38 protein-coding genes (2 of these 38 running past the window's edge) are annotated in these 57671 nt (G+C 72.9%); 18 read left to right on the top strand and 20 right to left on the bottom strand.

Annotation, left to right across the window (positions count from 1 at the left end; all coding sequences use genetic code 11):
• Both MTQ01_RS06715 and MTQ01_RS06710 read left to right on the top strand, forming a co-directional pair.
• On the top strand, positions 1-769 hold the 3' portion of the coding sequence (locus MTQ01_RS06715; protein ID WP_247487413.1) for a phytoene/squalene synthase family protein. The gene continues 215 nt to the left of window position 1, outside the view; the window shows 769 of its 984 coding nt (coding positions 216-984); its start codon lies beyond the left edge, outside the window; it ends in the stop codon at positions 767-769.
• 13 nt (positions 770-782) lie between these two features.
• The gene (locus MTQ01_RS06710) at positions 783-1787 is read left to right on the top strand and encodes a DUF5914 domain-containing protein (protein ID WP_247487411.1); all 1005 of its coding nucleotides are present in this window, start codon (positions 783-785) and stop codon (positions 1785-1787) included.
• A gap of 69 nt (positions 1788-1856) precedes the next feature.
• Here MTQ01_RS06710 and MTQ01_RS06705 read toward each other — a convergent pair whose 3' ends face one another.
• From MTQ01_RS06705 to MTQ01_RS06690, 4 genes are read right to left on the bottom strand one after another with little or no spacing between them, the layout of a single operon-like run.
• Positions 1857-3350 carry an FAD-dependent oxidoreductase gene (locus MTQ01_RS06705; RefSeq protein WP_247487799.1) on the bottom strand — a complete coding sequence of 498 codons (1494 nt, stop codon included), beginning with the start codon at positions 3348-3350 and terminating at the stop codon, positions 1857-1859.
• A gap of 53 nt (positions 3351-3403) precedes the next feature.
• On the bottom strand, positions 3404-4135 hold the full coding sequence (locus MTQ01_RS06700) for a methyltransferase domain-containing protein (protein WP_247487408.1): 732 nt from the start codon (positions 4133-4135) through the stop codon (positions 3404-3406).
• On the bottom strand, positions 4132-5367 hold the full coding sequence (locus tag MTQ01_RS06695) for a lycopene cyclase family protein (protein ID WP_247487406.1): 1236 nt from the start codon (positions 5365-5367) through the stop codon (positions 4132-4134). The genes MTQ01_RS06700 and MTQ01_RS06695 overlap by 4 nt, the downstream gene beginning before the upstream one ends.
• Positions 5364-6074, bottom strand: coding sequence for an SDR family oxidoreductase (locus MTQ01_RS06690; protein WP_247487404.1), 711 nt, complete (start codon positions 6072-6074; stop codon positions 5364-5366). Before MTQ01_RS06690 ends, MTQ01_RS06695 begins: the two co-directional genes overlap by 4 nt.
• 722 nt (positions 6075-6796) lie before the next feature.
• Here MTQ01_RS06690 and MTQ01_RS06685 point away from each other — a divergent pair.
• The 4 genes from MTQ01_RS06685 (at position 6797) to MTQ01_RS06670 (ending at position 13478) form a co-directional block, all read left to right on the top strand.
• A complete protein-coding gene (locus MTQ01_RS06685) occupies positions 6797-8338 on the top strand; it encodes a xanthine dehydrogenase small subunit (RefSeq protein ID WP_247487401.1) in 1542 nt (513 codons plus the stop codon).
• A complete protein-coding gene (gene xdhB, locus MTQ01_RS06680; protein WP_247487399.1) occupies positions 8335-10749 on the top strand; it encodes a xanthine dehydrogenase molybdopterin binding subunit in 2415 nt (804 codons plus the stop codon). The genes MTQ01_RS06685 and xdhB overlap by 4 nt, the downstream gene beginning before the upstream one ends.
• A 1-nt stretch (position 10750) precedes the next feature.
• The gene (gene xdhC / locus MTQ01_RS06675; RefSeq protein ID WP_247487397.1) at positions 10751-11572 is read left to right on the top strand and encodes a xanthine dehydrogenase accessory protein XdhC; all 822 of its coding nucleotides are present in this window, start codon (positions 10751-10753) and stop codon (positions 11570-11572) included.
• A gap of 400 nt (positions 11573-11972) precedes the next feature.
• The gene (locus tag MTQ01_RS06670) at positions 11973-13478 is read left to right on the top strand and encodes a cryptochrome/photolyase family protein (protein WP_247487395.1); all 1506 of its coding nucleotides are present in this window, start codon (positions 11973-11975) and stop codon (positions 13476-13478) included.
• Positions 13479-13646: 168 nt separating this feature from the next.
• Here MTQ01_RS06670 and MTQ01_RS06665 read toward each other — a convergent pair whose 3' ends face one another.
• From MTQ01_RS06665 to MTQ01_RS06640, 6 genes are all read right to left on the bottom strand, one after another.
• Positions 13647-14150, bottom strand: coding sequence for a nucleoside deaminase (locus tag MTQ01_RS06665; RefSeq protein ID WP_247487393.1), 504 nt, complete (start codon positions 14148-14150; stop codon positions 13647-13649).
• Positions 14151-14845: 695 nt separating this feature from the next.
• A complete protein-coding gene (locus MTQ01_RS06660; RefSeq protein ID WP_211042610.1) occupies positions 14846-15001 on the bottom strand; it encodes a DUF6131 family protein in 156 nt (51 codons plus the stop codon).
• Positions 15002-15230: 229 nt separating this feature from the next.
• The gene (crcB, locus tag MTQ01_RS06655; protein WP_247487391.1) at positions 15231-15611 is read right to left on the bottom strand and encodes a fluoride efflux transporter CrcB; all 381 of its coding nucleotides are present in this window, start codon (positions 15609-15611) and stop codon (positions 15231-15233) included.
• A gap of 73 nt (positions 15612-15684) precedes the next feature.
• Positions 15685-16248: a fluoride efflux transporter CrcB gene (gene crcB / locus MTQ01_RS06650; protein WP_247487389.1), complete on the bottom strand. Its 564-nt coding sequence runs from the start codon at positions 16246-16248 to the stop codon at positions 15685-15687.
• Positions 16249-16341: 93 nt separating this feature from the next.
• Positions 16342-17784: a serine hydrolase gene (locus tag MTQ01_RS06645; RefSeq protein ID WP_247487387.1), complete on the bottom strand. Its 1443-nt coding sequence runs from the start codon at positions 17782-17784 to the stop codon at positions 16342-16344.
• Positions 17785-17972: 188 nt separating this feature from the next.
• Positions 17973-18899 (bottom strand): hypothetical protein, encoded by a 927-nt coding sequence (locus tag MTQ01_RS06640; protein ID WP_247487386.1) that lies wholly within the window; start codon positions 18897-18899, stop codon positions 17973-17975.
• Between MTQ01_RS06640 and MTQ01_RS06635 the strand changes: the two genes are divergently transcribed.
• Positions 18846-19487 carry a hypothetical protein gene (locus tag MTQ01_RS06635; RefSeq protein ID WP_247487383.1) on the top strand — a complete coding sequence of 214 codons (642 nt, stop codon included), beginning with the start codon at positions 18846-18848 and terminating at the stop codon, positions 19485-19487. The genes MTQ01_RS06640 and MTQ01_RS06635 overlap by 54 nt on opposite strands.
• A 172-nt stretch (positions 19488-19659) precedes the next feature.
• On the opposite strand, the gene MTQ01_RS06630 is transcribed toward MTQ01_RS06635, so the two are convergent.
• Both MTQ01_RS06630 and MTQ01_RS06625 read right to left on the bottom strand, forming a co-directional pair.
• Positions 19660-20340 carry a CE1759 family FMN reductase gene (locus tag MTQ01_RS06630; protein WP_247487381.1) on the bottom strand — a complete coding sequence of 227 codons (681 nt, stop codon included), beginning with the start codon at positions 20338-20340 and terminating at the stop codon, positions 19660-19662.
• 112 nt (positions 20341-20452) lie between these two features.
• The gene (locus MTQ01_RS06625) at positions 20453-21541 is read right to left on the bottom strand and encodes an LLM class flavin-dependent oxidoreductase (protein ID WP_247487797.1); all 1089 of its coding nucleotides are present in this window, start codon (positions 21539-21541) and stop codon (positions 20453-20455) included.
• A gap of 256 nt (positions 21542-21797) precedes the next feature.
• On the opposite strand from MTQ01_RS06625, the gene MTQ01_RS06620 reads away from it, so the two are divergent.
• The 4 genes from MTQ01_RS06620 (at position 21798) to MTQ01_RS06605 (ending at position 28425) form a co-directional block, all read left to right on the top strand.
• Positions 21798-22166: an MmcQ/YjbR family DNA-binding protein gene (locus tag MTQ01_RS06620; protein ID WP_247487379.1), complete on the top strand. Its 369-nt coding sequence runs from the start codon at positions 21798-21800 to the stop codon at positions 22164-22166.
• Positions 22167-22296: 130 nt separating this feature from the next.
• Positions 22297-23043: an ABC transporter ATP-binding protein gene (locus MTQ01_RS06615; protein ID WP_247487377.1), complete on the top strand. Its 747-nt coding sequence runs from the start codon at positions 22297-22299 to the stop codon at positions 23041-23043.
• Positions 23040-24842 carry a DUF6297 family protein gene (locus MTQ01_RS06610; protein WP_247487375.1) on the top strand — a complete coding sequence of 601 codons (1803 nt, stop codon included), beginning with the start codon at positions 23040-23042 and terminating at the stop codon, positions 24840-24842. The genes MTQ01_RS06615 and MTQ01_RS06610 overlap by 4 nt, the downstream gene beginning before the upstream one ends.
• Before the next feature lie 265 nt (positions 24843-25107).
• Positions 25108-28425, top strand: coding sequence for a tetratricopeptide repeat protein (locus MTQ01_RS06605; protein WP_247487373.1), 3318 nt, complete (start codon positions 25108-25110; stop codon positions 28423-28425).
• A 182-nt stretch (positions 28426-28607) separates the two neighbouring features.
• Here the strand turns inward: MTQ01_RS06605 and MTQ01_RS06600 are convergent, their stop codons facing one another.
• Both MTQ01_RS06600 and mca read right to left on the bottom strand, forming a co-directional pair.
• Positions 28608-28934 (bottom strand): hypothetical protein, encoded by a 327-nt coding sequence (locus MTQ01_RS06600; protein WP_247487372.1) that lies wholly within the window; start codon positions 28932-28934, stop codon positions 28608-28610.
• A gap of 4 nt (positions 28935-28938) precedes the next feature.
• A complete protein-coding gene (mca, locus tag MTQ01_RS06595) occupies positions 28939-29790 on the bottom strand; it encodes a mycothiol conjugate amidase Mca (protein ID WP_247487795.1) in 852 nt (283 codons plus the stop codon).
• Positions 29791-29967: 177 nt separating this feature from the next.
• Between mca and MTQ01_RS06590 the strand changes: the two genes are divergently transcribed.
• Positions 29968-30387: a DUF4307 domain-containing protein gene (locus tag MTQ01_RS06590; protein ID WP_247487370.1), complete on the top strand. Its 420-nt coding sequence runs from the start codon at positions 29968-29970 to the stop codon at positions 30385-30387.
• Between the two features lie 143 nt (positions 30388-30530).
• Positions 30531-31028: a transcription elongation factor GreA gene (gene greA, locus MTQ01_RS06585; RefSeq protein WP_247487367.1), complete on the top strand. Its 498-nt coding sequence runs from the start codon at positions 30531-30533 to the stop codon at positions 31026-31028.
• Between the two features lie 221 nt (positions 31029-31249).
• On the opposite strand, the gene MTQ01_RS06580 is transcribed toward greA, so the two are convergent.
• From MTQ01_RS06580 to ilvA, 3 genes are all read right to left on the bottom strand, one after another.
• Complete coding sequence (locus MTQ01_RS06580; RefSeq protein ID WP_247487365.1) at positions 31250-32149, bottom strand: ABC transporter permease; 900 nt, start codon at positions 32147-32149, stop codon at positions 31250-31252.
• Complete coding sequence (locus MTQ01_RS06575; RefSeq protein WP_247487363.1) at positions 32146-33186, bottom strand: ATP-binding cassette domain-containing protein; 1041 nt, start codon at positions 33184-33186, stop codon at positions 32146-32148. Before MTQ01_RS06575 ends, MTQ01_RS06580 begins: the two co-directional genes overlap by 4 nt.
• Before the next feature lie 79 nt (positions 33187-33265).
• Positions 33266-34483, bottom strand: a complete 1218-nt coding sequence (ilvA, locus tag MTQ01_RS06570; RefSeq protein ID WP_247487361.1) for a threonine ammonia-lyase — start codon at positions 34481-34483, stop codon at positions 33266-33268.
• Positions 34484-34635: 152 nt separating this feature from the next.
• Here ilvA and MTQ01_RS06565 point away from each other — a divergent pair, with 152 nt between their 5' ends.
• The 3 genes from MTQ01_RS06565 (at position 34636) to MTQ01_RS06555 (ending at position 36310) form a co-directional block, all read left to right on the top strand.
• Positions 34636-35238: a MarR family winged helix-turn-helix transcriptional regulator gene (locus MTQ01_RS06565; protein ID WP_247487360.1), complete on the top strand. Its 603-nt coding sequence runs from the start codon at positions 34636-34638 to the stop codon at positions 35236-35238.
• A gap of 170 nt (positions 35239-35408) precedes the next feature.
• Complete coding sequence (locus tag MTQ01_RS06560) at positions 35409-36050, top strand: sigma factor-like helix-turn-helix DNA-binding protein (RefSeq protein ID WP_247487358.1); 642 nt, start codon at positions 35409-35411, stop codon at positions 36048-36050.
• An 11-nt stretch (positions 36051-36061) separates the two neighbouring features.
• Positions 36062-36310: a hypothetical protein gene (locus MTQ01_RS06555; RefSeq protein WP_247487356.1), complete on the top strand. Its 249-nt coding sequence runs from the start codon at positions 36062-36064 to the stop codon at positions 36308-36310.
• A 311-nt stretch (positions 36311-36621) separates the two neighbouring features.
• Here MTQ01_RS06555 and MTQ01_RS06550 read toward each other — a convergent pair whose 3' ends face one another.
• On the bottom strand, positions 36622-37764 hold the full coding sequence (locus tag MTQ01_RS06550) for a cystathionine gamma-synthase (protein ID WP_247487354.1): 1143 nt from the start codon (positions 37762-37764) through the stop codon (positions 36622-36624).
• 32 nt (positions 37765-37796) lie between these two features.
• Here MTQ01_RS06550 and MTQ01_RS06545 point away from each other — a divergent pair, with 32 nt between their 5' ends.
• Entirely contained in the window at positions 37797-38978 is a 1182-nt protein-coding gene (locus MTQ01_RS06545; protein ID WP_247487352.1) for a hypothetical protein, read from the top strand.
• Positions 38979-39143: 165 nt separating this feature from the next.
• Entirely contained in the window at positions 39144-39809 is a 666-nt protein-coding gene (msrA, locus tag MTQ01_RS06540; RefSeq protein ID WP_247487351.1) for a peptide-methionine (S)-S-oxide reductase MsrA, read from the top strand.
• 70 nt (positions 39810-39879) lie between these two features.
• Here the strand turns inward: msrA and MTQ01_RS06535 are convergent, their stop codons facing one another.
• Positions 39880-40923, bottom strand: coding sequence for a hypothetical protein (locus MTQ01_RS06535; RefSeq protein ID WP_247487348.1), 1044 nt, complete (start codon positions 40921-40923; stop codon positions 39880-39882).
• Positions 40920-57671: the 3' portion of a non-ribosomal peptide synthetase gene (locus MTQ01_RS06530; protein WP_247487346.1), read on the bottom strand. It continues 1689 nt past the right edge of the window; only the last 16752 of its 18441 coding nucleotides appear in the window; the start codon falls outside the window, past its right edge — the gene reads right to left on this strand; it ends in the stop codon at positions 40920-40922. Before MTQ01_RS06530 ends, MTQ01_RS06535 begins: the two co-directional genes overlap by 4 nt.

The following is a 57671-nucleotide window of genomic DNA, read 5'->3' as shown; positions in this document are numbered from 1 at the left end:
GGACGAGCGTGACCGACGGCTGCACCGTCTGGAGACCGAACTCACGCGGGAGTTGCGGGGCGGCGGCGGAGAGGAACCCGTGGTCCGCGCCGTGGCCGACACCGCCGCCCGGTACAGCATCAACCACGCCCTGTTCGCCGACTTCCTGGCCTCGATGCGCAGCGACCTCAGCGTCACGGACTACCCGACCTACGCCGACCTGCGGGTCTACATGCACGGCTCGGCCGCCGTCATCGGGCTGCAGATGCTGCCGGTGCTCGGGACCGTCGTTCCGCGCGAAGAGGCGGCACCACACGCCGCGGCCCTGGGCGTCGCGTTCCAGCTCACCAACTTCCTGCGCGACGTGGGAGAGGACCTGGAGCGGGGCCGCGTCTACCTGCCCGCCGACCTGCTCGCCGCCCACGGCGTGGACCGACCGCTCCTCAGGTGGAGCCGCCGCACCGGTCGCCAGGACCCGCGGATCCGCGCGGCGCTGGTCGCGGTGGAGGCCATGACGCGCGAGGTGTACCGCGAGGCCGAGCCGGGCATCGCCATGCTCGACCCGCGCGTACGCCCCTGTATCCAGACCGCGTTCACGCTGTACAGCGGCATCCTCGACGCGATCGCGGACCAGCAGTACACGGTGCTGCACCGCCGCGCGGTGGTATCGCACGGACGCCGGGCCGCCACGGCCGCAGCCGGTGCCCTGCGCGTGGTCGGCGCCCGGTGGCGGGCACGCGTCCCAGGCGCCCGGCCGCGGAAGCCGGCGGACGGAGCCGCTCCTCAGTGAAAGCGACCGGGTAGTGAACGACCGAGCCGACAGGGCCCGTTGGACACCGCCGCTGCGCCGCCGCGGGCCGGACAGCGGCCGCCAGACGCCGACCTGGCGGGAGGCGCGTCCGTCGCTGATCGCCGACGCCCTCAATCGGGCTTCGGCACGGCCTTCGGGCAACTGGTTCGTCGTGGGTGCTTCCCGCGACGTACGCGTCGGCGCAGGCCCGCGCGGTCGGACAGTGGGCGGGGTCGAGATGGTGCTGTGGCGTACCTCGACGGGCGAACTGCACGCCGGTCCCGGAGCCTGCCCGCACCTCGGTGCACCGCTGCGCGACAGCCGGGTGGTGTGCGGCACTCTCGTGTGCCACTGGCACGGACTGGCGCTGAACGGCAAGCCGTTCGCCGGCTGGGAGCCCTACCCCGTGTACGACGACGGGGTGCTCGTCTGGGTACGGCTGGACGCGGTCGGGGGCGAAGAGCCCTCGGCGGCACCGACCGTGCCGGTTCGTCCCGCGCCGGGCAGCGGCTTGGACGCTGTCTTCACCGCATCGGGGCGGTGCGAACCGCAGGACGTGATCGCCAACCGGCTCGACCCCTGGCACGGATCGTGGTTCCACCCGTACTCGTTCGTGGACCTGACGGTGGTGCGATCGCCGCAGGGGGCGGACGAGGACGCGTTCGTCGTGGATGTGTCCTTCCGGGTGACCGGCCGTCTGGTGGTCCCGGTGCGGGCGGAGTTCACCGCGCCCGATGCGCGTACGGTGATCATGCGGATCATCGAGGGCGAAGGAGCCACCTCGGTGGTGGAGACGCATGCCACGCCACTCACAGCCGAGGGCGACGGGCGTCCACGGACTGCCGTGATCGAGGCGGTCGTCGCCGCCTCCGACCGGCGGGGCTTCGCTCTCGCCAGGGCCGGGGCCCCCGTTCTGAGGTCGTTGATGCGCCGCGCGGCCGGTCGTCTGTGGCGCGATGATCTGGCCTACGCCGAGCGTCGCTGGGCGCTGCGCAGTACGGGACGGTTCCCCGGCTGAGCCCCGCAGCCGGGGAACCGGAGCGGATCGCGTCCGCGGTCCCGGAGGGCGAGGCCGCTCACGCCGACGTCAGTTCCTCGCGTGCGCGGCGGCTGCCCGGAGCACCGCGGAGCGGCCTGCTCTCGGGACCGTCCACAGCACCTGGCCCTGGACACCCCAGCCGGCCAGCAGGGTGTTGGCCGCCAGGAACCCGGTGGTGGCGGCTCGTTCCATCAACGCGACGGGCAGACCGCTTCGCACCGCGTCACCCGCCAGTGCCAACCAGCGGTGCGGGCTGCGCACGGCGGGGCGCCGGTGGTGGGTCCCGACGGAGAACAGGGGGCAGTCGGAGCGCCACTCGTGCCGTGCGTCCACCACGCGCGCCTCGCGGACCTCCGGGTACACCTCGTGCAGCTGCTCGGTCAGCTTCCCCGGCATGCTCTCGCGTGCTGCCTCCTCCTCCACCGCGTAGGCGTGCAGTTCCACGACGGAGCCGCCGGTTCGGGCCGCCCAGCGGGCTGCTTCGCCCTCGTAGCGCTCCAGGACGCTGATGTTGTCCAGGCCGCCGTACCCGCTGGTGCCGAGGAACCCGGCACGGTCCGCCCGCACCGGCCGGTCGAGCCAGAGCCTGGAGACGAGGAACGGAGGGGCGGTGCGCAGCGAGGCGATGTCGTCGCGCCAGTCCGGGGTGCCGAGCCCCGGTGAAGCGGCCACCACCTGGCGCAGCCCGTTGACGTCGAGCGCGAGGACCACCGCGTCGTACCGCTCCCCAGCGGTGTCGGTCCGTACCTCGGCTCCGCTGCCGCACGGGTGCACACTGCGCACGGGGGTGCCGGTGCGGATGTCCGTCCCGAGCCGCTGGAGGTAGTCGCCGAGAGGGTTCCACAGCGCCCGGGGGAAGGGCTCGTTCGGCACGTCGAAGAGCAGGCCCTCGGCGGAGCCGAGGAAGTAGACGTGAAACATCAACAGCATTTCCGCGGCGGACAGTTCGCGCGGGTCGGCGAAGAAGCTGCGGGAGAACACCTCGAACGCCAGGTGGTGCGCGGCCTCGGGGAAACGGACGCTCTCCAGGAAGCGGGTGGCACTGACCCCGTCGAAACGTGCGTACACCTCGGGGACGCGCACGTCGAACAGCGGCAGCGCCGCCCGGGCATCGATGGCTGCGAGATCCCGCCAGCCGAAGGTGGGGCTCAGAGCGGCGAAACCGAGGGCGCTGAACGGCGGAGTGCGCGGGACTCCGGCGAAGCTGTCCGTGAGACCGCCGCTGTGCCGCAGCGGGTAGTCGGGCAGCGGAGTGAGCCGTACGAGAGAGGGGTCGGCTCGCCGCAGCAGGCCGCGAAGGTTGTAGTACTGCCGGAAGAAGGCGTGGAATCCGCGACTCATGGTCACCGAGGACCCGTCCGTCAGCCTGGTGTGCCAGCCTGCGAGCCGGCCGCCCAGAGCCCCTCCCTGTTCGTAGAGCGCCACCTGTGCGCCGCGCTCGGCGAGCGCGGTGGCTGCTGCGAGACCGGCGATGCCACCGCCCAGTACGGCGACGCGCGGCGCGTCCTCGGGCGCGAACCGGTGGCGTCCCGGCAGGGGCATCAGCACTTCGGCCTTGCGGTCGCGGCCTCGTCGGGCGGCGTGGGACGAGGCCCTCACCGGGCTCTCTCCGGTGCAGCGGCCGGGCCGTTGCAGGCGAGGAAGGTGTGCACGACGCCGGTCTGCCACCCGGCGGCGGGCGCGGCCCGCACGCCGGTGAACCCCGCACGTGTCAGCCGTTCCGTGAAGGCCGGCACGGTGTCGAAGTCGAGCACGCTGCGCCACAGGTGACGGTAGAGGGCGCGGTCGCCGGTGAGCGTGCCGACCGGGATGATGACGCCCCGGCACACAGCCGTCCACAGGGCTCGATGCACGGCGGCGCCGCTGAGGCTGTACTCGTGCACGGCGAGCCGCCCGCCCGGCCGCAGCAGGTTCCGTGCGGACGCGAGCACCCGGTCCGGGGTGGTGACGTTGCGGAACAGATAGCCGGCGAAGACGGCGTCGAACGGAACCTCCTCCGCCGCTTCCACTTCCTCGGCGGCCAGGTGCGAGAAGCGCACTCGCGCGGGCCACTTCTTGGCCCGCGCCCGCCGCAGCATCCCCGGTGAGGCGTCGACAGCCGTGATCGAGGCGTACGGCGCGGCCCGCAGCAGGGCCCGGGTGGAGGCGCCGGTGCCGCAGCCGAGGTCGAGCACGCGCAGGCCCGCGCCCTTGCCGGGCAGCCGGAGCCGACGTGCCGAGCGCAGGAGGTCGGTCCGGTATCCGGGATTGAGAGCGGTGAGGAGATCGTAGGTGTGCGACGCATCGTCGAAGGCGCGGGCCAGGGCCTCGTCGCGCAGCGGCGTCACGGGGTGCCCTCCACGCGTCGAGTGGCAGCTCCGGGCACCCGGTGGGAGCGGCGGGGCACGAAGGGAAGCTCGACGGCGGAGCGCAGCATCGGACCCACCGGGCAGCGCAGCCCGACGGCCAGTTCCTCCCACGGTGCCGTAGCACCGTCGAGGAAGCGCAGCAGGCGATACGGCGGCGTGAGCCGGAACAGCCGGGTGAAGAACTCGGGGCCCTCGATCCTTCCGCTGTCCAGCGCGCGCAGCAGCACCGCGTCCATCGCCAGCGCGCGCCGCCGATGGGGCGGGGGCACGACCGCACGGCCGTCGCGCAGGCCGGCGACGATGGCGCGGCTCTGCCGCTGCACGGCGGAGAAGGTGTAGCCGGTTGCGGGGCGAGTGGCGCCGCCCGCGGTGCCGATCCGGAACACACCGCGCCCGACCCGGCGGGGAAAGCGTGCGTCCGTCATGGGGATGACGCCCTGCTCCACCTCTTCCACGGAGCAGCCACCAAGGCGCAGGATGCGGCGACAGTAGTGGCCCAGCGCCGCCTCGTACTCCTCGCCGGACAGCGGCGTCCGGGAGAAGACGGTGTACTCGACGAGAGCCTGGCGGGGCGTCACCGGGAGGACGTAGCCGAAGGCGAGCCCTTGGCGGGGCTGCGGTACCCGAAAGTCCATCAGATTCGCGATCGTGGGGTCGAACCGGTCGGTCTCGGTGCGCACGAACCATCCGCGGAAGTGCTGGAGCAACTGCGTCCTGGCCGGCGGCAGTGCGCGCAGCGGTCGGGAGTCGAACACGTGCCGAGCGCGCAGTGTCAGCGCCCGGCCGCCGGGCGTCGTGCACTGGACCTCCGCTCCGTCGGCCACCTCGCGCACCCTTTCCACCGTCGCCCGCACCACGCGTCCGCCGGGGGATCGGGACAGCCGGGCGTGCACCAACCGCTCGAACGCCGCCGACCTCAGCATGCGATAACGCAATGGCTCGGGGCTGATCGTCACCGCTTCGCCATCGGCGCCGTGCACCCGCAGCCGGGACCAAGTGGCGCTTACCGCCTCCTCGAAGTCGCCGACGCCCTCGTCCCAGTAGCACCAAGTCCGCTCGGGCGGGCGCAGCGGACCGTCCGGCGCCTCCACCACCGTCACGAGGGAGGAACCGGTCGCGAGCAGCTCGTGCGCCAGGCTGAGCCCGGCCGCACCGCCGCCCACGATGAGGACATCGGACGTAGCGATTGCACCGCGCGGCAGGCGGCTCACCGGGCCCGCCGTTCCACGACGGCCGAGCCGTCAGGGCCTGTCCGTACGAGTTCGGCGCCCGTCGACAGCGCCTCCGCGACCGCCGCGACGACTTCTCGGAGGTCGGCGCCCGCGGGCAGTGGCGGTGCGGTGCCCGCGACCGGCCGGTCGGCGAAACCGGTGTCGATGTGGCCCGGCCGGACGTCGAGCACCTGGATGTCAACGCCACGTGCCTCGCGGCGAACGGCGCCGAGCCAGGCGCTGAGCGCGGCCTTGGACGCGCTGTAGTCGGCCATCCCCGGCTGTGGGCGCTCCCCCACCACACCGGTCAGCGCGACAATCGCCGAACCGGGGCCCATGGTGCTCAGTGCGGCGCGGAAGAACGCGGCGGGTGCCAGCACGTTCACCGCCATCAGATGCTCCGCGACCTCGTCGCCCACCTCGGTGCCACTGCCGAAGGCCACCGTTCCGAACGCCGTCACGACGGCGTCGAGGCCACCCAGTGCGGCGGCTGCCGCCTGCACCGCGCGAACGCAGGACGAGGGATCGTACGCGTCGAAGACGACGGTCGGCGCGTCCTGGCACGCCGAGGAAGCGGTGGCCAGACGGCCCGGGTCACGTCCGGCCAGCACCAGCTCGGCGCCCCGGCCGGCCAGTTCGGCGGTCAGCGCAGCCCCAAGGACGCCGGTGGCGCCGGCCACCAGCACGCGCGAGCCCCTGATGTCCATGTCCTACTCCGAATCCCTGCCGCAGGTCACAAGGCACCACCACACTGCCCCCTATGTCCGTGTTTGACACGTTGCCATGGCCGAGCTGCGACAGCAAAGGGCGGTGAGGATCCGTCAGTGCGTCACGAAGGCACGGCGTACGGCGCACGGCGCACGGCCTCCGGCCGACGGACGCGCCCTCCCCTCCTCCCGGTCGGCGAACGTGACGCCGTCCGGATCGTCCCGTCGACGACATCGACGTGGTGGCCGTGTCCGAGGCCCGGTGAATTCGACAGAGGGCGGGCGGTGCCTGTCGGGGCTGCGCGCATTTGCACGTTCGAACAATTCAGGGAGATATACGCGACCGGATGATTGGAGGTTCGACCAGAGGGTGGTGCGGGTGTGTGGGCGGTCTTGACGGTGGGGCGGGTGCGGCCTAGGTTCGGGCCGACTGGTTCATGAGCTGCCGAAGGAGGCGACGTCGGATGAACACCCTCTCCGACCTGCACCGCCTCGCGCAGCAGACCGCCTGGGTCCCTGGCCGCGTCGCGCACGGCCACTAGCCGCGCGACGCCTTCCGCCCTGCCCGTACGCGGCCCCGCCTCTTTTCGTTCTGCCGTCACCGCCCGCGATCTTCCGTCGCGCGCCGACGCGTGTCCGGGCCGCGCCGCCGAAACAGAAATCTGCTTTTGAATGGCGAATAGAATATTCAGTACGAGCGCGCTCCGAAATGAGGATCTGCGATGGTAGCGGCCCGGATCACGGTCAATGGGAAAGAGACTCCGCTTTCCCCGTCCGCACCGCATGTGACGGCTCTCGATTTCCTGCGGGACCGCGGACTCACCGGGAGCAAGGAGGGCTGCGCCGAGGGCGAGTGCGGCGCCTGTTCGATCATGGTGGCCCGCCCGGGGACGGACAAGCCGACGGACTGGGTGCCGATCAACGCCTGCCTGGTCCCGGCAGCGGCGTTGGACGGCCAGGAGGTCGTCACCTCGGAGGGTCTGGCCACGGCCGGTGAGGCCGGCGCCCCGCCCGAACTGCACCCGGTGCAGCGGGAGATGGCGATGCGCGGCGGTTCCCAGTGCGGCTACTGCACGCCGGGTTTCGTGTGCAGCATGGCCGCGGAGTACTACCGCCCCGACCGGTGCGCGCACGCGCAGCCGGACGGCGCGGGCGTACAGCCGGCCGGCCAAGACGGCGCGGGCGTACCGCAGAACGGCGCGCAGGCGCAGGGCGGCGGGGACGGCGAGCACGGGCCGAACGGTTTCGATCTGCATGCGCTGAGCGGCAACCTCTGCCGCTGCACCGGCTACCGGCCGATTCGCGACGCCGCGTTCGCCGTCGGCGCTCCGCAGGAGGACGATCCGCTGGCCCGGCGCCGCGAGCAGGCGCCGCCGGAGCCCGTCGCCACCGAGTACACCCGCGACGACAGTGCGTTCCTGCGGCCCGCCGACCTCCCTCGGGCGCTGCGGCTGCTGCGCGAGCGGCCCGAGGCGGTGGTGGTCGCCGGCAGTACCGACTGGGGCGTGGAGGTCAACATCCGCTCGCGCCGGGCCGAGTGCGTGGTGGCGATCGACCGGCTGCCGGAGATGCGCGAGCTGCGCACGGAGGGCGACCACCTGGAGATCGGGGCGGCGCTGACGCTGACCGAGATCGAACGCCTACTGGAGGGCACCGTCGACGGCGGCGTACCGCTGCTCGCGGAGCTGTTCCCGCAGTTCGCGTCCCGACTGATCCGCAACGGCGCGACGCTCGGCGGCAATCTGGGCACCGGCTCCCCCATCGGCGACAGCCCGCCGGTGCTGCTCGCGCTGGAGGCGTCGCTGGTGCTCAGCGACGCCGACGGGGAGCGTGTGGTCCCGCTGGCGGAGTACTTCACCGGTTACCGGCAGAGCGTGCGCCGGCCGGACGAGTTGATCCGCGCGGTGCGGATCCCGCTGCCGCTGTCGCCGGTGACCGCGTTCCACAAGATCGCCAAGCGGCGGTTCGACGACATCTCCAGCGTGGCGGTCGCCGTCGCGCTGGACATCCGGGAGGGGGTCGTACGCCGCGCACGCATCGGGCTGGGCGGTGTGGCGGCCACGCCGATCCGTGCTCTGGCGGCCGAAGCGGCGCTGGAGGGCGAGCGGTGGACGGCCGCGACCGTCGAGTCCGCGGCCGAGATCCTCGGCTCGCAGGGGACCCCGATGAGCGACCACCGCGCCAGCGCGGAGTACCGGGCCGCGATGCTCGGTCAGAGCCTGCGGAAGCTGTACGCACAGACGAACGAGGCGGTGCCGTCATGAGTCATCTTTCCCAGCGCCCCGAAGCACCCGTGGTGGGTGTGTCGATGCCGCACGAGAGCGCCGCGCTGCACGTGACCGGTGCCGCGCTCTACACCGACGACCTCGTCCACCGCACCAAGGACGTGCTGCACGCCTATCCGGTGCAGGTGATGAAGGCCCACGGCCGTGTCACCGCGCTGGACACCGGGCCGGCGCTCGCGGTGCCCGGTGTCGTGCGGGTGTTGACGGCGGCCGATGTGCCGGGCGAGAACGACGCCGGGATGAAGCACGACGAGCCGCTCTTCCCCGAGGAGGTCATGTTCCACGGCCACGCGGTGGCCTGGGTGATCGGCGAGAGCCTGGAGGCGGCGCGGCTCGGTGCCGCCGCAGTCGGGGTGGAGATCGACGAGCTGCCCGCCCTGGTCACCCTGTCGGACGCGATCGCCGCGGACAGCTACCACGGCGCCAAACCGCTGATGGAGACCGGCGACACCGCCGCCGGGTTCGCCGAGTCGGCCCACGTCTTCACCGGGGAGTTCGAGTTCGCCGGGCAGGAGCACTTCTATCTGGAGACGCACGCGGCGCTCGCCCAGGTCGACGAGAACGGGCAGGTCTTCGTCCAGAGCAGCACCCAGCACCCCTCGGAGACGCAGGAGATCGTCTCGCACGTGCTGGGTGTGCCGGCGCACGAGGTGACCGTCCAGTGCCTGCGCATGGGCGGCGGTTTCGGCGGCAAGGAGATGCAGCCGCACGGCTTCGCGGCGGTCGCGGCGCTCGGCGCCAAGCTGACCGGCCGCCCCGTACGGTTCCGGCTCAACCGCACGCAGGACCTGACGATGTCCGGCAAGCGGCACGGTTTCCACGCCACGTGGCGGATCGGCTTCGACACCGAGGGCCGCATCCAGGCCCTGGAGGCGACGCTGACCGCCGACGGCGGCTGGAGCCTGGACCTGTCCGAGCCGGTCCTCGCCCGCGCGCTGTGCCACATCGACAACACCTACTGGATCCCGAACGCGCGCGTCGCCGGGCGCATCGCGAGGACCAACATGGTCTCCAACACCGCTTTCCGGGGCTTCGGCGGACCGCAGGGCATGCTGGTGATCGAGGACATCCTCGGTCGCTGCGCGCCCCGACTGGGCCTGGACGCAACGGAGTTGCGCGAGCGCAACTTCTACCGGCCAGGCCTCGGCCAGACCACGCCGTACGGGCAGCCGGTCACCCAGGCCGAGCGGATCACGGCCGTCTGGGAGCAGGTCAAGGAGAACGCCGGCCTCGCCGACCGCAGGCGCGAGGTGGCCGCCTTCAACGCGGCGCACCCGCACACCAAGCGGGCCCTCGCGGTCACCGGCGTCAAGTTCGGCATCTCCTTCAACCTCACCGCCTTCAACCAGGGCGGCGCGCTGGTGCTGATCTACAAGGACGGCTCGGTCCTCATCAACCACGGCGGCACCGAGATGGGCCAGGGCCTGCACACCAAGATGCTCCAGGTGGCGGCGACCACGCTGGGCATCCCGCTGGAGCGGGTGCGGCTCGCCCCGACCCGTACCGACAAGGTGCCCAACACCTCGGCCACCGCGGCCAGTTCGGGCACCGACCTGAACGGCGGCGCGATCAAGAACGCCTGCGAGCAGCTGCGCGAACGCCTCCTCCAGGTGGCCGGCTCCCAGCTCGGCGCCAACGCCTCGGACGTACGCATCACCGGCGGCGTCGCCCGTGCCCTGGGCAGCGACACGGAGTTGGCCTGGAACGACCTGGTGCGCACGGCCTACTTCCAGCGGGTGCAGCTGTCGGCGTCCGGCTACTACCGGACCGAGGGGCTGCACTGGGACGCGAAGACCTTCCGGGGCACGCCGTTCAAGTACTTCGCCATCGGCGCGGCCGTGGCAGAGGTGGAGGTCGACGGCTTCACCGGCGCGTACCGGCTGCGGCGGGTGGACATCGTGCACGACGTCGGCGACAGCATCTCCCCGCTGATCGACATCGGTCAGGTCGAGGGCGGGTTCGTGCAGGGCGCCGGCTGGCTGACGCTGGAGGAGCTGCGCTGGGACACCGGCGACGGCCCGAACCGCGGCCGGCTGCTGACCCAGGCGGCGAGCACGTACAAGCTGCCGAGCTTCTCCGAGATGCCCGAGGAGTTCAACGTGGCGCTGCTGGAGAACGCCACCGAGGAAGGCGCGGTGTACGGGTCGAAGGCGGTGGGCGAGCCCCCGCTGATGCTGGCGTTCTGCGTGCGGGAGGCGCTGCGGGAGGCCGCGGCGGCCTTCGGGCCCGAGGGGGTCGGCGTCGACCTCGCCTCGCCCGCCACTCCGGAGGCGGTCTACTGGGCGGTCGAGTCGGCCCGCGCCGCGCACGGGCAGGTTCGGGCATCGTCCGGGGACGGTCGTGCCGGCGAGGTTCTGACCAGCGAAACCGGCGCACTGAGCAGTGCCTGAGATGAGCTGGGTGTCCGCGGTCGCACGGTTGCGGGCACGCCGGGAGCCCGGCGTGCTCGTGACCGTGGCGACGGTGCGCGGCCACGCTCCCCGTCGCGCCGGGGCCAAACTCGTGGTGGGTCGGGAGGAGTCCTGGGGCTCGATCGGCGGCGGCAACATCGAGGCCGTCGCGATCGACCGGGCCCGCGAGCTGATCGACGCGGCCGAACCGGAGCCGGAGCTGATGGAGTTCGCCCTCAACGACAAGGTCGGCAACGCGCACGGCGTGCAGTGCTGCGGAGGCGTCGTCTCGGTCCTGCTGGAGCCGCTGCCGGTGGTACCGGCGGTGGCGGTGTTCGGCGTCGGGCACGTCGGGCTGGAGCTGGCACGGGTGCTGACCCGGCACAGCCTCGACCTGCACCTGGTCGACAGCCGGCCGGAGATGCTCACCGACGAACGGCTCGCGGTGCTGGCGGACGCGGTGGCCCAGGTCCGGGTGCACCACACGCCGCTGCTGCCGGAGGAGGTGCTGGCCGAACTCCCCCCGGGCGCCCATGTGTTGATCATGACTCATGACCACGCCGAGGACGCCGCGCTGGTCGACGCCGCGCTGCGCACCAGCGGCCTCGGCTCGATCGGACTGATCGGATCGTCGGCCAAATGGGCACGTTTCCGCCGCCGGTTGGCCACCGAGGGCGGCCACGAGGAGGCCGAGATCGACCGGGTCAGGACTCCGATAGGAATGCCCGGCATCACCGGCAAGGAGCCCGCGACCATCGCGGTGAGCGTCGCGGCGGACCTGCTGCGGACCTTCGAGGAAGAGCGCGCCGCCGAATCGCCGTAGCCGGAGGCGGCCCACGGAGGCGTACGGCGGCGGGGCGTACGAGGTGGTGGCGTACGCCGGAGCGTACGAGGCGGCGTACGGGGACGGGTGCGGCCCCACGGCTCGCTCCGGTACGGGTCCGGTCCGCCGCGGGCTCGTCCCGAACCTCCCCCCCTGCTCGCGACTGTCCGGCCGCCGGTCCGCGCGGAGGCGCGTCCGGGACGGGTACGGCTGGCAGTATCCGCGGCAGGGGAAACGCGGTGTTTCGTCCGTTGTGTCGGCCCACTCGGCCGATTCCGTGCCCGGAGCCACGACCGAGGTCGGCGGTGGTGCGCCGCCCGCAGCGGTGCGGGCGGTGTCACCTTCGGCGCCGCGGGCCCGCGCGGGCCGTCCCCGTACGCCGACCGGAAGGGGACACCACGTGGAGACGCCGCACTGGCTCTTCGGCGACCAGCTCGGACCGCACTTCACCGCGCCCGGCGGGGACGGGCCGCGGACAACCTCGCCGGTGGTGATGATCGAGGCGCGGTCGGTGTTCCGACGGCGGCGCTTCCACCGGGCCAAGGCCCATCTGGTGCTGTCCGCGATGCGGCACCGGGCGGCCGAACTCGGCGAGCGGGTGCGGTACGTACGGGCGCGGACGTACCGGGAGGGGCTGCGGGAGGCCGTCGGCGACGCGGAGGTCACCGTGCACCGGCCGACCTCGCGGGCGGCGCTGGACCTGGTGTCGGCGCTGCCGAACGTAAGGGTTCTGGCCGAGCGCGGATTCCTCGTGCCCCGGGAGGAGTTCGGGCAGTGGGTCGCCGGGCGGTCCGACACCCAGTTGCGGCAGGAGGACTTCTATCGCTGGGTCCGTCGCCGGCACGGGCTGCTGATGGAGGGGGACGAACCGGTCGGTGGACGCTGGAACCTCGACCACGACAACCGGCTCCCACCGCCCACGGGTGCACAGCGGCTGGACACGCCCGCGCCGTACCGACCGCGTGAGGACGCGATCGACGAGGAGGTGCGCGCGGACCTGGACCGCTGGGAGCGCGAGGGGGAGGTGGAGTTCGTCGGCCGCGACGGGCCGCGGCTCTTCCCCGCCGACCGGCGGGAGGCACGTGCCGCGCTGCGCCGCTTCCTCACGCATCGACTGCCGGACTTCGGGGCGTACGAGGACGCGGTGCTCGCCGCCGACCCGGTGATGAGCCACAGCCTGCTCTCCTCCTCCCTCAACCTGGGGCTGCTGGACCCGTGGGAGTGCGTGGCCGGGGCCGAGGAGGCGTGGCGGGCAGGAGAGGCGCCGCTGAACAGCGTGGAGGGCTTCGTTCGCCAGATCGCGGGTTGGCGCGAGTACGTGTGGCAGCTCTACTGGCACTTCGGCGAGGAGTACCGGGACCGCAACGCGCTCCACCACACGGCCGAACTCCCCGGCTGGTTCCTGGAGTTGGACGCCGATGCGGTGACCGCACGCTGTCTTTCCACGGTGCTCGCGCAGGTGCGGGACACCGGTTGGACGCACCACATCCCGCGTCTGATGGTGCTCGGCAGCCATGCGCTCCAGTCGGGCTGGGACCCGCGCGCGGTGACCGACTGGTTCCACCGGTGCTTCGTCGACGGCTACGACTGGGTGATGCTCCCCAACGTCGTCGGGATGTCGCAGTACGCCGACGGCGGCCGGATGACCACCAAGCCGTACACCTCGGGCGGCGCGTACCTGAACCGGATGACCGACCTGTGCGGGCCGTGCGCCTACCGTCCCGACCGTCGCACCGGCGAGCGGGCCTGCCCGTTCACCGCGGGCTACTGGGCGTTCCTGCACCGGCACCGCGAGCGGCTGGTCCACAATCCGAGGATGGCTCGGCCGGTGCACGGCCTGGACCGGTTGTCCGACCTGGACGAGCTGCTGCGCGAGCACCGGCGGAACGCCGGCCGTACGCCCTGAGCCCCGGCCCGCCGTTCGGTCGGCCCTGTCGCCCCGCCGTTTCCGGCGCCACGACCCGCCACCGTCGGCGCCCCGGCTCCGCCGCCCGTTGCGCCGTCGGTACGGCGGTGGGCGGCGGAGGCTGGTCCGGACGACGGGAGCGAGCGGCGGATGCGGGCGGCGCCGGGCTCAGTAGTCGATACGGTCCGGCTTGGCGAGCCAGGCGTCGAACGGGGCCGTGCGGTTGGGCAGTTCGAGCTGCTCGATCCCGGTCGGCCACTGCGACTGCGGACGCTTCTCGAAGAGGTCGTAGAACTTGCGGTCGTCGAAACCGGCCACCGCGGCGTCGTCCCGGTCCGCCGCGTACACGATCCGGTCCACCCGCGCCCACAGCGCGGAGGAGAGGCACATCGGGCAGGGCTCGCAGGAGGTGACCAGCACACACCCCTGGAGCGAGAAGGTGTTGAGCTTCTGGCAGGCGGCGCGCATGGCGCTGACCTCGGCGTGTGCGGTGGGGTCGAGGTTCGCGGTGACCTGGTTGCTGCCGAGGGCGACCACTTCACCGCCCCTGGCGACCAGGGCGCCGAACGGGCCCCCGCCGTCCGCCACGCTGGCGGTGGCGATGCTGATCGCCTCGTCCAGCCAGGCGCGTTCGAGCTGCTGGGCGTTGGTTTCCGGAGTGTGCGCGGTCACGGTCACTTCTTTCGCAGAGGCGGGCAGGGGCGGAGTACGGGCCGGGCGTACGGACGACGCGGGCGAGCCGGGCGGGACGTGCGCCGTGGTGGGCGAACGGTCCGTACGGCCGTGGGAGTTGCCGCGCCGGAGGTCCGGGCGCTCGGACCTCCGTCCGCACCGGTCGCGCCGCACGGCGGCCGGTGTGGCGGCGGAGTTCCGCGGTGCTCGGGCCGCGGCGCACCGGGGCGTTCCGCGGGTGTGAGGAGTCGGAGGTCGTGGAAGCCGGGGGCTTCGAAGTCGGAAGGTGGGCGGAGTGGGAGGGGTACGAGGAGTACACAGTCATCCGGCGGGGACCGGCCAGGGGCGGAAGACATGAAGAGACCAGCGGGCCGGGACCGGCTCTTCGTGGATTGCTACAAGAGTGCTCCCACCGCCGGCCCCGCCTCCTGTCGGCGCGCACACGGCGGCGGAAGACACGCGCACCGCCGACGGGCGGCCCCGTACCGGCGCCGGCCCGGACCGCCCCGTACGCCTCCGCACGAACGGCGGGCTGTCGAGCACCCGGCCTGCCGCGGAGCCTGCCCGGCCTCCTCGGCAGTGGCCCAGCACACGGGAACGGCCCGCCACGCGGACCGGGCGGGCCCGATGAAGGGCTTCCGGTGCGTGGCGGGCCGTCGTGGCGTCGGGACGTTCCGCGCCTGGCGGGGGCTCGGTCAGAAGAAGTGCTTTCGGCCGCCGACCGCTCGGCCGGTCGCGCCGAGAACCCACAGAATCGCGCCGATCACGAGGAGGATTCCACCCACCGTGGACAGCAGGGAGATCCCGGCAAGCATGCCGACAATCAGCAGGATGGCACCGAGAATAATCATCTGGGCCCCCTTTCTCTGGGCTTGTGTGCCGCCGTTCGGTACAGGGTGCACCGGGCTCTCCGGTGCTGTGCCACGCTCGGCCGGCGGCCGGCCTCGCGAGCGTCCCTGCTCTCGGCGCCCGTTGTGGCGCCGAGTCTGTCTGGTGCCCCAACCTCCGCGTGTTATGCATTCGTTGCCGAAATCGTCGGCGCACAGCGGGCGACCGTGAACATCTGGCACCAAACCGCCCTCACCACCAGGAATCGGCCGCCACGATCCCCAGATGGAGTGCGGCGAAGCCGGCGCCCACGCTGAGCAGGACGTTGAGGACGGCACTGCCCCGAGCGCCGGACTCGGCCAGCCGCAACGTCTCGTAGGAGAAGGTCGAGTACGTGGTCAGCGCGCCGCACAGCCCCGTACCGAGCAGGAGCCGCAACGAGTCGGAGACCGCGCCGTGGAGCGCGAGACCGGTCAGGACCCCGAGCACCAGGCAACCCGCGACGTTGACGACGAGAGTGCCCCGGGGGAAGGCGGTCCTGTCGCGGCGCCGGCGGCGCTGGACACCGAGGTCGACGAGGTAGCGCAGGGGCGCGCCCACCGCGCCGCCGAGCAGGACGAGCAGCCAGTTCACGGGCGGCGGTCCGCCCGCTCGTGCCGCCGGGCGCCGGGGACGTCGATGTGCGGCGGTCGTCGGTTCGGGGTCGTCATCGGGTCCTCCTGGATCGTGCGGCTGCGCGGGCGCGTCTCCGGGCGGCACCTCGCCGCGTCCCGCGCGCCGGACGGTCCGCCGACGCCTTGCGCCGCGCACGTCGCCGGACGAGGCGGCGGGTGAGCCTGAGGGCGATCGTCACGGCGGCGAGTGCCGCGAGCAGCGTGAGGACGAGGTAGGCGTACGCGGTGCGGGCCCGGCCCTCGTCGAAGAGATGGTGGATGTCGGCGGCGTAGGCGGAGAAGGTCGTGAACCCGCCGAGCACCCCGGTGCCGAGGAACGGCCGCACCAGCGGGTGTACGGACCGCAGTTCGGTGACCAGCACCATGAGCACGCCGATCGCCGCGCAGCCGACGGCGTTCACTCCCAGGGTCGTCCAGGGGAACGCGCCGTCGGCGGTCGGCAGGAGCACTCCGACGCCGTACCGCGCGCAGGCGCCCAGCGCCCCGCCGAGCGAGACCACCGCGACGATCGACAGCTCCGCCCGGCGCGCGGCCGGCGGCGAGCCGACCTCGTGCAGCGGTTCCACCTCGGCCGGGCGCGGCTCGGGTGTGGCCATCGGGTGCGTCTCCTCTCGTCGAGGCGCTCGCCGGGCGGCGGGCGCACGACTGGGCGGGCGTTCGCGCCCGGCGCCGCCGCGCCCGCCTCCCGGTCAGTCCGTCCAGCCGCGACTGCCGCCGGGGACGGGTGCGTCGGGGTCGTAGGGCTTGCGGGTGAAGACGAAGGTGGCCAGATCCAGGTGGCTCACGCTGCCGTCGGGCGCGCGGCACAGCCGCAGGGTCTCGCCCGCGAAGTACCCGTCCAGACCGCGCCAGGTGCCGTCCTCCTCGGGGCTCAGCCGGGTCCGGCGGCCCGGCCCGGAGAGCGGCCCCAGCTCCAGCGCGCGACCCGGCCGCAGGCGCAGTACGAACGGGGCGGCGCCCCAGTACCAGGGACCGGTGAGGGCGACCAGCTCCGGATCGGCGTCCGCCGCGGACAGCGGACGCCACGGCTCCGGGAAGCGGGGCTCGTGCTCCAGCACGATGCGGATCAGATCGCTGCCGGCCGCCATCACCGCGGGCCCCGAGGTGGCGTTGGTGAGCACCACGGCACCGACCCGCTCCTGCGGGTCGACCAGCAGACAGGCCAGGAAGCCGGGCATCGAACCGCTGTGGCCGACGAGCGCGCGCGACGCCTGTTCCGTACCCGGCCAGCCCGGTGGTGTGCGCAGCAGTTGCACGCCGAGCCCGTGGCTCGCGTCCCAGTTGTCGTGCGCGGGCGGGGAGTTGGGGGTGCGCAGCTCGACGAGGGTGTCGGCGGACAGTACGTCCCGGCCGCCGTCACCCGCGAGGAAGGCGGCGAAGCGGGCCAGATCGTCGGTGGTGGACCAGAGCTGACCGGCCGGCGCCATGGTGCCCGTGTCGGCGAGCGGCTCCTCCAGCAGGACGTCCGCCCAGGGCGCGACGGCCCAGCCCCGCACGTGCGGGGCGCGGGGCAGCAAAGTGGTGTTCCGCATGCCGAGCGGCTCCAGCACCTCGCGGCGCAGCGCCTCGAACCAGCCCTCACCGCGCAGCCGTTCGACGAGCGCCCCGAGGTAGGCGTAGCCGGGGTTGCTGTAGTGGTGGCGACGTCCGGGCGGCAGCGGCCGGGGCTCACCGTCGAGCAGATCGCCGAGGTCCGGACGCAGTTCGCCGGGGGTCCGCTCCCACCAGGGACCGCGCGGCTCGGCGGGCACGGCGGCGGTGTGCGCGAGGAGTTGGGCGATCGTCGCGGTGGGGGCCTGAGTGCCGGGCAGATGGCGCTCCAGCGGGTCGGCGAGGTCGATGAGGCCCTCGTCGCGCAGCCGCAGGACGACCACCGCGACCAGCGCCTTGGTCAGGGAGCCGATCCGGTACTGGGTTCCGGGGCCCGGCTCGGGGTCGCACTCGGGGCCGGTGGCGGCGGGGCCGGGCGTCTCCGGGCCCGGGTGCGGTACGGGGCCGGCGCTGCTCCGTGCGCCGCTCCAGACGGTCCGCCCGTCCCGTACGACGGCGGCGACGACGGACGGCGTGCGCCCGTCGGACTGGACGAGTGCGAGACGGTGCGCGAGGGCGCGTTCGGTGGCGGCAAGCAGCATGGCGACGAGGCTACTTGGGCCGGTCGGCATCGTCCGCGACCGGCGGGGCGCGGACGAGCGCCCGGCGGGGCGCGGACGCAGGCCCGCCGGGGACGGCCCCGGCGCCGGGTCCGTGCGCGGGCGCCGGGGCCGTACCCCGGTGCAGGTCCGTACGCGGGCGCGGGGCGGCCGGGGGCGGCGGGGTGCGGTCAGGCGGGCCGCGAACTCCCCCTGCGCGGCAGGAGGTTGGCGACGAGGGCGAGCGTCAGTCCGAGCAGCACCCAGCCGACGAGCACCAGCAGCGGTGCGGTCGTACCCGCTCCGTCGAAGTAGGCGGTGCCGCGCAGCAGGCTGCCGGAGGCACCGGGCGGCAGGAGCTGGCCGAGCGTGGCCCAGCCGCCGGGCAGCCAGTCGTCCCCGGTGGCGAGCCCGGAGAGCGGGTTGCCCAGGAGCATCATCGTGCCGACGCCGGCGCCCAGGCCCGCCATGCCGAGCACGGCGTGCAGACCGAGGAAGGTGTACGACAGGGCCGCCATGCCGAGCGCCAGCCCCAGGGCCTCCGGCACCAGCGGACCGTCCAGGGTGCCGGTCACCCGGGACAGCACGGTGGCGACGGCGAAACCGGCGAACAGCGAGAAGAGCCCGGCACCCACCAGCCGCAGACCGACTCTGCGCCTGCCGGGGAAGAGCTGGAGGAAGCCGACCGCGGGGATGATGCCGCCGAGGATCATCGGCAGTGCCGCGGCGCTGAGCCCGGTGCCCTGCGGGTCGTCCGACGGGAAGGGGGCCAAGTCAGTGACGTCGACGTCCAGTTGGGCCTGCCCGGCGATCGCCTCGCCCATCGCGCGCACCGCGTTGGCCGCGGGCGGTCCGCCGGCGGTGGCCGTGTAGACGGTGACGGCCTGCCTGCCGACGACGAACCCGCCGCTGATCTCGCGGTCCCGCACCGCCCGACGCAGGTCGGCCGGGCTCTCGTACTGCACGAGCTCGGGCCGCGGACCGCCGCCCCGCGCCTCCGGTCCGGACGGCAGCGCGGCGGCCTGGGAACGCAGCACACCGGTCTTCAGATGGTCGGGCCCGCTGTGCGTGGCGGGCAGCGCGAAGGCGAGCAGCATCAGCGTGATGAGGCAGGTCATGGCGACGGCGACGCCCACGACCCGCCCGCCCGTACGCCCCGCGCCGCCACCGCGCCCCGCACCCTCGCCGCGGTCGGCGCCCGTGTCGCGGTCGGCGCCCTCGCCGCGGCCGGCGTGCTCCGTACGGCCCGCCTCGTCCGGCTCGCCCGCGCGACCGGCGCCTCCCGCGAGGCGAGCGCCGTGCAGGCGTGGGAGCTGTTCGTACGGTCGCTGGCGCGGCTGCGTTTCGGCCTGCTGATCCCCACGCTCGCCCGACACCTCGTTCCGATCGTCGAGGACGACACCGAGCTGCTCGCCCTCGCGGAGAAGCGCTACGCGGTGGCCTCCGGCATCTTCGAACGCGCCCAGCAGGCCGGGCACCTGCGGACCGACGTGACGCTGGTCGAGTTGCAGATGATGCTCTCGGCGGTGGCCCGCCCGGTGCCGCGCATGCCGGAGGCGATAGGCAACCGCCTCGTGGAGAGGTTCGTGGAGGTGGTGATCGAGGGCCTGCGGGCCCGACCGGACGCACCGCCACTGCCCGGCGCCCCGGTCCACCGCGAAGAGCTGCTGGCGGCGGTCCGCGCCGAACTCGCCGCCGAGGCGTGACGCCCGCGCCGGCCGCGCACTCCCCGCCCCGCACCGGGCCTCCCGCCGCACACCGGCGCACACGCACCGCCTCCCGGCACGCACGAGGAAGCGTCCCGAACACGCCGCCGCTCAGGGCGTGTTCGGGACGCGGCCATCGGGGTCCGGACGGCCGTGACCGCCCGGACGCGTCCTACCGGACGCCGAGCGCGGCCAGTTGGTCGGCGAAGGGCACGACCTCCTCGTGCTCAGCGCCCTCGCTCCGCGGCTTCCCGGCCGCCGGAGCGGCACCGACGAGCGCGGCCAACTCCCCTGCCGCACGGTCGATTCGGGACGGCAGGTCGGCGGTGCGCGCGTCCCCGCCGGCCCAGTCCTCGGAGGCGGCGAAGACCGCCGTCGGCACCGGTGCGGCGCGCAGATGCGCGAAGAGCGGACGCAGCGCGTACTCCAGCGCCAGCGAATGGCGCGCCGTACCGCCGGTGGCGCCCAGCAGTACGGGTGTGCCGTCCAGCGCCTCGCGGTCCAGGACGTCGAAGAAGGACTTGAACAGTCCGCTGTAGGAGGCGGCGAAGATCGGCGTCACGGCGATCAGCGCGTCCGCCCGCTCGACGCTCTCCAGCGCCTCGCGGAGCGCGGGGCCGGGAAAACCGGTGACCAGGTGGTGGGCGATCTCCGTTGCCAGATCGCGGAGTTCGACGACGTGCACCCGCACCCGGCTCGCGTCCGCGCCGGGTTGGGTGTGCGCGGGCGCCAACTCCCCCGTCTCGGTGTCGAGTCGGCGCACCACCGACTCGGTGAGGCGGTCGGCGAGCAGCCTGGTGGAGGACGGCTTGCCGAGGCCGGCACTGACGACGGTGAGGGTGACGGGCTCCATGGTGGGCTCCTCTCCGGAGAGCGAACGGGAAGCGGCGGCGGGAACAGGGGCGGGGCTGGGAGCGGGCGGCGGACGGGCGGCCCCCGACGGGAGCGCCCGTCCGTCCGCGCGGTCAGGCACCCGCGGTGGCGGTGACCTGCGCCAGGCGAGCGGCGTGGGTCGGGCCGTCCGGCACCTCGGCGGGGCGTCCCTTGGCAAACTCCTCGCGCAGCACCGGCACGACCTCCTCGCCGAGCAGGTCCAGCTGCTCCAGCACGGTCTTCAGCGGGAGGCCCGCGTGGTCCATCAGGAAGAGCTGGCGCTGGTAGTCGCCGAAGCTCTCGCGGAAGGTCAGCGTCTTGTCGATGACCTCCTGCGGGCTGCCGACGGTCAGGGGCGTCTGCTCGGTGAACTCCTCCAGCGACGGCCCGTGTCCGTACACCGGCGCGTTGTCGAAGTACGGCCTGAACTCCCTCACCGCGTCCTGGGAGTTGCGCCGGATGAACGCCTGGCCGCCCAGTCCGACCACGGCCTGCTCGGGCGTGCCGTGGCCGTAGCTCGCGAAGCGCCGCCGGTAGAGGTCGATCAGCCGCTTGAAGTGGTCCTTCGGCCAGAAGATGTTGTTGGCGAAGAAGCCGTCCCCGTAGTACGCGGCCTGCTCGGCGATCTCCGGGCTGCGGATCGAGCCGTGCCAGACGAACGGCGGCAGACCGTCCAGCGGGCGGGGCGTGGAGGTGAAGCCCTGGAGCGGGGTGCGGAACCTGCCCTCCCAGTCCACGACGTCCTCCCGCCACAACTGTCTCAGCAGCGCGTAGTTCTCGATCGCCAGCGGGATGCCCTGCCGGATGTCCTGTCCGAACCACGGGTAGACCGGCCCGGTGTTGCCGCGGCCCATCATGAGGTCGACGCGGCCGTCGGCCAGATGCTGGAGCATCGCGTAGTCCTCGGCGATCTTCACCGGGTCGTTGGTGGTGATGAGCGTCGTGGAGGTGGAGAGGATCAGCCGCTCGGTCGAGGCGGCGATGTAGCCGAGCATCGTGGTGGGCGACGACGGCACGAACGGCGGGTTGTGGTGCTCGCCGGTGGCGAAGACGTCGAGACCGACCTCCTCGGCCTTGCGCGCGATGGCCACCATGGCCTTGATCCGCTCGGCCTCGGTGGGCGTACGGCCCGTGGTCGGGTCGGTGGTCACATCGCCGACGGTGAAGATGCCGAGCTGCACGACGGTCACCCCTTCCATGTTGTTGATGCTTCAACTACCACCCACAACATACCCTCCCCGCGACGTATTCCCGACCCGCGAGGCGGCTCCGCGACCGGCCGCGCACCACGCGACGGCCCACCGCCGGCCCACCAACGGCCCGCCGCCGGACCTCGGCGGACGCGGCGGGTACCCCGGGACCCGTGCGCGTACCCCCGCCGCCGCCCGTACGCCGCGGGCGACCGTGCCGCGCCGGTTCCGCCCTAGGCTGGACGCCATGGACACCGACGACCGGCGGGACCCGCTGGAGCGGCTGCGCGAGTGCTGCCTGGCCCTCCCCGAGGCCCACGAGGGCACCACCGTGCACCACCCGAGCTTCAAGGTGCGCGACCGTACCTTCGCGATCCACGCGGACCACGAGGGGCCGGACGTCTGGATCAAGTCCACCGCGGAGGAGCAGCAGGAGCTGATCGCCTCCGACTCCGACCGGTTCTTCAAACCGCCCTACCTCGGCCCCAAGGGCTGGGTCGGCGTCCATCTGGACCGTGAGCCGCCGTGGGACGAGATCGCCGAACTGCTCACCGAGGGTTACCGGTTGGCCGCCCCCAAACGTCTGGCCGCCCGGCTGGACGAGCCCGCGGACTGACCGCCGGCGGCGGGCGCGTACACGGCGAGCGGGCGGGGCTGCGATTCGCGCCGGAAGATCAACTGCCGGACGTGCCCCGCGCGTCCTTGCTTCCGGACGGCGGGCGAACGAGAGACGACGGGGTGGGGAGATGCTGCGACTCGACCGGATCGAGCAGCACTACGGCGCACGACGCGTACTGGCGGGGGTCAGCCTCGACGTGGCGGCGGGACGCTGTGTGGCGCTGACGGGCGAGAACGGCTCCGGCAAGTCGACGCTGCTGCGGATCGCGGCGGGACGCGAGGAGCCGAGCGCGGGCAGCGCGCTGCTGAACGGCGCGCCGGTCGACGAGGACGACGCCGACCGGCGTGCCGAGATCGCGACGGTACTCGACCAGGCGGCCTGTTACCCGGATCTCACCGTCCACGAGCATCTGATGCTGGTCGCGCTCGCCCACGGCGCCGACGACCGGGCCCGGGACCTGGTCGACTCCGCGCTGGAGGCGCACCGCCTCAGCGGCCACACCGACGCCCTGCCCGACGAACTCTCCTCGGGGCAGCGACAGTTGATGGCGCTCGCGACCGTGGCGGTACGCCCGTACCGGCTGCTGATCCTGGACGAGCCCGAGCAGCGGCTGCACGGGGACGCACGCGCGGAGCTGGCCGCCCGGTTGCGCGCGGCCAAAGCACGCGGCTGCGCGATCCTGCTCGCCACCCACGATCCCGAGTTGGCCGAACGGGCCGCGGACGCGACACACACCCTGCACGACGGCCGCCTCGACTCCACCGGTCCGGGCTCCGACCCCGACAGCGGCTCCGAGCCCGACAGCGGCACCGACCCCGGCAGCGACCGGCACCGCCGCGGTCACGGCGACGCAGCGACGGACCCCGCACCATGACCGACCGACCCGTCGCGCCCCCGCCCGCCCCGGACGCCGACCCGCACGTCACCGCCGATCCCGGCCCGCACACCGCCCGCGCCACCGCCAGCGCCAGCGCCACCGACACCGCCGACACCACCGCCACCGCCACCGCCACAGGGTCGGTCGGCGCGCTGCCGGACACCGACCCCCGACCCGCCGTCGACAGCAGCGAGTTCGCCCTCGCCTATCTGCGCGTGCTGCGCCGCGGACAACGCCGCCAGGACGCCCGCAGCACGCTCTACGTCGTCTACTGCCTCGCCGTCTTCACCGCCATCTGGGCCGTCCCCTACCTCGCCGCCGCGGCGACGGCGGCCCACAACGGCGCCGCCCGGGGGCCGTTCGCCGAACGCACGCTCGCCGTACTGCCGTCGCTCGCCGTGGTGGTGACGGCGCTGGTGCTGCTGTCCGGAGCACGCTCGGCGTGCTGGCGCGGACCGGTCCTGCTGAGCCGGCCCGACGCGGCCTGGCTGCTGCCGCACCCGATCGTCCGGGCGCGGTTGCTGCTTCCGGTGCTGCGGCGGGCCGCGCTGATCGCCGGTTCCGGCGGCGCGGCGCTCGGCGCGATGACGGGCTTCGCGCTCCAGGCCGCGACGGCGACGCCCTGGTGGGCGACGACGTCGGCAGGGTTGTGGTGGGGCGCTGTGACGGGGCTGCTCTGCACCGCGGTACGGGTGTGGGTCCAGCGCCGTCAGCAGCGTCTGACCCGAGCCGGGGCACGGGAGTTCACGCTGTGGCGCGCGGGCGCCGTGCTGCTCGCGGCGGCGGCCGGTCTGGTCGCCTGGGCACAGCTCGCCCCCGGAGGGCCGGACTGGCCCGCGACGCTGCTGGTGTGGTCCGGGCCCTGGGCCTGGCCAGCGCTGCCGCTCGTCGCCGCGGCCGGACAGTTCGGCGGCGCGGTGGCCTGGTGGACGGCGGCGGCCGGTGTGCTGCTGAGCGGCGCCACCCTGGCGCTGCTGGGCGGCTGGGCGCTGCGCGACGCACCGCGCACACCCGCCCGCGTGCTGCGGCTCCAGAGCAGACAGGCGCACCAGGTCACCGCCGCCCTCTACTCCTTCGACCTCGGCGGGGCGCGGCGCCTGACCTCCGGGGTGCACCGCCGTGCGCCCGTGCGATGGCGGCCGGCCCCACCGCGTGCCCGTTGGCTGCTGGTGCCCTGGCGCGATCTGCTGGCGCTGCTCCGGGCCCCCGGGCGGATGACCGGCGCTCTCCTGTGGGCGCTGGCCGCCACCGCGTCGGCCCGGTTCGCCGCCGAGACCTCCGACGAACTGCGGGTACTGGCAACGGCGTCGGCCCTCGCGCTGCTCTGCCGCGCGGCCGGCAGAGCGGCGGTCGGCGCGGAGCTCGACGGCGCCGACCCGGCGCGCTGCGGCCAGCTCCCCTGGCCGCGCAGCCGACTGGCCCTGCGGCACGCCCTGCTGCCGATCGCGGTGCTGGGACTGGCGGTGGCGGCGGGCACCGCACTGCTGGCCGTGACGACCGGGCCGCACCCCTCGACGCTCGCGCTGCTCGCCGCCGTACCGGCCTGTACGGCGGCGGCGGTGGCGGGCGCGTACCGCGGGCAGATGCCCACGCACCTGCTGATCGGCACCGACACCGCGATGGGCAACACCGGCGCGTTGAACGTGCTGCTGTGGCACTGCCGCGCGCCGCTCGTACTGCTGCTGTTCGCCACGCCCGCACATCCGCTGCTGCCGCACCCGTACGCCCTGCTGTGGTTCGGCGCGCTCACCGCGGGGCTGCTGTGGTGGGCCCTCGTCCGGGCGCGCCGGCGCTGACCGCGCGCCGACGTCAACACCGGGCCGGTCGCGCACACTTCGAACGCTTCCGGCCCGCGCCGCACCGCGCCGCCCACCGCCTCCCGGCACCTCCCGGCGCCAAATGTGCCCAAGTCCGCGCACAGGAAGGCGAGTTGAGTGTCACCCGTTCCGTGCACATACGCGACCAACTCCCCCAACCCACCCCACAACCACGACGCGCGGGGTGTCGGTCGTGGCCGTAAAGCGGAAGACTTGCCCCCATCAGGTCTACAGAGAGGTACGCATGTCGGGGGCCAACAAGCTGAGAGACACTGACCGCGCTGAAGTCGAACGGCTGCTCGCCCAGGCCGTGGAGGAGGAGGTCCGGCGCTCGGGCGGAACGACGGACGGCAAGGTGCTCTACGCCAGGGCGCGCGCCTCGCTGCCCGAGATGACGGACCGGGCGCAGGAGGAGTACGCCGCCTACCTCAAGGCCCTCGACGCCACCGGCCCCCGGCATCTCTCCGAGCGCTTCACGGCCAAGGCGCTCGGCCCGGCCATCGGCGCGCTCTTCGCGGCCTTCGTGGCGATCCTGCTCTTCGATCGCGACCACGGCTTCACGGACGCCATGGGCGCGGGAGCGGTGGTGGCGGCGTTCGGCGCCCTCGGCGCGGTCGGGCAGGCGCTGATCGCACACATGTGGTCCGCCCAGCGCGGTGCGGGCGCGCGTCATCAGCCGGGCGGCGTCGCCCAGTTGCAGCTCGCCTGGATCACCGCGCTCGACGTGCGCGGCATCCGCCCGTACCTGGAGCAGCAGCGGATGGTCGCACCGCGCGCCCTGCCCAAGCAGCGCAGCGGCGCCGGCGGGCCCGGGCCCGCCCGCCAGCAGCCGAAGATCCGCGGCCGGGACCGCAGCGGCGAGGCGAAGCGGCGCAGCCAGCTGGAGGACTCCTTCCGTCATCTGCGGGTGCCGCAGGGCGTGTTCGCCGGCCGCAAGGAGTCGCTGAGCCAGATCGCCCAGTGGGTGCACCAGGCGCGGGCCAGTCCGCAGACCCGGCCGACCGTGGTGGTGCTGCACGGACCGGCCGGCTCGGGGCGCAACAACCTGGCGGTCCGTGCGGCGCACGAGCTGCGCGACCAGTTCCGGGGCGCCTGCGTGGTGGACATGCGCGGCGACACCCGCGAGGGCAACCAGCTCTCCACCCGCGACGCGCTGCTGCACCTGCTGAACCGGCTCGGCGCTCCCAGGGAGCAGCTGCTCTTCCGCGGCAGTTCGGCCCGGGAGGGAGCCGGCGAGGCACAGCTGCGCCGGCTGCACGACCTGTTCCAGCGCACCCTGACCGGGGTGCCGGTCACCATCGTGCTGGAGGAGGTCAGCGACGCCGAGCAGGTGGCGAGTCTGGTGCCGGAGCGTTCCGACAGCCTGGTGCTGGTCAGCAGCCCCGACCGGATCGAGCTGCCCGAGGAACTCACCGCCTGGGTGCACCACATGGAGGTCGGGGCGCTGGACTCGGCAGGTTCCGAGGAGGTGCTGCGCGCCGCCTCGCAGTCCGCCGCGGAGGCGACCGGCGGCGACTCCACGGTCGACGACCCGTACGACGCCGACGCCCTGGAGCGGATCTCGGAGCTGTGCGGCGGGCTGCCGCTGGCGCTCCACCTGGCCGGCTCCGCGCTGGTCGGGGAGCGCACCGCGGCCCAGCTGGCGGACGAGTTGCAGGCGTACGGGCCGGACGCGGCGCTGGACCCGGTCCAGCGCGCCATGGCGCTGCGCTACGCCGACCAGAGCGAATCCGGCCGGCGGTTGCTGCGCAGGCTCGCGCTGGCCGGACGGGCGAGCCTGGGCGCGGCGGCAGCGGCGGCGCTGCTGTCCACCGACGAACGCCAGGCCATGCGCCAGCTGGAGACGCTCGCCGCGGCGGGACTGATCCAGCGGGTGCGCAGCACTCGCTTCCGACTCCACGGCCAGGTGCGGCACTTCGCACTGGAACGGCTCCTGGACGAGGAGCCCGCGGAGGACCGGGGCGCTGCGCAGGAGCGGCTGATCCGCTCGTACGCGGAGCTGGCCGACACGGTGATCCGGATGGTGGACGGCAAGACCTCCACCCGGGCCGGGGAGTTCGGCGGCCACGGCTTCAAGTCCCTCGAATCGGCGCTGCGTTGGCTGGACCACGAGTCGAGCTTCATCACCGCGGCGCTGCGGCACGCCGACGAGAGCGTCGACCAGTCCGCCGTACTGCATCTGCTCGGCGCGCTGTGCGACTACTGCCTGCTGCGCGGCGACCTCTACCGGCTCGGCGAGCTCAACGACCTCACCCAGGCCGTCGACCGCGGGCTGCTGACCCGCTCGGTGCAGTGGCGCACCGGTGTCGCCGCCCGTCAGCTCGGCGAGCTGGACCACGCGCACACCACACTGGCCTCGGTCGTCAACCTCTACATGGAGGCCGAGCACCCGGCGGGAGCGGCGCGGACCCTGCGCGAGCTGGGCATCACCCTGCACCACCAGGGCCAACTGCGGGAGGCCGCGGCCAAGTTGCGGCAGGCGCTGGAGTTGCAGACCGGCGAGACGCTGCGCGGCGACCGGGCCTGGACCCTGCACGCGCTCGGAGCGGTCCAGCGCGACCGGGGACGGGTGGACGAGGCTCTGGACCTGCTGCAACGCGCGCTCGGCCTGCACGAGGAGAACGAGTCCCTGCACGGCCAGGCGTGGGCGCACTTCCAGCTCGGCCAGACGCTGCTGCGCAGCGGTGATCTCCAGGAGGCGTACACCGAGCTGCACCAGGCGCTCGAGGACTACCGCCGCACCCAGGACGGCCGCGGCCAGGCGTGGGCGCAGACCCAGCTGGCCCGGCTCCAGCTGTACGGCGGCGACGTCAGCGAGGCCGTGGAGGAGCTGCACGCCGCGCTCGCCCGGCACCGGGAGAGCGAGGACGTGCGCGGCGAGGCGTGGTCGCTGTACTACCTCGGCCTCGCGCTGGAGGAGTCCGGGGACCGGGACAGCGCCGTTCAGGAGCTGGAGCGCGCCCGGTCGAGTTTCAGCCGGATGCGGGACGTGTACGGGCTGGCCTGCGCCCGGCACAACCTGGGCCGGGTCAGCCGGGACCAGCGCGCGGCGCGTGCCGGGACCCTGCACAACAGCGGCTTCGCCCGACAGCTGCTCCAGGACGCCAAAGCCGACTTCCAGCGCGTGGGCGACGCCCACGGCGAGGCCTGGTCGTGTCTGGAGCTGGCCATCATCGAGGCCGGGAACGGCAAGTTCAGCCCGGCGCTGGCGCTCTCCGACGAGGCGCTGCGGCTGTTCACCACCGGCCAGGCGGAGGACGGCGAGGAGGCCCCCCAGCCCGCGGACCGCAGGGGCGCGGACTGGGCGCGATTCCTGCGCTGCACCCTGCTGCCGTTCGCCTCGCCGGGCGGCTCGGTGGTCGGTGTCGCGGTCGCGCAGGAGGAGCTGGCGACCCTGCTGCGGGAGGACCACCAGAGCCGGGACGCCTCGCTCCACGACAGCACGGAGGCGTACACGCTGATGCTGGAGCGGGGCATCGAGCTGGAGGCGGGCTGGCAGGCGTGGCAGCTCGGCATGGTGCCGAGCCGGCAGTCCCGCGACGTGGTGGCCGTCCTCGGCTGAGGACGGCCCGCCACACGCGCACGCGCCGGCGCACGCACCCGGCACAAGCGCAGGCGCCCGGCGCACGCGGCCGGCCGCACACGCAGGCGCCCGGCACAAGCGCAGGCGCCCGGCGCACCGCGTACGCCGGGCACACCGCACGGCCGGAGGGTCCTTCCCGGACTCTCCGGCCGTGTCGTCGTTCAGCTTCCGCTCGGACCGCTCCGGTCGCCGTCGCCCCGGGGCGCGCTCCCGCCCTCGCGCGCCGCGGCGGAGGCGCCGGGCCCGGCGTCCGCGCCGCGGCCCGGCGTAGCGGAGGACGCGGCGGCGGGCTCGTCGAAGCGCTTGCCCTGAACGGCGTCCATCCGCCGTGTCATGGAACGCATCAGCGCCCACACCGCGAGACCCATCACCGCGAAGACCAGGAAGCCCAGGACACCGGGCGTCACCTTGCTCTCGTCGAGCTTGTCCGCGAGGAGCAGCAGCGACGACAGATCCGACTCATGACCCAGGGGCACAGACGTACTCATGTGCTCAAGTGTCCCGGATGCCCGCGAAGAGGTCGGACTCGGGGAGGGAGGTCTCGACCCGCGACTGCGCGAGCTCGTACTCCTCAGTGGGCCACACCTCCTGCTGGACCTCCATCGGCACCCGGAACCAGCCGCCCTCGGGGTCGATCTGCGTGGCGTGCGCGATCAGCGCACGGTCGCGCACGGGGAAGAAGTCGGCGCAGGGGACGTAGGTGGTCAGCTCGCGCTCCTTGCGCTGGAACTCGTCCCAGCGCTTGAGCCACTCCTCGTACGGCGACTCCAGGCCGCGCTCCAGCAGGGCGTCGTGCAGCGCCTGGGTGCGGGGGCGGTTGAAGCCCTGGTTGTAGTAGAGCTTGAGCGGGGTCCAGGGCTCGCCGGCCTCCGGGTACCGCTCGGGGTCGCCGGCTGCGTCGAAGGCGACCGCGCTGATCTTGTACGTCATGATGTGGTCGGGGTGCGGATACCCGCCGTTCTCGTCGTACGTGGTGATCACGTGCGGTCTGAACTCGCGGATGAGCCGGACCAGTTCGCCCGCGGCCTCGTCCACGTCCTGGAGGGCGAAGCAGCCCTCGGGGAGCGGCGGCAGCGGGTCGCCCTCGGGCAGGCCGGAGTCGACGAAGCCGAGCCAGGACTGCTTGACGCCCAGGATCTCCCTGGCCTCCTCCATCTCCTTGCGTCGGACCTCGTGGATGTGGGCTTCGATGTAGGCGTCGCCCTGGAGCTTGGGGTTGAGGATGGAGCCGCGCTCACCACCGGTGCAGGTGGCCACCAGCACGTCCACCCCCTCGGAGACGTACTTGGCCATGGTCGCGGCACCCTTGGACGACTCGTCGTCTGGGTGGGCGTGCACGGCCATCATGCGCAGCTGCTCGGTCGATTCAGTCAAGGCAGTCCTCGGTAACGTGTCGCGGGAGACGGCTTCTATAGTGACTAGCGAGTGCACGGACATATTCCGGCATCCCACCGACACTTCGCACCCCGCTGCTCGGGCACCGCGAGCCGCACCCGCCGCACCACCGCCGAGGAAGTGACCATGGCAGAGCCACAAGTCCCGCTGCCCGCCGGGCGGTACGGGCGCTCTGCCGCCGACGAGGAGCGCACCGACCGGCGGTTGAAGATCGTCGGAGCCTGTCTGGGAGCCGCCGCACTCGCCCTGATCGGATGGATCGGTTTCGGACACATCTCCAAGGGCAGCGACGTGAACGCCGAGTTGATCAAGTTCAAGGTGATCTCGGACGAGGAGGTCCAGGCCCAGCTGGAGGTCCACAAGGACCGGGACCTGACCGGCGTGTGCACCGTCCGGGCACTGGCGGAGGACAAGGGCGAGGTGGGCCGCAAGGACTTCACCTTCGAGCAGCGCGAGACCCGTGTCGACGAGGTCGTCTCGCTGCGCACGACCGCCCGCGCCTCCTCCGCCCAACTGATCGGCTGCCGACCGGCGCAGGGCAACTGACGGTCACCGGACCGACACTTCCCGCAGCCCCTTCTTCCGTTTCACGCGGTAATTGTTAAGCTCGATGTTTCGCCCGCCCTGGACAGCAGCAACCTTCAGGGCAGGGCGTTGCTTTATATCCCGAGTACTCGCAAGGAGCAGCTGTGACCCAGACCAGCGACAACGTCACCTGGCTCACCCAGGAGGCGTACAACCAGCTCAAGGCCGAGCTGGATGATCTGTCGGGTCCCGCACGTACCGAGATCGCCAAGAAGATCGAGGCAGCTCGGGAAGAGGGCGACCTGCGGGAGAACGGCGGCTACCACGCCGCCAAGGAGGAGCAGGGCAAGCAGGAGCTGCGGATCCGCCAGCTCCAGCAGCTCCTGGAGCGTGCGAAGGTCGGCGAGACCCCGCCCGACGACGGCGTCGTCGAGCCCGGCATGGTCGTCACCATCGCCTTCGACGGCGACCCGGACGACACCCTGAAGTTCCTCCTCGGCTCGCGCGAGTACGCGAGCTCCGAGGTGGAGACGTACTCGCCTCAGTCGCCCCTCGGCAGGGGCGTGAACGGCAAGAAGGTCGGCGACGACGCGGAGTACGAGCTGCCCAACGGCAAGCTCGCCGCCGTGCGCATCCTCGAGGCGAAGCCCTTCACCGGCTGACGCCCGCGCGGCGCCCCGGCCGGTCGCGGAATCCGCGCCGGCCCCCGTCCGCCCCCTCCGCGAGGAGCGACGACCCCCGACGCACACGGCGTCGGGGGTCGCTCTTCGCGCGGGAGTGGACGGGCGGCGCCGTCAACCGGCCCTCGCGCAGGGAGGGTTGACGAGGCCGCCTCGCCGGGCCGGGCCCGGCCGCGTGGTGTGCGCCGTCTCAGACCGCCGCCTCAGACCGCCGCGGAGCGGTACTTGCGCACCGCCAGAGTCCGGAAGACGGCGATGATCAGCACCGAGTACAGCGCCGACGCCAGCACCGGATGCTGCATCGGCCAGGCGCCCGGCGCCTGGTAGCCGGGACCGAGGTTGCCGAAGAGCTCGCGGCAGGCCATCACCGTCGCGCTGAAGGGGTTCCACTCGGCGATGTGCGCCAGGAAGGACGGCATGTTCTCCGAGGGCACGAAGGCCACCGAGATGAACGTCAGCGGGAAGAGCCAGATCAACCCGCCCGAGGTCGCCGCCTCCGGTGTACGCACGATCAGACCGATCAGCGCGCCGATCCAGGTGAAGGCGTAGCCGAGGAGCAGCAGCAGCGCGAAGGCGAGCAGCGCCTTCGGCACGCCCTCGTGGAAGCGCCAGCCGACCAGCGCCGCCACCACGGCGAGCACCACCAGCGTCAGTCCCGTCTGGACCGCGTCGGCCAGGGTTCGGCCGGTCAGCACCGCGCCCCTGGTCATCGGCAGCGACCGGAAGCGGTCGATCAGCCCCTTGTGCATGTCCTCGGCGATACCCGCGCCGGCGCCCGCGGTGGCGAAGGTGACGGTCTGCGCGAAGATGCCCGCCATCAGGTACTCGCGGTAGCCGGCCGCGTCCAGACCGAAGCCCGGGACGCTGATCGAGCCGCCGAAGACGTAGCTGAAGAGCACCACGAACATGACCGGCTGGACCAGGCCGAAGATCAGCACCTCCGGGATGCGGACCATGCGGATCAGGTTGCGCCTGGCGACGATCAGGGAGTCGCCGACCGCCTGCCGCAGCCCGCCGCCGCCGGACACGGGAGTCCTGGCGAGCCGGCCGCCGGGAGCGGGGCTTCCACCGGTTACGGGGCTTCCGCTGCTGTGCGTACTCATTCGGACACCTCTCTCCGCTCGCCCCCGGCCCGGCTCGCACCTGCGGGCCCGCCCGCGGCGCGCTCCTGCCGCGCTCCGCCGGCTTCCTCCTGCTCGGCCGCGTGGCCGGTCAGCGAGATGAAGACGTCGTCCAGGGTCGGGCGCCGCAGCCCGATGTCGTCGATGCCGATACCGCGCGCGTCCAGGTCCCGGATCACCTCGGCCAGCAGCCTGGCGCCGCCCTCGACGGGGACGGTCAGCCGGCGGGTGTGCGGGTCGGTCGAGACCTCGCTCTCCCCCCGGCGGTGTGCGGCGAGCGCCTCCCGGGCGGTGTGCAGCTGCGCCTGCTCGCGCACGACGACCTCCACCCGTTCCCCGCCGACCTGCGCCTTCAGCTCGTCGGAGGTGCCGCGGGCGATGACCCGCCCGTGGTCGATGACGCAGATCGCGTGCGCGAGCCGGTCGGCCTCCTCCAGGTACTGGGTGGTCAGCAGAAGCGTGGTGCCGCCGGCGACCAGTTCCTGGATGACGTCCCACAGCCCCTGCCTGTTGCGCGGGTCGAGGCCGGTGGTGGGCTCGTCCATGAACATCACCGGCGGGCTCACCACGAGCGCCGCGGCCAGGTCCAGCCGGCGGCGCATGCCCCCGGAGTACGTCCTGGCGGTGCGGTCGGCGGCCTCGGCGAGATGGAAGCGCTCCAGCAGCTCCGCCGCGCGGGCCTTCGCATCGCGTGCGGAGAGCTGGTAGAGCTGCCCGACCATCCGCAGGTTCTCGCGTCCGGTCAGATACTCGTCGACGGCGGCGAACTGCCCGGAGAGGCCGATGTTGCGCCGCACCTCGTTGGGGCGGCGCAGCACGTCGATGCCGGCGACGGTCGCCGAGCCGCGGTCGGGCCGCAGCAGCGTGGTCAGTACGCGCACGGCGGTGGTCTTGCCCGCGCCGTTCGGCCCGAGCAGGCCGTAGACCGTCCCCTCGGGCACATCGAGGTCGACGCCGTCCAGCGCCCGCACGTCGCCGAAGGACTTCACCAGACCCTCGGCGTGGATGGCTCCTGCCATGTGGAATCTCCCAACACCCCTTGAACGGCGCACGCACTCGCGCACGCGCGCGGTCCACACCGCCGCGACGGCCCGTTCCTCACTCCGTGACGACCCAGCCGGCGTCGCGGAGGGCGGCCCGCACCCGCGTCCGGTGGTCGGCTCCTTCTGTCTCCAACTGCAAATCCACCTCCACTTCGGAGAGCCCGAGACGCGGATCTGTACGGACATGCCCCACATCCAGGACGTTGACGTCGAGGGCCGACAACTCGCCGAGCAGTGAGGCGAGCGCTCCGGGCCGGTCGGGCAGCCGCAACCGCAGCGACAGATAGCGTCCGGCCGCCGCCATGCCGTGCCGCAGCACCCGCTGGAGCAGCAGCGGATCGACGTTGCCGCCGGAGAGCACCGCGACCACCGGCCCCTCGAAGGCGTCCGGGGACTCCAGGAGCGCCGCCACGGTGCTGGCTCCCGCGGGCTCCACCAGCAGTTTCGCCCGTTCCAGACAGAGCAGCAACGCGCGCGAGAGCGTCTCCTCGGCGACCGTGACCACCCGGTCGACGCGGTCCCGGACGATCCGGAACGGCACGTCGCCCGGCCTGCCGACCCGGATTCCGTCGGCCATGGTCGACGGCGCGTCCAGCGCGAGCGGACGGCCCGCCGCCAGCGACGCCGGGAACGCCGCCGAGCCCTCGGCCTGCACTCCCACCACCCGTACGTCGGGACGCAGTTCGCTCACCGCCAGCGCGATTCCGGCCAGCAGCCCGCCGCCGCCCACCGCGACGAGGATCGTCCGGACCTCGGGGCACTGCGCCAGGATCTCCAGGCCCACGGTGCCCTGTCCGGCGACGATGTCCGGATGGTCGAAGGGGTGGATGAACACCGCTCCGGTGGTCTCGGCGAACTCCCCCGCGGCGTGCAGCGCGTCCTCCACCGTCTGGCCCCGCAGCCGTACGTCGGCGCCGTACTCCCTGGTGGCCGCCAGTTTGGGCAGCGGGGCGCCGAGCGGCATGAAGACCGTGGAACGCACCCCCAGCAGGCGGGCGGCGAGCGCGACGCCCTGTGCGTGGTTGCCCGCGCTCGCGGCCACCACGCCCTTGGCCCGCAGGGCCGGCGAAAGCCCGGCGATACGCACGTATGCCCCGCGGATCTTGAAGGAACCGGTGCGTTGCAGGTTCTCGCATTTGAGGTGTACAGGAGCCGAAACGAGCTCACCGAGGTGGCGGGAGCCCTCCATCGCGGTAGTGCGCGCCACACCGCCCAACGCCTTGTCGGCGCTGGTCACGGCGTCGAGAGTCAGACCGGACGCGCTGGGCCGCATGGAGCCCAGTGTGGCAGCGAACTGTGCACGCCGCCCAACCTGCGAACGTCATTACAAAAGCCACGGTACGAGACAGCGACAAGCCGCGTACTCTGTGGCCCACCCTCAATCCGTCCACCTTCCCGTACATCAAAGAAGTGAGCTTCCCGCACATGCCCACTTACCCTGATTTGACGACCACTGACGCCGTCGCTCCACAGGAGCCGAACGGCGTTGCCCCGCAGGAGCAGAGCACCGCGCACAGCTCGGAGCCGGGCGCCGAGGCGGCCGAACACCCGGGCCGCGGCTCCGACTTGCTCGAATCGATACAGCATCAGGTCGCGCTGTTCGCACGTCGGGCCGAGCAGACCCGGCTCGGCGGAGTGGGCCAGGCGCGCAACTCCATGGACCGTGCCGCCTATCTGCTGCTCAACAGGCTGGAGCAGGACGGCCCCACCGGTGTGAAGGCACTCGCCGCCGCCATGGGGATCGACTCCTCCACCGTCACCCGCCAGGTCGCCCCGCTGGTCGACTCCGGTCTCGTCAAGCGCACTTCGCACCCGGCCGACGGTCGCGCCGTCGTGCTGGAGCTCTCGCCGCGCGGCGCCCACCGGCTGTCCGAAGTGCGCGCCTCCCGACGGGACTTGATGGCTCTGCTCACCAAGGAGTGGACCCCCGAGGAGCGTGAGGTGTTCTGCGGTCTGCTGACCCGCTTCAACCGCGGTCTCGCCGAGGTGCACGCGCCCTTCGGTCCTCGCGACGGCTCCGCCTCCTGAGACCCGCACAACCACCGGGCCCGGCGTACGGCCCTCCAGCAGCGCGCCGGGAACCGACCCACACCGGCCCCTCCCGCCGGCCGGCCGCCGCGCGCCCGCGCCGGGCGCCCGCGCCCCCGGGTTGCGGCACGCCCCTTGACCGGGCCCCCGGCACAGCGCCTACTTGATCCATGGGGGACCGGGGAGCCGCCCAGGAGCGCCGCACGGCGGAGTTCGGCACGTTCGTCGCAGGAGCGGCGGGACGGCTGCTGCATCTGGGCGCCCTGCTGACCACCGAGCCGTTCGGCACGGCCCCACCGCACCGGCGCTCGACGGACACGCACCCGCCCGACTCGCACCCCTCGGACTCGGACACCGCGGACTCGGACCGCTCGGACTCGGACACCGCGGACTCGTTCGACTCGCACTCGTCCGACTCGGGAACGGGCCCCGCGTATCGCGCCACTGACCCCGAACTCCTGCCCGCCGCCCGGAAGTTGCTGCTGCACGCGATGGCCCGCACATACGCCGCCTGGGACTCGCTGCGCCAGGAGGACCCGTACGACAGGACCAGACGCGAGCTGGTCGACCGCTTCAGCCACACCGCCCACCGCCACCGGCGCTCGCGCGGCGGCACCCTCGGCCCGCTCGCACCGCACGAACGCGTCGTACTGGTGCTGCGCCTCTTCGAGGACGTTCCGCAGGAGCAGGTCGCGGCGATGCTCGGCCTCTCCGAGGAGCGGGTCGCCGCGGTGCACGAGCGCGCCCTGGAGACGATGCACCCGCTCGCCGTCGCGCGGTTCGGCAGACATCCCGTCCGGGCGCACGGCTGACGGCCGCGACGATGGCCGACCGAAGAGAACGAGGAGTCCGGCAGCTGCTGGACGGACCGCACCCGTACGTGCCCCCGGGCCTCGTCGAGGAGGCGACGGTGCGCGGCGGACGGCTGCTGCGGCGTCGGCGTCTGACGCGTCGACTGGCGCTGGCCGCGGCGCTGTTGGCGGTGGCGCTGTTCACCGTGTGGGCCGTGCACAACCGGCCCTGGCAGCACGAGCCCGCGGCGCCCGCACCCCCGCCCGGCATCGGCTGGTGACGGCCGGGGGACGGACAGAGGCGGTCGGCAGGGGCGTGGGCCGGCAGTGCTCGGCAGGACCGGTCGGCGGGGAACGGTGGTGAACGCCCGGCGACGGGCGGGGTGTTGGCGGAGCCGTTCGCCCGCGGCACTCCCCCGCGCGGTGACCCGGCCGGCGCGCGGAACAGGCGAAACACACGAAAGGGGCCGACTCCCGTCGCACGGACGGCAGTCGGCCCCGGTGCTCCCGGCCCCGGTGCTCCCGGTGCCGGTGCTCCCGGTGCCGGCGTGCGCGGCCGGCGCCGATCGGCTCGGCCGGCCGCGCCACCGGATCAGCCGAGAGCGGTGCGCAGGTCCTCCAGGAGGTCGTCGACGGACTCGATGCCGACCGAGAGCCGCACCAGGTCGCCGGGGACCTCCAGCGCGGAGCCCACGACGGACGCGTGGGTCATCCGGCCCGGGTGCTCGATCAGCGACTCCACGCCGCCCAACGACTCGCCCAGGGTGAAGAGTTCGGTCCGGTTGCAGACCTCGACCGCGGCCTCCTCGCCAGCGGCGAGGCGGAAGGAGACCATGCCGCCGAACGCCTTCATCTGCTTCGCGGCGACCTCGTGCCCCGGGTGGCTCGGCAGGCCCGGGTAGGCGACCGAGGCGACCTTCGGGTGGCCGGCCAGCATCTCCGCCACGCGCTCGGCGTTGGCGCTGTGCCGGTCCATGCGCACGGCGAGGGTCTTGACGCCGCGCATCACCAGCCAGGAGTCGAACGGGCCGGCGATGGCGCCCATCGCGTTCTGGTGGAAGGCGAGTTCCTCGCCGAGCGCGGCGTCGGAGGTCACCAGTGCGCCACCGACGACGTCGGAGTGGCCGCCCATGTACTTGGTCGTCGAGTGGACGACGATGTCGGCGCCCAGCGCCAGCGGCTGCTGGAGGTAGGGGCTGGCGAAGGTGTTGTCCACGACCAGCCGCGCACCGGCCCCGCGGGCGACGGCCGCGACCTGCTCGATGTCGGTGATGCCCAGCAGCGGGTTGCTCGGGGTCTCGACCCACACGACCTTCGTGCGGTCGGTGAGCGCCGCCCGTACCGCGTCGGCGTCGGAGGTGTCGGCCACCGACCACTGCACGCCCCACCGCTCCGCCACCTTGGCGAAGAGCCGGAACGTGCCGCCGTACGCGTCGTTCGGGATGACCACGTGGTCACCGGGCACCAGCAGGGTCCGCAGCAGGCAGTCCTCGGCCGCGAGGCCGGAGGCGAAGGCGAGGCCGCGCCGGCCGCCCTCCAGCGCTGCGAGGTTCTCCTCCAGCGCGCTTCTGGTGGGGTTGGCGGAGCGGCTGTACTCGTAACCGCCGCGCAGCCCTCCCACTCCGTCCTGCTTGTAGGTGGACACCTGGTAGATGGGCGGGACGACGGCTCCGGTGGCGGCGTCCGGCTCCTGCCCCGCGTGGATGGCGAGAGTCTCGAAGTGCTGGTGGCTCATGGGACGAGCCTAATGCGCCGTACGGTGTACACATGGAGTTCCTGCTGACCCTCATCCTCGTCGGGGCCGTCGTCGGCCTCTTCCTCGTCCCGATGATGCGCCGCCGCAGGGCGGTGAAGGACGCCGAACAGGGCATGATCAGGTCGAACGACCGGCACAGCTACGGATTCGTGCCCGCCGACCGGCTGGACGTACGGCTGCCGGGGCCAGACCCCGAGCTGGTCGACGCGCTGGCCGAGGTGCGGCGGACGCAGGACTGGCGGCCCGCGGCCCAGCTGCTCGCGCTCACCTCGGGCAGCGGCGACTGGGAGCTGCGGTGGCAGCGGGTGCAGTCGCTGGCCGGTGCCGCGGCGATGGAGCTGCGCCAGGCGCGCGCGGAGGGCGGCCCGGTGGACGACTCGTCCGCGGCGGGCCTCGAGGGCGTCTCGTTCAGCAAGGAGGCCAGGACCGCGGACGCCCGCTGGCTGCGGCACTGGCGCTCCGAGCAGCCGCAGGACCCCGGCGGCGCGCAGGTGTACGCGCAGTTCCTGGTCTGGCAGGCGCTCGCCGACCCCGGTTCGGCCGACCACCGCATCGTGCTGGAGGAGGCGCGCAACGTCGCCCACGAGGCCGCGGCGCTGAGCGCGGAGGACCCGACGCCCTACATCACCGAGCTGTTCGTCGCCCGCTCGCTGAGCTACCGCAAGGCCGACTTCGAATCGCTGTGGCACCAGGTCACCCGGCGCTCGCGGGACCACATGGGCGCGCACCTGGCCGCGCTGCCGTACTGGTCGGAGAAGTGGCACGGCTCCCGCGAGGAGGCGTACGGCTTCGCGCAGAGCGCCGCCGGTGCCGCGCCGGCCGGCAGCCTGCTGCCCGCGCTGCCGCTCTTCGCGGTCTACGAGCACCTGCCGGACGCGAACCTGGTGCGCAGCATGTACCAGTCCAAGACCATCGAGGACGCCATCGAGGCAGCCGAGTTCGCCGTCGAGAGCGTCGCCGACGATCACCCGGTGCGCCCGCACGTGCTGCATCTGCTGGTCTGCTTCCTGGTGCGCGCCGAGCGGTACCAGGAGGCGATGGAAGCTTTGCGGATTGTCGATGGTTATGTGGGTGCGGTGCCCTGGGTGAACAGCGAGAACCCGACCGGGGAGTACGCCGCCTACCGCGCGCTGGCGGTCGCCGGGTACGAGAGCGAGGGCGGGAACGCCCCCAGCACTCCGCCCGGCCACTGAGCACCCCGGCCACCGCGCCGGCCGATCCACCGCGAGACCGGTGCCGGCGCAAGACCGGTCGGGCACAAGACCGGGCCGGTACGAGACCGGGCCGGTACGAGGCCGGTCGACCGAGCGGCCGGTGCACCGCGCGCAGCCGAACAATCCGCCGACCGGGGAGTCCCGATGTTCTTCAACCCCTTCAAGAACCGCCTGCCGGAGCCGGACGAGGCACTGGCGGGGCGGCCCGAACCCGCCTTCACCGTGCCCGAGCGGCACACCGTGCTCGGCAATCCGCTGCTCGGTCCGTACCCGCAGGGCCTGGAGATCGCCGACTTCGCCATGGGCTGCTTCTGGGGCGCCGAGCGCGTCTTCTGGCAGCGCGAGGGCGTGTGGACCACGCTCGTCGGCTACCAGGGCGGCCACACGCCCCATCCGACGTACGAGGAGGCGTGTTCCGGCCAGACCGGGCACACCGAGGCGGTGCGCGTGGTGTACGACCCGGCCGTCGTGACCCACGCCGAGCTGCTCCGGCTCTTCTGGGAGTCGCACGACCCCACTCAGGGCTTCCGGCAGGGCAACGACCGCGGCACGCAGTACCGTTCGGCGATCCACACCCACTCCCCCGCGCAGCAGGCCGAGGCCGAGGCGTCGCGGGAGGCGTACCGCAAGGTCCTCGCCGCGGCGGGCCACGGCGACATCACCACCGAGATCCTGCCCGCCGCCGACCGCCCCTTCTACCCGGCCGAGGGCTACCACCAGCAGTATCTGGACAAGAACCCCGGCGGGTACTGCGGCATCGGCGGCACGGGCGTCTCCTGCCCGGTGGGCATCGCCCCGGCCGAGGGCTGAGCGCCACGCGCCGACGTCGTGGGGCGGGGCTCGGCCGGTGCCGACCGGGCCCCGCCCCGCGCGAGGCGCGTCAGGAGGCCGGACGTCCGCCGCAGACGTGGGACCGGGGACGGGTGACGGTGGCCATCATGCCGACGGCCAGTACGCAGCGGTCGCCGTCCCAGGTCCGGCCGGAGACGAACACGTCGTCGCCGATCTGCCGATCCACCCGGACCACATGGCGCAGCACGGCGCCCGGGTGGACCTGCCCGAGGAAGCGGCAGTCGCGCACCGACGCCGCCATCCGCACGCCGTCGCTCGGGACGCTGTCCAGCCACAGCAGCGCCGCGGCCTGCCCGAAGGACTCCAGCAGCAGTGAGGGCGGGTAGGCGTACCGGGAGGCGGGCAGCCCGCTCGGCATGCCGCGGTAGCAGGGTTCGGAGCCGGTCACGGCCTTGCTCACCACCGCGCGTCGGCCCGGTTCGAGCTGCTCGACCCGGTCGACGAGCACGATCGGATGTGCGACCGGCAGCACCGCCAACATCTCGGCGTAGTCGGGCAGTCGGACGCCCGCGGAGCCGGGCGCCGGCGGTCCGGAGGGTGCGCGGAGCTCCGACGCCGGATCGGCGCCGGGGAGGGTGGGAAGGCCCGCGGGCGGGCCGTACGGGTCAGCCGGTTCGGTGGAGCCGTCCGCGGAGCCGGTGGGGGCGCTGCCGGTGGTCGCGGTCGCCTTCACCACCGCCACCGGGGTGCCGTCCGCACGGCTCCCCCGGACGCGTACCGCCCAGTGGCCGGGGCCCGCCGGTTCGGCCCCGACGTCCAGGCAGACCTCCTCGCCGTCGAGGACCGGCGAGAGCCAGCGGCCCGTACCGACGCCCAGCAGTCCGACCGGTTCGGGCCCGTCGGCCACCAGGTCCAGCGACTGGCGCAGCGCCTCCAGGAAGAACGTCGCGGGCAGCAGCGTGAGTCCGGGGAAGTGCCCGTCCATGTACGGGTCGCGGCGGTCGACGGTCTTGTAGGCGCGGAACGCCATCGCGGGCGCGGGGCGTTCGACCTCCACCCGGTCGACTGCCCGCAGCGGCGCGGCGAACCGCGCAGCGCCGGAGTGCACGGTGTGCGCGGTGTGTGCGTTCATCGGGCGTCCTCCTCGTCCTCGGCGGGGGCAGCCGCGTCCGCGTCGGCAGCCGGTGCGGAGGGCCCCGGAGCCGGCGCCGTGCTGGTGTCCGGGTCGGGATGCGGGTCCGGGTCCGGGTCCGGGGTGAGGGCGGTGGCCAGTGTGCGGCCGATGTCGGCGAGTGCCGCGGGGCGGGTGACGCCGGGATGGTCGGTGTCCAGCGAGTGGCGGACGATCTCGCCGTCCACGTACGGCTCCCAGAGCGCCGGGTCCAGGACCCGCTCGCCGCCGGTGGCGACGAAAAGCCGCAGCTCCCCGCGGTAGCGGCGCGGTGTGTGGTCCCGCGCCATGGTGCTGTTGTTCGCCATCAGCGCGCACAGGCGCCGGAGTTGGCCGGCGTCCAGGTCGCCGAACATCCCGCCGCGTTCGTCGAGGATATCGGCCACCCGCTCGGCGTCGAGCCGTCCGTCGAGCCCGGTGAGGTCGTAGCCGCCCATGGCGAGCATGGCGCGCAGGAGGCCGTCGTCCACGTCCTCCTGCGCCGCTTCCGGCTCCTGCCCGGTGCGCGGCACGGTGTCCAGCACGGCGAGCAGTTCCACGCGCTCGCCCGCCTCCTGGAGCTGCGCCGCCATCTCGTGCACCACGATTCCGCCGAAGGAGTAGCCCACCAGCCGGTACGGCCCGTGGGGCTGGATCTTGCGCACCTGGTCCAGCCAGTCGGTCGCGGCCTCGGTGACGGTGCGGGGCAGCGGCGTACCGTCCATCCCGCGCGGCTGGAGTCCGTGGACCGGTGTGCCCTCGGGCAGGTGCGGCAGCAGTCCGCGGTAGGCCCGGACGAAGCCGCTCGCCGGGTGGGCGCAGAACACCGGTGCCGCGGTGCCCTCCTCGCGCAGCGCGACCAGTACGTCGAAGCCGTCGTCCGTACCGTCCCGGTGGCCGGCCACCCGGCGGGCGAGGGAGGCCACGTCGGGTGCTTCGAAGAGCGTACGGATGCCCAGACGCACGCCCAGTGTCTCGCGGACCCGGGCGATCAGCGCGGTGGCGAGGAGGGAGTGGCCGCCCAGCTCGAAGAAGCTCTCGTCGGCGGCGACTTCACGGATTCCGAGGGTCTCGGCGAACAGCTCGCACAGCTGCCGTTCCACCTCGTTCGCGGGCGGGGCTCCGACGGGCCGGCGGTCGGCCGGCGCGGGCAGCGCCGCACGGTCGACCTTGCGGTGTGCGGTGAGCGGCAGCTCCTCCAGCACCACGTAGGCGGACGGCACCTGGTAGTCGGGCAGCACGCCGACCAGCGCGTCCCGCAGCACGGTCGGCTCCAGCGAAACACCGCGCTCGGGCACCGCGTAGGCCACCAGACGCTGATCGCCGGGCCGGTCGGAACGCACCGTCGCGACGGCCTGTCGGACCCCCGGCAGGCGCGTCAACTCCGCCTCGATCTCGCCGAGTTCGATGCGGAAGCCGCGAATCTTGACCTGTTCGTCGGCGCGGCCGAGGAAGACCAGCAGGCCCTCGGCGTTCCACCGCGCGAGGTCACCGGTGCGGTACATCCTGGCGCCCGCCCGCCCGAACGGGTCGGCGACGAAGCGTTCGGAGGTCAGCGCCGGCCGGTCCAGATAGCCGCGCGCCAACCCGGCGCCGGAGACGTACAGTTCGCCCGCCACACCCGGCGGAACCGGTCGCAGCCGCCGGTCGAGCACATAGGCCGCGGTGTTGGCCATCGGGCGTCCGATCGGCACCGGGCCGTCGGGCAGCGGAGCGCCCGGCTCGATGCGGTGGTCTGCGCAGTTGACCGTGAGCTCGGTGGGTCCGTAGCAGTTGACCACCCCGACGTCCGGATGAGCGGTCCGCCAGGCGCGCAGCGCCTCCCCCTGCAACGCCTCGCCGCCCAGCAGCAGTTCGGAGCGCGGCGCGTACTCCTCGGGCAGCTCGGCCAGCAGCGGCAGGTGGCTGGGGGTCATCTTGGTCAGCGCGCACGGGTTCTCGCGCAGCGCCGCCAGGGTCTGCGGATCGTCGTCGAGTGTCGCGAGACGCACGGTGCCACCGACCGTCAGCGGCACGTACATACCGGTGACGGTCAGGTCGAAGGAGGCCGTCGTGGTGACCAGGCTCCCCTCGCGCATCCCCGGGTAGCGGTCGGCCGCGAAGGCGAGATAGTCGCTGAGCGCCCGGTGTTCGACGACCACCCCCTTGGGCCTGCCGGTCGATCCGGAGGTGTAGATGACGTACGCCGGGTCCTGCGGCCTCGGCCAGGGCAGCGGGCCGGCGGCGGCGCCGACGGATGCGGCATCGGCCTCGGCGTGCACGGCTTCGCCGGCCGCTCCGGTGCCGGGGTCGAGGACGAGGACGGGCAGCCGCGCGTCCTTCCCGGTCCGGCCGCTTCCGGTGGCGAGGCCGCCGGCGGCCTCCTCGGCCGAGATCAGCAGCGACGCACGGGAGTTGGCGAGGACGAACTCCAGGCGTTCAGCGGGCAGTTCCGGGTCGAGCGGCAGATAGGCGGCGCCGGCGCGCAGTACCGCCAGCAGCGCGACCAGCTGGCCGATCGACTTCGGCAGCGCGACCGCCACCACCTGCTCGGCGCCCGCTCCGCGCAGTCGCAGCACGTGCGCCAGCCGCTCGGTCGCCGCGACCAGCTCGGCATAGGTCAGCTGATCCCGACCGTGCCGGAGGGCGACCGATCCGGGAGTACGGCCGGCCTGTGCGGTCAGCAGTTCGGGAAGCGTCGCCTCCGCGGGCGCCGTCTCCGTGTCGTTCCACTCGCTCAGCAGCTGCCTGCGCGTCGCGGCGTCGAGCAACTCGGGTGCGTGGATGGGCTGTTCGGGTGCCGCGACCAGTTCGGTCAGGAGGCGGGTGAAGGTGTCGGCGAGCCTGCGCACCGTGTCCGCCTCGAACAGGTCCGTGCGGTACCTCAGGCTGCCGCCGAGTCCGGCCGGCTCGCCCTGCGGACCGAAGCGCTCGGTCAGGTGCAGCGACAGATCGAACTTGGCGCCGCCCTCCTCCTGGAGCTGCTCCGAGGAGACGCTCAGGCCCGGGACGGCGAAGTCCGCGGGCTCCTCGTTCTGGAGGGTGAGCATGACCTGGAAGAGGGGGTGTCGGGAGAGCGTGCGGGGCGGATTGAGGACCTCCACCAGACGCTCGAAGGGAACGTCCTGATGCGCGTACGCGTCCAGATCCGTCTGCCGCACCCGGTCCAGGAGTTCCACGAAGCTCGGATCACCCGAGACATCCGTGCGCAGCACCAGCGTGTTCACGAAGAACCCGACCAGACCGTCCAACGCCTCGTCCACCCGACCCGAGATCGGCGTACCGATCGCAAGATCCTCCCCCGCACCCACCCGCGCCAACAACGCAGCAAGACCCGCATGCACAGCCATGAACACACTCGCCCGACGCTCACCGGCCAACACCGCCAACCCACGATGCACCTCCGCCGGCACCACCAACTCCACCGCACCACCACGATGATCAGCCACCGCCGGACGCACCCGATCCACCGGCAACTCCACACCCTCCGGCAACCCCGCCAACACACCACGCCAATACGCCAACTGACCCGCAATCACCGAACCCGCATCAGCCTCATCACCCAACCAACGACGCTGCCACAACGCGAAATCACCGTACTGAACCCGCAACTCACCCCACGACGGCAACTCACCACGACACCGCGCCCCATACGCAACCGAAAGATCACCCACCAACGGAGCAATCGAACCCCCGTCACCCGCAATGTGATGCAACACCACCAACACCACATGCTCATCCGCACCCAACCCGAACAACCGCACCCGCAACGGGGGTTGAGCCGCGAGGTCGAAGCCGCGGGTCAGCTCGGCGGCGAGGACGTCCGTCAGCTCCGCTTCGGAGACCGCGACGGCCCGCTCGAACAGCTCCACCTCGGACGGCGGCACCAGCAACTGCGTCGGCTCACCGTTCACCGCCGGGTAGACCGTGCGCAGCACCTCGTGCCGCTCCACCACATCGACGAACGCCGCACGCAGCGCGTCCACGTCCAGCTCGCCGCGGACCCGCAACACCGCCGGGTTGCGGTAGGGCGAGGAGTCCGGGTCGAGCGCGTTGAGGAACCACAGCCGCCGCTGACCGAACGAAGCCGGCACGACGCCCTCGCGCGGCATCGGCTCCAGCGGTGGCCTGCCGGCCGCCGATCCCTCCACCGCGAGGGCGAACTCGGCGACGGTGGGTGCCTCGAAGACCGCACGCACCGACACCTCCCGCTCCAGCACCGTACGCACCCGGCTCACCAGGCGTGTCGCCAGCAGCGAATGCCCGCCCAGCGCGAAGAAGTTGTCGTCGATGCCGACAGCACCCGGCGCCAGGCCCAGCACCTCCGCGAACACCGCACACAGCGCTTCCTCACGCGCATCACGAGGACCACGACCCTCACCGGAAACCACCACCGGCACCGGCAACGCCCGCCGATCCACCTTCCCGTTCACCGTCAACGGCAGGGCGTCCAGCTCGACCAGGGCGGTCGGCACCATGTAGTCGGGCAGTGCGCCGGCGGCTGCCGCGCGCAGCGCCCGCTCGTCGAACTCCCCGTCCTCCTCGGTGACGCAGTAGGCGACGATCCGCCGATCGCCCGGCACGTCCTCACGCACCACCGCAACCGCCTGCCGCACCCCCGGACACGACCCCAACACCGCCTCGATCTCACCCAGTTCGATGCGGAAACCCCGCACCTTCACCTGATCGTCCACCCGACCCAAAAACACCAAACCACCCTCGGCACCCCACCGCACCACATCACCCGTCCGATACATCCGACCACCCGGCTCACCGAACGGATCAGCCACAAAACGACCCGCCGACACACCCGGCGCACCCACATAACCCCGAGCCAACCCCGCACCACCCACATACAACTCCCCCGCCACCCCACGAGGAACCAACCGCAACCGCGCATCCAGCACATACACCCGACGGTTGTCCATCGGACGACCGATCGGCACCGACAACGGCACCTCGGCATTCGCGCCGTCGAGCACGTGAGACGTCGGCATCACGGTGGTCTCGGTAGGTCCGTAGCCGTTGCGCAGCCGCAGCGCGGGGTTGACCGCCAGCACCCGACGCACCGCGGGCGCGGGCATCGCCTCGCCGCCGACCATCACCTCGCGCACACCGGCGAAGCACTCCGGCACTTCCTCGGCCATCAGCGCGAAGACCGCGGCCGGGAGGGCGAGCGCGGTGACCCGCTCGGACCGAATCGAGCGCGCCAACTCCCGTACGTCCAGGTCGCCGACCGGCGCGATCACCAGCTCGCGGCCGTGCAGCAGCGACACCCACAGCTCGTACATCGAGGGGTCGAAGGAGTGCGCCAGGTGCTGGAGCATCCGTGCGTGCTCCGGACCGTCCCACTCGCCGTCGAAGACGAAGTTCAGCAGTGAGCGGTGCGAGACACCGACGCCCTTGGGCTCACCGGTCGAACCGGAAGTGAAGATCACATACGCCAACTGGTCGGCGTGCACCACCACCTCGGGCGCCGAGTCCGGACCGTCGACCTCCGCCGACGCACCACCGACCCGCACCACAGCCACCCCCTCCGGAGCGGTGAAGGCGTCGTCGTCGGTGAGGACCACCTCGGCGCCGCAGACGGCGAGCATGCGGCCCAGCCGCTCCGCCGGGCTGCGCGGGTCCAGCGGGACATACGTGCCGCCGGCCTTCAGCACCGCCAGCTGCGAAACCACCAGCTCCACCGAACGGCCCTGCACCACCGCGACACGGTCCTCACAACCAACCCCCAACCCCACCAGACGATGCGCAAGACGATTCGCCCGCACCTCCAACTCCCCGTACGACACCCGCACTTCACCCGACAACAACGCCACCGCACCCGAATCCGCCGCCACCCGCTCCGCGAACCGCGACGGAACCGAACCGCCGGACGACAGCCGCCTCGGGCCGCGACCGGCGACCAGCATCGCCGCACGCTCCCGCTCGTCGAGCAACTGCGGTGCGTGGATAGGCTGTTCGGGTGCCGCGACCAGTTCGGTCAGGAGGCGGGTGAAGGTGTCGGCGAGCCTGCGCACCGTGTCCGCCTCGAACAGGTCCGTGCGGTAGTGCAACCGGCCCGTCATACCGTCCGCCGCGCCGTCCGGCCGGAAGCGCTCGGTCAGCTCCACCGAGAGGTCGAACTGCTCCTCCCCTGCGTCGAAGTCCATCGGCTCGACATCGAGCCCGTCCATCCCGACGGTGTCCCGCTCCTCGTTCTGGAGGGTGAGCATGACCTGGAAGAGGGGGTGTCGGGAGAGCGTGCGGGGCGGATTGAGGACCTCCACCAGACGCTCGAAGGGGACGTCCTGATGCGCATAGGCGTCCAGATCCGTCTGCCGCACCCGGTCCAGGAGTTCCACGAAGCTCGGATCACCCGAGACATCCGTGCGCAGCACCAGCGTGTTGACGAAGAACCCGACCAGACCGTCCAACGCCTCGTCCACCCGACCCGAGATCGGCGTACCGATCGCAAGATCCTCCCCCGCACCCACCCGCGCCAACAACGCGGCAAGACCCGCATGCACAGCCATGAACACACTCGCCCGACGCTCACCCGCCAACACCGCCAACCCGCGATGCACCTCCGCCGGCACCACCAACTCCACCGCACCACCACGATGACCAGCCACCGCCGGACGCACCCGATCCACCGGCAACTCCACACCCTCCGGCAACCCCGCCAACACACCACGCCAATACGCCAACTGACCAGCGATCACCGAACCCGCATCAGCCTCATCACCCAACCAACGACGCTGCCACAAAGCGAAATCACCGTACTGAACCCGCAACTCACCCCACGACGGCAACTCACCACGACACCGCGCCCCGTACGCAGCCGAAAGATCACCCACCAACGGAGCAATCGAGCCCCCGTCACCCGCGATGTGATGCAACACCACCAACACCACATGCTCATCCGACCTCAGCCTGAACAACCGCACCCGCAACGGGGGTTCGGTCTCCAGGTCGAAGCCGTGGGCGAACTCCTCCTCCAGCGCGCCGAGCAGCCCGTCCTCGGTGACCTCCACCGGCTGGTCCCAGAGCGCCGTCCGAGACGCCGGAAGCACCTGCTGGTGCGGCTCACCGTTGACCGCCGGGTAGACAGTCCGAAGCACCTCGTGCCGCTCCACCACATCGACGAACGCCGCACGCAGTGCGTCCACGTCCAGCTCCCCGCGGACCCGCAGCACCGCGGGAATCCGGTACGGGGCGGCGTCGGGGTCGAGCGTGTTCAGGAACCACAGCCGCCGCTGACCGAACGAAGCCGGCACGACGCCCTCGCGCGGCATCGGCCGCAGAGCGGGACGTCCGGAGCCGGCCCCGTCGAGCACACCGGCGAACTCGGCGACGGTGGGTGCCTCGAAGACCGCACGCACCGACACCTCCCGCTCCAGCACCGTACGCACCCGACTCACCAACCGCGTCGCCAGCAGCGAATGCCCGCCCAACGCGAAGAAGTTGTCATCGATACCGACAGCACCCGGCGCCAGACCCAACACCTCCGCGAACACCGCACACAGCGCTTCGTCACGCGCATCACGAGGACCACGACCCTCACCGGAAACCACCACCGGAACCGGCAACGCCCGCCGATCCACCTTCCCGTTCACCGTCAACGGCAGGTCATCGAGCAGCACGCAGGCGCTCGGCACCATGTACTCCGGGAGGGTCGACGCCACCTGGCCGCGCAACCCGCTCTCGGTGAGGTCCGACCCCTCCTCGGTGACGCAGTAGGCGACGATCCGCCGATCGCCCGGCACGTCCTCACGCACCACCGCAACCGCCTGCCGCACCCCCGGACACGACCCCAACACCGCCTCGATCTCACCCAGTTCGATGCGGAAACCCCGCACCTTCACCTGATCGTCCACCCGACCCAAAAACACCAAACCACCCTCGGCACCCCACCGCACCACATCACCCGTCCGATACATCCGACCACCCGGCTCACCGAACGGATCAGCCACAAAACGACCCGCCGACACACCCGGCGCACCCACATAACCCCGAGCCAACCCCGCACCACCCACATACAACTCCCCCGCCACCCCACGAGGAACCAACCGCAACCGCGCATCCAACACATACACCCGACGGTTGTCCATCGGACGACCGATCGGCACCGACAACGGCACCTCGTCCGGGCCCCGCATGGTGAACACGGTCGGCATCACGGTGGTCTCGGTGGGCCCGTAGCCGTTGTGCAGCACGAGGGAGGGGTTCGCCGCGAGCAGGCGGCGCGCGGCGGGCGAGGACATCGCCTCACCGCCGGCCATCAGCTCGCGCACACCGGCGAAGCACTCCGGGTCCTCCTCCGCGATCAGTGCGAAGACCGCGGCCGGCAGCATCAGCGCGGTGACCTGCTCCTCGCGGATGGTGCGCGCCAGCCGTGCGAGGTCCAGCTCGCCGGAAGGCGCGATCACCAGCTCGCGGCCGTGCAGGAGCGAGCCCCAGGTCTCCAGTACCGACGGGTCGAAGGAGGGCGCCACGTGCTGGAGCATCCGCGCGTAGTTCGGGCCCTGCCAGAGGGTGTCCCCGACGAAACCGAGCAGTGAGCGGTGCGAGACGCCGACGCCCTTGGGCTCACCGGTCGAACCGGAAGTGAAGATGACATACGCCAACTGGTCGGCGTGCACCTCCACTTCGGGCGCCGAGTCCGGGCCGTCGAACGTCTCCGCGGACCGATCGCCGACCCGCACCACAGCCACCCCGTCCGGAGCGGTGAAGGCGTCGTCGTCGGTGAGCACGGCGACGGCGCCGCTCCTGGAGACGATCGAGGCCAGACGGGCGGCCGGTGTCCTCGGGTCCAGCGGGACGTACGCACCGCCGGCCTTCAGCACCGCCAGCTCGGACACCACCAGCTCCACCGAACGGCCCTGCACCACCGCGACACGGTCCTCACAACCAACCCCCAACCCCACCAGACGATGCGCAAGACGATTTGCCCGCACCTCCAACTCCCCGTAAGAAACCCGCACTTCACCCGACAACAACGCCACCGCACCCGAATCCGCCGCCACCCGCTCCGCGAACCGCGACGGAACCGAACCGGTCGGCAGTTCGCGCACGGGGCCGCGGCCCTCGGCGAGCAGCTCCTGCCGCTCGCTCCCGGAGAGGGTGTCGACGGCCGAGAGCGGTGTCGTGGGGTCGGCGGCGAACCGCGCCAGCAGAGCGGTCAGTTGCTCCGCCATCGCGGCGATCTCCGCCTGCGGGAGCAGTTCGGCCCGGTAGTGGAACCGCACCTCGGGCTCCTCGCCGGGCAGCGCGACGACGGAGACGGGGTAGTGGCCGGTCTCCTCGCTGTCGACCGCGGTGAGTTCCAGCCCGGTGCCGGGCAGCTCCGTGGTCTCGGGATCGAGCGGGTAGTTCTCGAACACCAGCAGGGTGTCGAAGAGTTCGCCGCTGCCGGCCGCCCGCTGGATCTCGGTGAGGCCCAGGTGGTGGTGTTCCAGCAGCTCCGCCTGCTCCGCCTGGAGACGTGTGAGCAGCTCGTGCACCGTGTCCGCGTCGCCGGTCGCGACCCGTACGGGCACGGTGTTGATGAGCAGTCCGACCATGGACTCGATGCCCGGGACCTCGGGCGGGCGGCCGGAGACCGTGGCGCCGAAGAGCACGTCCTGCTGACCGGTGCGGGCGGCGAGCACCAGCGCCCACAGGCCCTGGAGCGCGGTGTTGACGGTGACGCCGCAGGCACGGGCGAGCCCGTTGAGCCCGGGCAGTCGCACGGACAGGCACTCCGGCCGCATCGCCGGTCCGGCCGCATCGCCCGCCGGAAGCGACTCCGGCTCCGTACGCACCTCGGCGTTCGTACGCACCTCCCCGTCCGTACGCACCTCGGCGCCGGAGCGCGGCTCGGCGCCGGAGCGCACCTCGGCGCCGGAGCGCGGCTCGGCCTCCGGAGCCGCCTGGGTGCGGCGGGGGCCGGCCAGGAGGGTGGGACGGTCGATGCCCGCCAGTGCGCGCTGCCAGGCGAGCGCCGCCGCCTCGCGGTCCTGGCGCACCAGCCAGTGCAGATAGTCGTGGTAGCGGGCGGCCGGACGCAGCGCGGCCGGGTCTGCGCCGGCGGCGTAGCAGTCGAAGATCTCGCGCAGCAGCAGCGGCACGGACCAGCCGTCCAGCAGGATGTGGTGGTTGGTCAGCACCAGCCTGTGGTGCTCCTCGCCCAGGCGCAGCAGCATCAGGCGGATGAGCGGCGGCGCCTCCAGAGCGAAGCCGGCGGCACGGTCCTCGCCGAGCAGTCGGCGGCTCTCCGCCTCCGCGTCGGCGCTCCCGGTCAGATCGACGACGCGGAAGGGCAGTTCGGCGCGGGCGGGAACGTACTGGACCGGGCGCGGCAGCCCTCGGTCGGTGAAGCCGGAACGCAGGTTGGGGTAGCGGTCGAAGACCGTGCGCGCGGCGTCGGCCAGCAGCTCGGCGTCGAGCGCGCCGCCCAGGTCGAGGACCACCTGCGGTGTGTAGGGGTCGTTGCCGCGCTCGTGGAAGGCCGCGTGGAAGAAGAAGGACTCGGCCAGCGGTGCCGTCGGAAGCACGTCGGCGAGGTCGGGGACCTCGTCCAGCAGGGCCGCCAACTCCGCGCTCCGCAGCGGCATCAGCGGGAAGTCGTCGGGGGTGGGGCGGATCGCCGCACCGGCGCGGGCGGCGTCGTTCAGGACCTCCAGCGCCTCTTGCCACAGCCGCGTCAGCCGGGTGACCTCCTGCTCGGAGAGCAGCTCGACGGGGCGGCTGAAGGTGGCGGTGAGCGCGGGGCCACCGGCGCCGTCGAGTGTGACGGCGTTGATCGCCAGGGTGTGCCGCACCGGAGCGTCGGCGCCGGCGCCGGCGCCGAGTTCGCCCTGTTCGGGTGCGAGCGCGAAGTGGTCGGCGATCTCGTCCGAACTGCCAAGCCGGCCCAGGTAGTTGAAGGCGATCTGCGGGACGGCCAGCCCTTCGAACTCGACCGCGGTCTCGGGGTTGAGGTAGCGCAGCTGGCCGTATCCCAGCGCGTCGGGCAGTGACCTCAGCTGCTCCCTGACCAGGGCGACCGCGGCGGCGGCCTGGTCGGCGGCGCCGTCGGACCACACCGCGTCGAGGTCGACGCCGGCGAGGTCCAGCCGGGCCGGGTGCATCACGGTGAACCACCCGACGGTGCGGGTCACGTCCAGGGTGTCGAGCTGGTCCCGGCCGTGCCCCTCCAGATCGACCAGCAGCGCGCTGTGGTCCTCGCCGCGCTCGGCGCGCAGTCGGGCGGTCGCCAACGCCAGTGCGGCCAGCAGCAGTTCGTGGGTGCGCACCCGGAACGCCGCGGGCGCCGTGGTGAGCAGCGCCTCGGTGAGCGGTACGGGCAGCGTGAGTTCGGTGTCCACCAGCCGAACGGCGGTGTCGGTGGCGGGGTCGACCGGGCGCTCGGCGAGCGGTGCGTCGGGCGCGTCCAGGACGGCCAGCCAGTCGTCCAGCCGGTCGAGGAGTTCGGGGTCGTGCGCGGTGTCGGCGACGGTCTGTGCCCAGGCCCGGTAGGAGGTCGGGGGCCCTTCGAGCGCGGGCGGCTCGCCGGCGTCCAGGCTCCGCGCGTCGGCGGCGAGGTCGGCGGCGAGGATGCGCCAGGAGACGCCGTCCACGACCAGGTGGTGCAGTACGAGCAGCAGCCGGCCCGGCCGGTCCGGACCCGCGTCGAACCAGACCGCGCGCACCATCTGCCCCTCGGACGGGGCGAGTTGGGCATGGCTGCGGTCGTGTTCGGCGCGGAGCACGGCGGCCAGCGCGTCGCCGTCCAGCCCGGCGGTGTCCACCCGGCGCAGGCACTCCTCGGCGGTCACGGTTCCGTGCGGGTCGATCACCGCCCGCCAGGTGCGGCGGTGCAGCAGCCGCATCCGCAGGGCGTCGTGCCGCTCCAGCATGGCCGCGACGAGTTCCCGCGCCCGCTCCTCGGTCAGCCCTGCGGGGGTGGTGAGCAGTACGGACTGGGCGAAGTCGTCCACCGGGCGGCCGGTTTCGCGCAGCCAGTGCATGATCGGCGTGAGCCGCACCGGGCCCGTACCGGCGAGCTGCGCCGGGAGCCGGACGGAGGAGGCGTCTACCGGAGCCGCCTCGCCGGTGCTGTCGGTGCCGTCGGGGGCCTGCGCGCCCTCGGCGCCGTCCACCCGCCGTGCCACCTCGGCCAGGGCCGCGACGGTGAGGTGGGTGAAGACCTCCTTGGGGGTGAACTCCAGCCCGGCCGCGCGGGCGCGCGTGACCAGCTGGATCGACATGATGCTGTCGCCGCCGAGCGTGAAGAAGCTGTCGTGGACGCCGACTTCGGGCGCCCCGAGCACCGCCGCGAAGAGCTCGCAGAGCGTCGCCTCGGCCTCCGAACGCGGCACGGTACGGGTGGTGTGCGCGCCGAACACCGGCTCCGGCAGTGCGGACCGGTCGACCTTCATCCCGTTGGAGTTGGTGGGCAGCCGGTCCAGGACCATCAGCGCGGCGGGCACCATGTACTCGGGCAGCAACCCGGCCGCGTACGCGGTCAGGGCCTCGCTGTCCACGCTGCCGGCCCTGGCCACCACGACGTATCCCACCAGCCGCTTGGTGCCGGCCTCGTTCTCGTGCACCACGACGACGCACTGGCGCACCTCGGGGTGGCCGCCGAGCACCGTCTCGATCTCGCCGAGCTCCACCCGGAAGCCGCGGATCTTGACCTGGTTGTCGGTGCGGCCGAGGTACTCCAGCTCGCCGTGGGCGGTCCACCGCACCAGGTCGCCGGTGCGGTACATCCGGCTGCCGTGCGCGTCGAACGGGTCGGCGACGAATCGCCCGACGGTCAGGGCGGGTTGGTGGAGATAGCCGCGGGCGATCCCGTCGCCGGCGAGGTACATCTCGCCGGGGACGCCGGGCGCGACCGGGCGCAGCGCGCGGTCCAGCACGTAGACGCGGGTGTTCCACAGCGGGGCGCCGATGGTGAGCGGCTCGCCGGGCCGCAGCGCGTGCGTCGCGGTGGCGGCCACCGTGTACTCGGTGGGGCCGTAGGCGTTGAGCATCCGACGGCCGGGGGCGAACCGGGGCACCAGCTCGTTCGGGCAGACGTCTCCGCCGACGGCCAGGGTGCGCAGCTCGGGCAGGCGCACCTCGGGCAGCGTCGCCACCGCGGCGGGCGGGATCAGCGCGTGGGTCACCCGGTTCTCCGCGAGCACCGCGGCCAGGGTCTCACCGACCAGCGGGCCCTCGGAGGTGAGGACGAGCGCCGAGCCGCTGCCGAACGCGAGGCAGAGTTCGAGTATCGAGACGTCGAAGCTGGGCGAGGAGAACTGGAGCACCCGGCTGCCGGGCGTCGCCTCGAAGCGGTCGACCAGGAAGGCGGTGAGTCCCGCGATGCCCTGGTGGGTGACGGCCACGCCCTTGGGGACGCCGGTGGAGCCGGAGGTGTAGATGACGTACGCGGTGTTGGCCGGCAGCAGCGGTCCGCGGCGCTGGGCGTCGGTGAGGTCGGCGTCGGCCGCGGCCGTCCCCGGTCCGCCGGTCGGTGCGCCGCCGGTCTCCGCCTCGGCGTCCTCGATGAGCAGCACCGGGCAGTAGACCTCGGGCAGCGATCCGACGGTGGCGGCGGACGCCACGACCATGGTGGGCCGGGCGTCGCCGAGGATGTGCGCGATCCGTTCGGTCGGGTAGACCGGATCGACGGGTACGAACACCGCGCCGGCCTTGGTGATGGCCAGTTCGGTGACCACCAGGTCGACCGAGCGCGGCAGCACCACCGCGATCAGGTGCTCCGGCCCGGACCCGCGGGAGACCAGCAGACGGGCCATCCGGTTGGCGCGGGCGCCCAGTTCGGCGTAGCTCAGCTGCCCCCGGTCGGTGAGCAGCGCGGGCGCGTCCGGGTGCGCCGCCGCGGTCTCCTCGAAGACCTGCGCGAGCGTACGGGGCGGTACGGGTCGGCCGGTGGCGTTCCACTCGACCAGCAGGCGGTGGCGTTCGGCCGGGTCGAGGACGTCGATCTCCCCGGTGGGGCGGTCCGGTTCGGCGACGGCCGCGGCGAGCACCCGTACCAGCCGGTCGACCAGGAGGGCGACCGTTTCGGGCTCGAACAGATCGGTGCGGTAGTCGAGTTGGCCGCTGATGCCCGCGGGGGTGCCGTCGGCCTCGTGGCGCTCGCCGATCTGGAGCACCAGGTCCGCCTTGGTGAACTCCGGGGCGACCGGCAGCGGCCGGACCTGCGCTCCGGCCAGCTGCGGCGGTGCGGGTTCGTCCTGCATTACCAGCATGACCTGGAAGAGCGGGTTGTGCGAGGTGGAGCGCTCGGGGCGGAGCCGCTCCACGAGCCGTTCGAAGGGGAGGTCCTGGTGTGCGTAGGCGGCGAGGTCGACCTCGCGCACCCGGCCGAGGAGTTCGGCGAAGGTGGGGTCGCCCGAGGTGTCGGTGCGCAGCACCACGGTGTTGACGAAGTAGCCGACGAGGGCTTCGAGTTGCTGGTCGCCGCGGCCCGCGACGACGCTGCCGATCGGGATGTCCTCGCCGGCGCCGAGCCGGGTGAGGAGCGTGGCCAGCGCGGACTGGAGCACCATGAACGCCGTGGCGTTGCGCCGGCGCGCCAGCGCGAGCACCGCGCGGTGCAGCGCGGGGTCGATGGTGACGGGCACGGTGGCGCCCCGGCTGCTGAGCCGGGGCGGGCGCACCCGGTCGGCGGGGAGCGCGATCTCCTCGGGCAGCCCGGCCAGCGCCTCCTTCCAGTACGCGTACTGGCGGGCGGTGAGGCTCGCCGGGTCGTCCTCGTCACCGAGGACCGCGCGCTGCCAGTGGCAGTAGTCGCCGTAGTCGACGGGCTGCGGACCGAAGGAGGGCGCGCGGCCCGCCAGCCGCGCCGCGTACGCCAGCCGCAGGTCCTCGCCCAGCGGGTGCAGCGACTGGCCGTCCCCCGCGATGTGGTGCATCAGCACCAGCAGGACGTGCTCCTCGCCCACCTCGAACAGCGTGGTGCGCAGAGGGAGTTCGGCGGACAGGTCGAAGCAGTGCCGCGTCTCGGCGCGCAGCGCCCCGGCAAGCGCCGCCTCGGTGGCGTGCACCACCGACATCTCCGGCCGGGCGTCCGGCGCGGCGAGGACGATCTGCCGCGGGTTGCCGGCCTCGTCCTCCCGGTAGAGGGTGCGCAGCGGGCGGTGCCGGGCCACCACGTCGTGCAGGGCGTCCCGCAGCGCGCTCTGGTGCAGTTCGCCGGCGATGCGCAGGGCGAAGCCCATGTTGTACGTCGGCGACGGGCCCTCCAGCCGGTGGAGCACCCACTGCTGCCGCTGGCCCGCCGAGAGCGGCGCCGGGTCGTCGCCGCGCACGGGCACGAGCGGCGGGCGCACCTCGGCGGACCCGGTCCGCTCCAGCAGCCGCAGCGGTGTCGCGGCCTCGAAGACGTCCCGCACGTCGAGGTCGACGCCGAGCACCGCCCGTACCCGGCCGACGAGCCGGGTGGCGAGCAGCGAGTGGCCGCCCAGGGCGAAGAAGTCGTCGTCCACGCTGACGCGTTCGACGCCCAGCACCTCGGCGAAGAGTCCGCACAGCAGCTCCTCGTCTGCGGTGGCCGCCGCGCGCCCGCCGCGGCCCGCCCCGTAGTCGGGGGCGGGCAGCGCGCGCCGGTCGAGCTTGCCGTTGACAGTGACCGGCAACCGGTCGAGCACCACGAACGCCGAGGGCACCATGTACCCGGGCAGCGCGCCGGCCAACCGCTCGCGCAGGCCCGGCAGGTCCGGCTCGGCGCCCGTCTCGGGCACCAGGTACGCGACGATCCGCACGTCCGACCGCCCGCCGCTCGCCGCGAGGTCGTCCCGGGTCACCACGGCCGCCCGGCCGACTCCCGGCGCGGCGGCCAACTGCGCCTGGATCTCGCCGAGTTCGATGCGGAAGCCGCGGACCTTGACCTGGTCGTCGGAGCGTCCGAGAAACTCCAGCTTGCCCTCGTGGTTCCAGCGCGCGAGGTCGCCGGTGCGGTACATCCGGGAGCCCGGCGGGCCCCACGGGCTCGCCGTGAACCGCTCGGCGCTCAGCCCCGGCCGGCCCAGGTAGCCGTCGGCCAACTGGGTGCCGAGCAGCCAGAGTTCACCCGTCACACCGAACGGCGCGGGGCGCAGCGCGGGGTCCAGCACCAGTGCGCGGGTGTTCCAGACCGGGGTGCCGATGGGCACGCCGGCCTCCGGCTCCTCCTCGGTGCACCGGTGCGCGGTGACATCGACGGTGGCCTCGGTGGGGCCGTAGAGGTTGTGCAGCTCGGCGTCGCAGGAGGCGAGGAACCGGCGGGCGGTGGCGCCGCTCAGCGCCTCGCCGCTGGAGAAGACCCGCCGCAGCCCCGCGTACAGCGCGGGGTCCGCCTCGGCGAGGAACGCCTGGAGCATCGAGGGCACGAAGTGCGCGGTGGTGATCCGCGCGGACTCGATCAGCCGAGCCAGCGCGACCGGGTCGGTGTGCGCACCGGGCTCGGCGAGGACCAGCGTGCCGCCGGCGAGCAGCGGCAGGAAGAACTCCCAGACGGAGACGTCGAATCCGGCCGGGGTCTTCTGGAGCACCCGGTCCGAGCGGGTGATCCCGTACGTCTCGCGCATCCACAGCAGGCGGTTGACGATCGCGCGGTGGGAGACGGCCACGCCCTTGGGGCGCCCGGTGGAGCCGGAGGTGTAGATGACGTACGCGGTGTCCAGCCCGCTCGGCGCGGCGGCGCGCACGACCGGCACCCGGCCGCGGCGGTCGGTGAACTCCGCGACGGCGTCGACCGCGATGCGCGGGGTCTCGGGGGTCGGGGGGAGCGTCGCGTCGAGTCCCGCGGTGGTCAG

Source organism: Streptomyces sp. XM4193, from assembly GCF_023072595.1.
GTDB lineage: Bacteria > Actinomycetota > Actinomycetes > Streptomycetales > Streptomycetaceae > Streptomyces.
This window is presented reverse-complemented; position numbering and strand designations above follow the sequence as displayed.

Bases quoted from the DNA above. Each gene is read 5' to 3' on its own strand.
- MTQ01_RS06660 (WP_211042610.1), bottom strand. From the start codon at position 15,001: ATGATTATTCTCGGTGCCATCCTGCTGATTGTCGGCATGCTTGCCGGG.
- MTQ01_RS06565 (WP_247487360.1), top strand. From the start codon at position 34,636: ATGCCCACTTACCCTGATTTGACGACCACTGACGCCGTCGCTCCACAG.
- mca (WP_247487795.1), bottom strand. From the start codon at position 29,790: ATGGCCGTGCACGCCCACCCAGACGACGAGTCGTCCAAGGGTGCCGCG.
- xdhC (WP_247487397.1), top strand. From the start codon at position 10,751: ATGAGCTGGGTGTCCGCGGTCGCACGGTTGCGGGCACGCCGGGAGCCC.
- MTQ01_RS06690 (WP_247487404.1), bottom strand. From the start codon at position 6,074: ATGGACATCAGGGGCTCGCGCGTGCTGGTGGCCGGCGCCACCGGCGTC.
- xdhB (WP_247487399.1), top strand. From the start codon at position 8,335: ATGAGTCATCTTTCCCAGCGCCCCGAAGCACCCGTGGTGGGTGTGTCG.
- crcB (WP_247487389.1), bottom strand. From the start codon at position 16,248: ATGGCCACACCCGAGCCGCGCCCGGCCGAGGTGGAACCGCTGCACGAG.
- MTQ01_RS06590 (WP_247487370.1), top strand. From the start codon at position 29,968: ATGGCAGAGCCACAAGTCCCGCTGCCCGCCGGGCGGTACGGGCGCTCT.
- MTQ01_RS06705 (WP_247487799.1), bottom strand. From the start codon at position 3,350: ATGCCCCTGCCGGGACGCCACCGGTTCGCGCCCGAGGACGCGCCGCGC.
- MTQ01_RS06640 (WP_247487386.1), bottom strand. From the start codon at position 18,899: ATGACCTGCCTCATCACGCTGATGCTGCTCGCCTTCGCGCTGCCCGCC.
- MTQ01_RS06560 (WP_247487358.1), top strand. From the start codon at position 35,409: ATGGGGGACCGGGGAGCCGCCCAGGAGCGCCGCACGGCGGAGTTCGGC.
- MTQ01_RS06685 (WP_247487401.1), top strand. From the start codon at position 6,797: ATGGTAGCGGCCCGGATCACGGTCAATGGGAAAGAGACTCCGCTTTCC.
- MTQ01_RS06580 (WP_247487365.1), bottom strand. From the start codon at position 32,149: ATGAGTACGCACAGCAGCGGAAGCCCCGTAACCGGTGGAAGCCCCGCT.
- MTQ01_RS06535 (WP_247487348.1), bottom strand. From the start codon at position 40,923: ATGAACGCACACACCGCGCACACCGTGCACTCCGGCGCTGCGCGGTTC.
- MTQ01_RS06545 (WP_247487352.1), top strand. From the start codon at position 37,797: ATGGAGTTCCTGCTGACCCTCATCCTCGTCGGGGCCGTCGTCGGCCTC.
- MTQ01_RS06605 (WP_247487373.1), top strand. From the start codon at position 25,108: ATGTCGGGGGCCAACAAGCTGAGAGACACTGACCGCGCTGAAGTCGAA.
- MTQ01_RS06610 (WP_247487375.1), top strand. From the start codon at position 23,040: ATGACCGACCGACCCGTCGCGCCCCCGCCCGCCCCGGACGCCGACCCG.
- MTQ01_RS06630 (WP_247487381.1), bottom strand. From the start codon at position 20,340: ATGGAGCCCGTCACCCTCACCGTCGTCAGTGCCGGCCTCGGCAAGCCG.
- MTQ01_RS06600 (WP_247487372.1), bottom strand. From the start codon at position 28,934: ATGAGTACGTCTGTGCCCCTGGGTCATGAGTCGGATCTGTCGTCGCTG.
- MTQ01_RS06620 (WP_247487379.1), top strand. From the start codon at position 21,798: ATGGACACCGACGACCGGCGGGACCCGCTGGAGCGGCTGCGCGAGTGC.
- MTQ01_RS06645 (WP_247487387.1), bottom strand. From the start codon at position 17,784: ATGCTGCTTGCCGCCACCGAACGCGCCCTCGCGCACCGTCTCGCACTC.
- msrA (WP_247487351.1), top strand. From the start codon at position 39,144: ATGTTCTTCAACCCCTTCAAGAACCGCCTGCCGGAGCCGGACGAGGCA.
- MTQ01_RS06615 (WP_247487377.1), top strand. From the start codon at position 22,297: ATGCTGCGACTCGACCGGATCGAGCAGCACTACGGCGCACGACGCGTA.
- MTQ01_RS06550 (WP_247487354.1), bottom strand. From the start codon at position 37,764: ATGAGCCACCAGCACTTCGAGACTCTCGCCATCCACGCGGGGCAGGAG.
- ilvA (WP_247487361.1), bottom strand. From the start codon at position 34,483: ATGCGGCCCAGCGCGTCCGGTCTGACTCTCGACGCCGTGACCAGCGCC.
- MTQ01_RS06575 (WP_247487363.1), bottom strand. From the start codon at position 33,186: ATGGCAGGAGCCATCCACGCCGAGGGTCTGGTGAAGTCCTTCGGCGAC.
- MTQ01_RS06555 (WP_247487356.1), top strand. From the start codon at position 36,062: ATGGCCGACCGAAGAGAACGAGGAGTCCGGCAGCTGCTGGACGGACCG.